Here is a 53888-nt window from a genome sequence, read left to right on the forward strand (position 1 = left end):
TGGCTGGCGACCGCCGGCGGCGCGGAAGCGCTCGACCTGCCGACCGGCAGCTTCAGGCCCGGGCACGAATTCGATGCCCTGCTGCTCGACACCAGGGCGGCGGCGTCCAACATCGGCATCCGCCAGGGCGAAGACACGGCCGAGGACATATTCCAGAAGATCGTGCTGAACGCCACGCGGGCGAACGTGGCGAGCGTGTGGGTGAGCGGACGGAAGTCCGAACTGCGCGGCAGACCAACTGATCCCGCTTCCGCAACGGCCTTGCCGCCACTCGGCCGTGCATCGTAAGCGACCGGGATCTGTTCCGGCGTGCGTCGGGCCATTCCGTGTGCAGGCCACGGTAAAGAACATCGTCCGGAAAGCGTGGGAAGGAGTGGACACGCAAATGCGCTCTGCGTGGCGGCGCGAAGGCAACGGGTCCACACTTGCCGCCTGGGACAAGCATCAGCGTTGCATCATCGATCACGACAAGCGGCACCCTTTGGTGAGTACCTATGTTTTGGCCGCAATGTCCGCCCGCGAACGTGCCGTCACGGACGCTCTTCGGCCGCCGCGTTCAGTAAGCCGATACGCGCGGGCCGGGTAGCCCGGCGTCGATCAGGGACGAGGCTCTTTCAATGTCCACAGCCATAAAGCGATCCTCCATCCAGAAAGGGATTTCGGCACGAACGTGCCGTTGCAGTGCTTCAAGGATCGGGCTGGAGGTCGCCGGGCGACGAAGATCCAGTCCCTGCGCGGCCGCAAGCAACTCGATTGCCAGGATCGCGCGCAGGTTTTCGGCCATGTCGCCCAATCTTCGTGCGGCGTGGGTCGCCATGCTGACATAGTCTTCCAGATTGGCGGCCGTGGGAATGCTGTCGGTGCTGACTGCGTTGGCCAGGAACTTGTTTTCGCTGGCAAGGGCGGCGGCCGTCACCTGCGCGGTCATGAAACCGGAATTGAGTCCGCCCTGCGCCACCAGGAAGGGCGGCAGGCCGCTGGTCGTCTCGTCGACCAGGAACGCCGTGCGCCGTTCGGACATCGACCCGATCTCGGCAAAGCACATCGCCATCGTGTCGGCGGCCATGCCGATGGGCTGGGCGTGAAAATTGCCGCCGTAAAGGATATCGCCGGTTTCGCGGTCGATAAGCGGATTGTCGGATACTCCGTTTGCCTCGGCCTCGAGAACAGCGCCAGCGTAACGCATCTGGTCGAGCACGGCGCCCATAACCTGTGGCTGGCATCGAAGACAATAAGGATCCTGGACCCGCTTGATGGGCAGATCACCCTGCAAGGCGCTGCCGGACAGAAGCGCCTGAAGGTGGGCCGCCACCTGCCGCTGGCCCTTCTGGTTGCGCAGCCTATGGATTCTGGCATCGAACGCCCCGGCGCTGCCGCTGCCGGCTTCTGTGGAGAGAGCCCCGATGGAAAGCGCTGCGGAAAACAGATGATCGAGCAGGAAAAGCCCTTCGATGGCCAAAGCCGTCGAGACCTGTGTGCCGTTGACGAGGGCAAGGCCTTCCTTCGGCGTCAAGATGAATGGCTGCTCACCCTCCTGCCGGAGCGCTTCAGCTGCTGTCTTGCGCACGCCGCGGTGATAGACATCGCCCTCGCCGAGCAGCGCCGCGCCGATATGAGCCAGCGGTGCGAGGTCCCCCGATGCGCCCACGGAACCTTTCGACGGCACCACCGGTGTGATTTCAGCGTTCAACAGGAAAAGCAGCGCGTCGGCAAGGCCCTCGCTGACGCCGGACGCGCCTGCCGCGATGGTCGCCAGCTTGAGCACGATAGCGCGACGCACCACCGATTCAGCCAGAGGCGTTCCGATTCCGGCCGCGTTGGATAGCACCAGCCGCCGCTGTAGCTCCCCCAGCGCGCCGCCCTCGATGCGTTGTCCGGAAAGCGGCCCGAATCCGGTATTGACACCGTAGATCACCGCTCCGTTTCGAACGAGCCCCTCAAGGCGGGCATGGGCGATGCGGATATTTTTCCGACCGCGATCGGAGAGCCGCACCTTGGTCTGTCCGTGCAGCCTGCGCAGGTCCTCGAGCCTGACGGCGCCGGCTTCAATAAGAAAATCCATAAATCCTACCGATCCTCGCCTTCGAGTTGGATTCTGCGACAGTCAGGACCGCGGGATACCTTACCGACGGAGCACCGACCCTCCGGAAACGCTTCACCGCACGCGCGGCACGACATGCATGACGGCGTGATGCCACTTGCCAGAGCCCACAAGCACGGAAACCGGGAATGCAACGATGGATAACAGCGGCTTGCATGCGAGATTTCTGCGTTCGGCCGAGTTCCCGATTGGCATTCGTTGTCCAAAAGCCAAAGCGGCCGATGCCGTGCGGGTCAGCGCATATTCACCTTGTCTGACGGAAAGCCGTTCAAGGCTGCGCCCTGGCCTTGCGGATCATGCCGGGTCCGTGGGCCAGTTATATCGGAGAGGAAGAAGGTCGAAGCGATTTCGCGTTTCAAAACCGGATCATGAAGCCTGATGGAGTAAGCGCGGGCAGCCGGGTCTATGTTTCGCAGCAGCGGAATGGTGCCCGAAAAGAGCAGGCTGGCGCCGGCGTCGAAATCACCCCCGCACCGCGCGAGCTCGATCAGCTTGTCCGGCTCCAAAAGCATCTCCAGGGGGCCGCACTGGAGAAGGCCGCCACCGTCCGACAATTCCAGCTCGAGCTTGTCCCAGTGGTCGATCACATCGGCCAGCGGCCATGCCGTGTCGGCGACGATCTTCTGACACAGATTCTTGGATCGCTCCGCCCAACCGTGCCGCTCGGCCGCCAGATCGAACTGGTCGTTGCCGACGGTGACGTAGCGCCGTCCGTTCCAAGAGAACAGCACGAATTCGACCTCGGGCCGCGTGTCCGTTCCGACAACGTCGACCGTCCCCGCCTGCGTCAGAAGACAAGGCATCGCCCGATAGAAGACGGGCAAGTCGGCTGGCACCGGAACGCCCAGCCTGCGCATTTCGGTGGCGTGCATCTCCACGTCGGCGCGCTGCCGGCCAGCATAGCCGGCAAGCAGCACCTGCCTGATCGCAAGCGAAATCTGCTCCCCGCCGGGCGTCTTGAATTCGAGAACGGACAAGCGATATCTCCGCCGCGAGGTCAGCGTCGTGGTAGAACGCGCCCGACCGGCCGTTCGTACTGGGGTATGAGTTCGACCATGGGCTTGTGGCGGCCCGCATCGATTTCCGCGCGCACATGTGCGGCGATCTCCTCCATCGGCGCGAACCAGACGTCGCCTTGCGCGACGACCTTTTCCAGGAACTCCCGGAAGACATGCCAGCGCGACAGCCGCCCGGTAACGAAGGGATGCAATACGGGTACCCAGAGCGCACCATGGGCGTAGGCCGCCTCGAATTCGCGAAGGTAGAGATCGAAGCCGTTGCGGGCGCTGCGCACCGGCATCATGTAGTTCAGATCGAACGACTGAACGTATTGCGGCCAGTCGTCGAGACCCCAGTGGCTGGGTAGCTCGACGATTTCGCCCCCGGTCTTCCGGCTCTTGACGATGTAGGGGATGTCGGCGCCCATCAGCGACGCGTCGTAGCTGAAGCCGCGCTCCAGCAGCAGGTCCAGCGATCGGTTGGAGAAGTTGTAGAGTGGGGCACGCCAGCCGCGCGGCGCCTTTCCGGTCACGCGCTTGATGATCTCGATGCCGACGTCGAGCCAATGGGCCTCGTCCTCGGCGGTCTGCTCGAGCGGGTTTTCGTGAATGTAGCTGTGATGGGCGATCTCATGCCCACCTTTCTGGATGGTCTCGACGGCCAGCGGGTATTGCTCGATACACCAGGCCGGAATGAAGAAAGTCTGTCGGAGGCCGAGCTGGCGATAGGTCTCGACGATGCGCGGCACCGCAACCTGCGGTCCGTAGCGCAGCATGGAGATGGCTGAGACCCGTCGGTCGCCGTCGTTGGGATAGTCGACATGGATCAGGCTGTCGGCGTCCATGTCGAAGGTGAGGCAACAGGCGCATTTGGCACCGTTCGGCCACGCTATCGGGTTGGAGATCATTGCGTCTGCTCCTGTGAAAATGTTGGCGACTGCATGGAAACGGCTGCCGAAACGGCGCCTGCGTCGATGAAAATGTCCCCGTTCAGGAACACTTCCTCGTAGTCTTGGTTGAAATCAGGTCCGGGGCCGTCGCGATCGACCACGAGGAAATCGCCGGCGTCCAACGCTATCAGCGGGTGATGCCAGGTTGCGCGGTGATAGTTCACGCCCTGGCGGCCGTCGGTGACGAAGGCGCGCAGGTCGCCGGGACGGGGCCGGGTTCCGGCGGCCGCGACCAGGACGACGAAGCGCTGTCCGGCAAGCGGCACGAATGCCTGGCTGGACAGCGGATGGCGTTCCATCATCAGGATGCGGGGCGGCAGGCCGATGTGCAGGACACGGAAGATGCTGAGCAGCGTCCGGCCGCCGTCGGCGCCGCAGTCCGCCACGCCGAGACGATGGAAGCGTCTGGCGTCACCGCCATTGGTCAGGAACGAATCGGCGCCGTTGGCCTCGATCACGTCACCATGGGGCGCGAACGCCTCGCGGGTCAGAGGCTGGACGGGGATCAAATGGTTGCCCATGTCAGTATTCGTTCGTCCGCAGCCATTCGACATAGGCGGCCAGACCGTCCTGCAGCGTGAAGCTTGGCGCGTAGCCGAGTTCACGCCTTGCAGCGGACTGATCCCAGGGGCCTTGGCGGTCGAGGTGGCAATAGCCGCCACCGATCGCAATATCTGCGTCAGGCAAGAACTTTCGGATAAGGTCGACGGCTTCGGAAAGCTTCCAGCAGCGGTCGCCGAAGACATTGAAGACCGAACCGTTCGGCTTTTCCGCGAAAGCGGCGAGGATGGCCGCACGGCCGACATCCTCGGCATGGATGAAGTGAAACAGGTGGTCGGCGCCGTTCTCCATCTGGTACGCTTGGCCGCGCAGGACCGGCTTGATGATGTCGCGCAGGATTTGTGGCATCTTGTTGCCCGGGCCGTAGACTTCGCTGAAGCGCAGGCACAAGGCGTCGAGCCCGTAGAGTTCGTTGTAGACGCGGCTGAAATGTTCCACCGCCACCTTGGTGACGCCATAGGGAGTGGTCGGCACAGTGGCGGAACGCTCGTCGATCGGTTCGATGTGGTTGCCGTAGACGGTCTCCGACGAGAAATTGACCAGCCGCTTGATGCCGGCCAGCCGCATCGCCTCCATCAAATTGACGGTCCCGTCGATATTGGCGACGACCGTCGTGACCGGCAGTTCGATCGACAGGTCGGGATGCGACATCGCGGCCGTGTGGATGATGCGGTCGACCTCATAGCGCTCGATCGTCCTGACCAGGCGGGGGATGTCGTAGAGTTCGCCCTGGACGGGAGTTATCAGGTCGGTCACCAGCTCGGAGTAGTCGCGGTTGTAGTTGACCACCCTGAAACCCTGATCGGCGAGTTGGCGCACGATAATCCGGCCGGTGTAGCCGAGGCCACCGGTAACGAGGACCGAAGTCATTTTCTGTTCCTTGCTTGGGCGGCAGTCAGTTCGGCCGCCGTTGAGAGGTTCTGGCGCCAAGCGCCTGCGAGATCCTGGCAGTATGGGCCACGATGAGATTGCCCAATCGTTCCGGCGTGGGATTGAGAATGCGTGTGGTAGGCCCCGGCACGCTGACGGCGGCGATCGCCACACCCTTGCGATCGAGGATCGGTGCGGCGATGCAGCTCACGCCTTCGTCGACCTCCTCGCGCTCGATCGCATAGCCGCGCTCGCGCGTGCCCTGCAAATCGGCTCGGAACGCCTCCGCCTCCACGATGGTGCGCCGCGTGTAGCGCTTGGCTCTTCCGTCGCCGAAGATCAGCCGCAAGGCATCATCCGGATTCTGAAAAGCCAGGACCGCCTTGGCGGAAGCAGAGGTATTGGCCGGAAAAGTGCTGCCCACGCGGATCGACATGTGCAGTATCCGCTTGCCTTCCGCCTGGTCGATGTAGACCGAGCTGCGCCCGTCCAGCGCCACCAGGTTCGCCGTTTCGCCGCTTTCCTCGGCGATGGCTTCCAGGTGGGGCCGGGCGACCACGCGCAGATGCGCCGTGCGCAGTTGTACGGATCCCGCGACACCGATGATGCGATGGCCAAGGACGTAGGAATTGCGTTCCTTGCCGCGCGTCACGTAATCCGCCTCCACGAAGGTCGTCAGCAGCCGGTGCGCGGTACTGGGCGACAGTCCGGTCCGTTCCGACAATTCCTGCAAGGTTGCGCCCCGCGCATCGAACTCTGCCAGCGCCTCGAGCAGAGAGAGGCCGCGCAGGAGCGATTGGACTTCGCTGGTCATCAGTCCCTCCCTAGATCGCGGTACCGCCGTTGGGGCTGACGATCTGCCCGACCATATAGCTCCCGCCCGGCCCCGCCAGGAATTCCACGGCAGCAGCGATCTCGTCCGGCTGTCCGAAGCGCCGCAGCGGAATCTGTTCGCGCGTTTCGTCGTTGTATTCGACCGTGTCGTATTTGAGCATATGCGTCTCGATCGGGCCGGGCGCGACCGAATTGACCAGCACGCCATGTGGCGCCACTTCCTTCGCCACAGCCTTGGTCAGCGCGATGACGCCGCCCTTGGATGCGCAATAGGCGGCATATGTTGCAAAACCGATCAGGCCGAGCTCGGACGAGACGTTGATGATGCGTCCTGCGCCCTGCGCGATCATGCCCGGCAAAACGGCGTGCAGGCAGTTCCAGGTGCCGGTGAGATTGATGCCGATCACCCGCGCCCAGTCCTCGGCCGTCGTGTCGACGCTCGCCTTGGACAAGAGCACGCCGGCATTGTTGACCAGCACGTCGATACGACCGTGGCGACTGGTCGCCGTCTCGACCAGTGCGGCAACATCCTCCGTCCGCGACACGTCGCCGGTGACGAAGGTCGCTTCGCCGCCGCATGACCTGGCCTGATCGGCGACGCCGGCACACTCGTCACCAAATTGCCTGTCGTTGAGCACCAGAAGATCGCCTGTCGCCGCGAACCTCCTTGCGACGGCCAGACCGATACCACGGCCGGCGCCCGTCACCATGATCACCCTTTGCATTGCTGCGATCCCTTCGTTGGCCTGATTTTGGGGAGAACCGCTTGAGCCCGCCTTCATGCGGCGGTTCGCGACCACGTCCTTAACAGAGCAAAGAGCGCCACTCCCGCGACCGCCAGCACCAGTTCGCCGACCAGGAACTGGCCTTCTTGCTGCGCCAGCGCGAAACCGGTGAAAAGGGTCACAGCGAGCGCCGGCAGCGGCCAGAGCGGCATCCGGAACGGGCGCTCACCATTTCTGTCCTTGATGCGGCTCCACAGCGCCGCCAGACCGATGCAGAAATACACCGCTGCGATCATCGTGCCGGCGAAGATGATGAGCCAGTCGAGTTGGCTCACGAAAAGCAGCGGAATGGCGGGAACCACCAGCGCCACCACGCCCCATCCCGGCACGCCGTGCTTGTTGAGCGAACCCAGCCTCTCGTTGACGCCGGCCGGCCACAGACGGTCCCGGCCGGTGGCGAAAACGCCGCGCGCGAAGTACATGATCAGCGAAAGTGCGCCGTTGAACAGGGCGATGATGACGCCAATGTCAACGACTGCCTTGGCGGAGGACCCGAGCGCCTGCTCGACAGAGTAGACCACCGGCGTGGGGCTTGTCAGGAAGGCCAACAGGTCGGGCGCCGCCACGACCGCCGCGGTGAACGGCACGGTGATCAGAACGCTGGCCAAGAGCGCCGTGATGACGACCGCCTTGCCGATGTGATGCCGCCCGTCGTGCATTTCCTCGGCGAAGCCCAACGTCGCGTCATAGCCGTTGATGATGTTGAAGGCGGGTGCCAACGCCGTGATGGCAATTGCAAAGGTCACCGGCACGAGGTTGCCGTCGACCACATGGACGGGCGCCATGGTCACTGCAGCGAGATCCTGGTTCCAGTTGAGGACTGCGGCCACCGTGATGATGCCCAGCACCGCCACTTCGACGACGACCATCACCGCGGTCGTCCATGCGCCGACCTCCACGCGGGTCAACGCAATGAGCCCGGCGGCAATCAGGGCCACGAATGCCACCAGTTCATTGGAGACGCCGAGGCCAGGAAACAGGTCCCTCAGGAAGACGGCGATGCCGAGAACCAGGGCGGCGGGGATGAAGATGCCCTGCAGCACGTAGTTCAGCAGCGTGATCCAGGCGATCGGCGCCGGCAGCACGTCCTTGACGATCGAATACATGCCGCCGGCCGAGGGGTTGCGCGCCGCCAGTTCGCCCAGGCAGAGCGCTATCAGGACGACCACGGCACTCAATATCAGGCAGGCACCGATGGTGAACGTGCCGCTGATGGAGACAACGCCTCCCGTCAACAGAAGCACGGCCATCGTCGGCGATACGTCGGCCATCGCCAAGCCGACGACATGCCACACCCCGAGCGATTTGCGGAATTCGTGCGTCTTCGGATCGTCGATGAGCGCCGCTGACGCCTGTGCAACCTCTTCGAGCGGCGCACCCATGCCTGTCGACATCTTTTCCTCCCAGAAAGCAGACTGTTGGTGGCTGGCAGGATTCCCTCCGGGGCCACCTCATTCAAGATACGGATTCCGTATCGTGGAATCCGTCGCGCTTTTTTTTTGAGGAGATTGCCGCAGAGGTTTTGTCGGCAGGGTGCTGACCGTCCTTCGAATAGAACTTGAGAGTTTGCTCGCGGCCGGCCATGGCTCGCAATGGCGGCGGCGTTTGGGCTCGCTGCCGTCGTCGCCCAGAACCTGCCATCCATTCGGGTCCCGATTGCTGAGCGGGCCGCGGCCGGCGATCTCGTTTCGAAAGCTGCGATGCTAAAGCAGCCATCCCCTCAGATGGTGAATCTACAGGCGTCGAAGATTTAGGCTCACCATCGCCCCTTTCTTTTCGATAGTGCGGTGGCCTACAATAAGATTCCGACGGGGCGGGAACCTTGACAGCCAGGCAACAGTTTGCCCGGAGGCCCGCGACGACACATGCCCGAAACCTTGAATGTTATCGGCGCCCATATCAGGCTGAGCGCAAACCTTCTCCTGCGTTTCGGCGCGCCGCTCAGCGCGATATGGATGGGCGGCAACCTTCTCAATATCCTGCTGCTGCGCGGCGCAGTTGAAATTGGTATCCTCAGCCGGTTTGCGGGCCTCGTCGCGCTGGCGCCTGTCATCTTGCTTCAGCTTCTCGTCTTCGCAGCAATGTTCATCACCTTGCGCGACGGACTGTGGCAGCTGCGAAGTCGGCGCCAATCTCCTGAAACGGAAACGACCGAGCCCGAGGCACGCGATGGCGGATTTTTCACCGGCGCCCTGCTGGCGGTGCTCATTCCGTTCTATGGCTATTATGCAGCCTGGGGCTTCCTGTCGAACACGTTGCGAGACTATTCGAAACTGTTCCTCGACACCCAGATGAGTCGCATCGATTTCCTGCATCCGGAAAAGTCCGCCCCCACCGCGCTGGAGGTGCAGAGTTCATTGTGGGTCGGTATGGCGGTCCTCATCATATGGGTGCTGCGTCGAGCCGCCAAGGAACGGCACGAGAAGACAGGCAATCGCGTTTGGCCGCTGTTCGTTGTTGCATGCGAGGCGACCTGGGTCCTGCTTGGCCTCTATCTGATTTCCGGCTGGCAGGCTCAGTTCGTGGAATGGCTTTCGCAGCTCCCTTCGCCGCAGGAGCTTTTGCGATCATTGGTCTTGGCAGCCGGTGCCGAAGTGATGAGTCCGGCGATGCGGCCGGTAGATTGGCCTCCCCAATTCGAGCTTTGGCAATGGCTGACATCGCTGTTCTGGTATGCGGCCCTGCCATTGATCTGGTTCAATCTCGGCGCGATCATCTATGGTCACGATCTGAACATGATGACCAGCACGACAGAACGGATAACGGGCCGCATGCTGAACCGCTGGACCCGGCTGCCGAAGCCCATCACCGACTTTATCGGCTATTTCTGGGGTGGAACGGTGAAGCGGTGGCACGCGGTGGTCAACGGCGTGCTGCTGGCGGCCTCGGCCGGCGCCGCCCTCACCGTCTCCGTCATAGTGCTCTGGCGTCTTGCAGACTGGTTGGGGCGATGGGCCTGGATCGGTGCGACGCAGCTCATCGGTCCGCAAGATCCGCTGGTGTGGCGAGTGGCGGAACATCCGCTGAACATGCTGTTTGGCTTTCCAGGCCAGCCGCAAGACGGCCTGCTCGTCGTTGTCGTTCAGTTCTGCATCCTCGCGGCAGGTCTGGAACTGGCCGGGCGTGCCCAGCAGCAGTCAGCAACCGGCGCGGCACCGCTGCCGCAAAACTGATCGGCAAACCCTGCATTCATTCCGGTTTGAAGGTGCGCACCGTCGGCCTGATCTTAAAAGCCAGCGCTGCCGGGCGCGTCCCGGAGCCCGAGACATGCAAGGTCAGGTTGTCGAGCGCTGATGCAGGCAGGCGATAGATCTGGTCGAACGCTGCCGAGCCAGCCTCCGGGACAGCCAGAGTATTGCAATCGCCATTGTCCTTTCCGTCCGGCGCCAAAATCTTGATGGCGTCGCGTATCCTGTAGTCATGGAGCGGCAACCACGTCTCGCCGCCCTCTCCTCGCAGGCTGGCACGGCAATCCACCCATGACTTCGCGGCTTCGGTCATGCCCTGAAGTTCGAGACGCACATGGAGCAGCGCACGATCCGGCCTGCTGTCGACAACGGCCGCGCGTGCTTCCCGCACGCCGACGCGAAGACCGGCGAGCTCTCCTTCGGCAGCATCGGCACGGACGATATTCCATTCCCGCTGATGGGAAAGGTCTCTGAGATCGGGCCACGCCAGCAGGCCGAGCATGGTTGCGAACAACACGAGTGTGGTCCCGAGCCAGAGCGTCTGTCTCATGGGCCGAGCCTCAGCATGGCTTGCTTTTCCGGTGCCGATGCAGGCGGGGCAAAATGCACGGCGCTGTCCATGAGCATACTGCCGCGCGCCATCAGCACCAGCCGCCCGCCGGCGATCTCGTCATCGGGCAGTTCGAATACGGCTAGCGGCCGATCGGTCAAACCTGGCTCGAACCGGGCCTCGGAAAGGACGCGGGGTGCGTCTTCGAGACGAGCCGACTGATTGTATTGACGGCCGGTTGCCCCAAGCCAGATTGCCTCGACCTGCCGGGACTCCTCCCGCGCCGAAATCGAAAGCTCGGCGACCAGAAAAGTGGCGGACGTATCACGAACGACATTCTTCCCGTACCGCGTATAGGAAACAGCGCCGGCCGAGCTGAGGCCGATCAGTTCAGCCGTGAACAATCGTCCTTGCCCGACGCCGTTCTCGTCGGAATGAACGGCGAAAGGCTGGAAACTGCTGTCATAGCCCGGCAGCGTGTTCATCATCGTCCCCAGCATTCCACCGCCGAGCACGACGGCCACGAGATTGGCAAGACGGCTCATGCCCCGGGCTCCGGCCGCGCATTCAGGATGCCGGCCGGATAGAACAGCAGCCAGCTTGCCTTGGCATAGAGATTGTCCCTGAGCTTGAATTGCTGCGCACTGAATTCGATCGTCACATTCTGCGCGCGCCAATCCGCCGGAAGGTCCCAGACGATCGCGACATCCTCGCTTATGCGCGGTTCAAGCTGCTTCAGCAGCTCCCTGTCGCGGACGAGATAAATCATCGGCGGCGGAAAATCTGTGCCGCCCGAGGAAAGCGCCGGCAGCTTTTCCGCCGGCCCCAATATCGCCGCCTGGCTCGTGCTCGTCACATTCTCGAGCCGTCCGGTAAGGACCAGCGACCGGCCGGCCTGCGAACGTGCTGTAGTCGATGGCGGGCCTTTCTCGACGGTGAGCTTCTGCGGCGTGAAGACAGCGCGCCCTACGTTGACGGGCTTTCCAAAGGTGACCTGCGGTGGCGTGTCCGGCATGCGAGCGTCTTCCACCTTCATCCACCACGCGACGACAATGGCGGCAGTGATGCCGATCGCGGCAAATGTGCGAAGCCAGATTTGACGGATTGTCGATTTCAGCGAAGCCATCGGCAGATTGAAGCGGATGCCCGCCTGATCTTCAACCACTTTTGGCTTCGTCACGGTGCGGGAGTAACAACTCCCCCGGCGGAAGGATGATCTTTCCTTCCAGCGTGGCGGAAGAAACCGAAACACCTGCGGCACGGGCGCGTTCTGCGCGACAGCGTCGTGGTGGAGATGCTCAATACGAAGACCGCGCTGTTTTTCCCGACCTTCGCCGGGGGCCGTCATGCGATCTGCTGGCCGGAAAGCGCTGTACGCTCGATCTTTACCGATGTCGGAGCCAGCCCGTACATACGTCGGCAAGTGCGCGTCAGATGGGCCGAGTCCGAAAAGTTCGTCGCATGGGCGGCCTCCGTCCAGGACATGCCGCCGAGTCCGAGTTCGAGCGCCTTGTTGAGACGCGTCCACAAAACGTAGGGCCGGAAGGCAATACCGGTCTCGGCGACGAAGAGATGCCGCATCCGTTCTTCGCTGAGGCGGGCAATGTCGGCAATGTCGGCGAGCGACAATGGCTGGTCGAGATGCGCGCTGATCCACTGTATGGCCCGGATCGCCCGTGAGTCCGTCGGCCTGCGCGGCCTCGTTCCGCCAGACAGGCGAGATATCAGGGTCAGTGTTTGCTCGATCAGCGTTTCGTCGGAAGCGCCTGCGTCGTAGCAGCGTGCCAGGTCCCGAACATCGTCGTCGAGCGCAACGATATCACTTTCCGCGTGACGCTCCAGCAGTGCCCGACCGAGTTCCGATTCCGGTTCGAAAAGGATATTGGCCACTCGCCGCCCCGGTGCCTTGAACTCATGCGGGACTCCCGGGCGGATCAGGACGCCGCGCGGGTAAGCGGTCCAGGCATCGTCCGGTCGACGACGGAACTCGACCGGAGCATCGAACCCGAGGGCGATCTGGATGGCATGATGTGCATGCAGGGGTACCGGGTCGACGGCGAGACCGATCCAAAGGTTGCCGCCGCTCCAAAAGATTACGCGCCCGATCCCTGTCACCTGCATCGTTCTGTTCCAGCGTACTGCAATGCGCCGCTCTCGACCCACCGGCGCACGGATTTCAGCCGCTACATTCAATCCAGCTACGACGGCAAACGGTACATGCGCTTCATTCGACAAATGGAGTCAAGACATGTTCATCAACCGCATCATCAACGATCTGACCGCCCGTCGCCGCCGTCGTCGGGATACGCTCATTCCGGCCACCCTGAGCGACCGCCGCCTCAGGGACATCGGCATCGCCCGCTACGAACCTATCGATTCCAATTCGTATCGGTGATCGAGGGGAATCGCCATGAACAACAACAGCTTCACAGAGCACGGCAGATTCCGGCTCGCCGGTTCGCTCCTGCTTGCAGGCCAGTTCGGCTACATCATCGTCACCCAGTTGCATGCGGGTGGGAACGCCAATCAGCACCACGAGATCTTCGAAACCTATGCTCACAGCCGAATCTGGGGCCTGGTGCATATCGGCCAGTTCGGAAGCATGGCCGTTCTTCTTGCCGGTTTGCTCGTGTTTGCGTCAGCCTTCAATTCCGAAACGGGTGCAGGGCGATGGCTGGCGCGGCTCGGGGCCGCGGCGACGGTGGCCGCGCTGGCGCTCTACGCCGCACTGCAGGCCGTGGACGGCGTCGCCCTCAAGGAGTCGGTGAGCGCCTGGGCGGCCGCGCCGGAGGCGGAGAAGGCCGCGCGCTTTGCGGTAGCCGAGTCGATCCGCTGGCTCGAATGGGGCATCCGGAGCTATCAGGATTTTGCGCTGGGCGGCGCGCTGCTGCTTCTCGCGGGGGCGGCATACCTCTCCTCGCAACTGCCCCGCTCGATCGGATCACTGATCGGCCTCTCCGGCCTGGCCTACATCGCGCAAGGCTGGATCGCCGGGACTGAAGGGTTTTCCGCGGCACAGTCGATCTGGATTGTGGCAGGTTGGGCTCTCGGCATCATCTGGATGGCCTGGCTTACCTATACCTCCCGCTTGGCGAACTGCGCATCCGTCAGCCAGAAATAGTCCCGATTCATCAACGGCCTCCATCTGGAGACTGGGAATCACGCAAGCCCACTCGATGGAAGTGATTTATGGGTCCGAACCCTAATAGGTGACCGTCACAACGACTGTGTCCGTATATGTGCCGGGCGCGGGCGTCGTCTGGGAAGGAACCCGTCCATAGACCGGGATGCCGACTGCGACGCCCGTGCCCGTTCCAGCCACGGTGTTCGTTCCGACAGTGCTGCCCCATGGCAGGCTGCGTGCAGCGTCCCGATAGAGGCCGTAGGTGATCCCCATTGTGCCCAAGGTCATGCGTCGGCTGGTCGGACCGGTGCCGGTCTGCCCATTGTCGAGGCTGATTGAGTAGTTCGCCCCTGGCGTGCAACTGACGCTGACCTGGCCTGTGGCATCGACATTCGAAGACAGAACCCCCTTGGTTCCGAAGTCGACGGTCTGCGTCGAAACCCTGCAGTTCGCAGCAACCGACGCCGTCACGTTGAAGCTGGGGCGGGCGACAGTTCCCGTGAGCGTACTGCAATCGCTTGAGGTGGTGTAGCGATACCGGAATTCCGTATTGTTGCCGGAGAAGCTGGAAAGATAGCTGCCGGGTGGAGCCGTCCCCTGACCGCCGGGCACGGAACCGTAAATGACGCTCGATCCGGTTGCCGATCCGAGCGCCCCGAGCGTCACGGCCAGTGCTGGCGGCCGTGCCGGATATGGCCACGTGTACGAACCCCAGACAAGGTTTTGGGCGGAATCAGAATAGAGCTGGAAATTCAGCGGACTCGTTCCGTTCAGCATCTGCCTTGCGGCAGCGGTCGCTCCGCCTGACCCGCTGCCGATGTTCGGACAGACAAGGATTCTGGCCAAAGGAGTGCCCGAACAACTTACGTTCAGTGTCGCGCTGCTGGTCGTCTGAGCGCCCGAAAGCGTATCGACCTGGCCGAAGTTCAATGCCGATATGCTGAAGTTGCAGCTTTGTGCCCATGCCGCCACAGGCAGAAAACTGACGACCAAAAAGACGACCGCTTTCGAGCCCACCCTCATTGGCACACCACATCCTTGATTGAAACCTGCTTGCCGGAGGTCGGCCGGTAGGCAAACCGCGCCTGGCAGGAATTGCCGTCCCCGAGATCGATCGTGACGCTGTTGTTCGATTTGAGCGCGCGAATGTAGGCCTCGCCGTCGTAGCCGATGACGAAGGATTCCGAACTTCCATCCAGGGTGCCGGCCGAGCTGACGGGAAGCGCGGCTCCGTTCGCGTCGACGAAAGAAACCAGGGCCGCGTCCGGCGTGTCAGAAACGCCGAAATCGACAACGACGCCGCTACGGTCGGCGGGCACGACGATTTCCTTGGTCTCAGGAACGTCGGCATCGACAGGAAGATTGCCCGGATCGATGGAAACCGTGTTGCGCTCGTAAGAGCGCAGGTCAGGCACGATAATCCGGCCGCGGCTGTCGGTCTTCCCAACCGGCCTGTTCTGGTAGTGCACGTCGACATCGGGCGCCCCGACGTTGACCACGGCGAACGCGTCGTCGATCCGATTGGTGGCGAACACACCGCCTCCGGCAACGGCGATCGCGCCATCAAATTCCGCAGTGGCCCGGACATCCTTGTCATACTGCTCGACGGTGGCTTCGGCCCGCCCGACGGACGACCTGTAGCTGGCAGATGCCATGCGATGGGGAACGTCGCCTTCGGAGGTCTTCAGCCTCCAGCCCACGCTTCCGTTTTCGAGCTGCTCCGATTTCGTAAGCTCGGCGAAGCCCCTAACGCCGTCAGGTCCGTCTTCGACACCCGTCGAGGCATTGATATCGTTGTCGAACGGGATCGAGAGCCCGGCGAAGATGCCGAAGCTGTCGTTGTCGTCGAGATCCTTGAAGGCCGTTGCATAAAACGTGCTGTTCTTGAAAACCCGCTGGCTATAGGAAACGCCGACGATCTGGCTCCGGACGCCATCAGCGTCCTTGATGTTCGTGTAGGAGAGATTGAGGTTCGAGAAATCCAGCGGTATCGGCATGCTGATCGTGGCCTGGTCAATCTCCCGTGGCACGCCTGCGCTGTAAATTGGCAGGCCATCCGTTCCGAATGCGGGCTCGGCGGTGATCGAGGCGATATCCTCGTAGTCGCCGAAGGCCCGCTGAATCCGCCCGTAGAACGTCCACCCATCGTAGCCGAGCTCGACAGTAGCATTCGCAAGCATCCCGCTCTGGCCATCGTGATAGCTGCCCGCGACGGCAAGCGATGCGGCACCGTAACCTCCAAGAGGGAAAGCCATGCCCGCGCCGCCGTTGACCAGATCCTCGCCGCCCTCGACGTGGCCTTCCAGCGTCAGCCAGTCCGCGACGCCGTAGCGTGCGCTCGCGGAACCCATCAGTCTCTGGTCGTAGTTGTCGGACTCGATGCCGAAATCACGCCGGGGAAACCCGGCCTCGGCCGAGAAATCGAGCAGCCCCTTACGCAGCAACATGCTCGAGGAATAGTAGGGCAGCGTCGTGACGGTCTCGCGCCCGAGGGCATCCCGCAGGACAACTCTCGCTTGCCCCTGGCCGGTGATGGCGGGGATGTTGACGACCTCGAAGGGGCCGGAACCGACATCGCCTGCATAGGTTCGGGCGTTCTGGGCGTAGACCTCCAGCGTCGAGGGAACCGCCGCGGTCCCCGAAAACGACGGCAAGGGCAGAGTGACCAGGTCCGGTCTGAGGGCGAAATTGCGCTCGATCTGCACGCCGCCCATGAAAACCGGGCGTGTCCAGGGAAGACCGCCGGAGACAAAGTCGCCGACCCGATAGGTCAGCATTCTTTTAGGATCCGAGTACGTCCAGGTGGTGTTGAGCCTTCTGAACGGCTCGAATTCGTCGTTCGAATAGCCTGCGATGAAGGATTGGCTGAGCGTGCCGTACGGGCTGAAAATCCGGGCGTCGAAACTGCCGGAGATACCCTGGAAAATGTCGTCCTCTTCCCGGTCGGTCAGTGAATTCGAGCTGGCGAACAGCGAGTAGTTCAGGACGCCGCCGTAACTGGAACTTGGATCGAGGCGGTCCTCCTTTTCGTCTGCCCCGGCGTCGATGATCTTGGTGGAGCGCGCCTCGTTCGTGGTGGTGACATAAATGCGCTGCCCGGCCTGATCGACCCGGAAGCCGACCGACGGCAACCTGTCGAGGACGACCAGCCCGTCCGGAGTCTCCGCACTTTCGACGGGCTTCAGCCCGACCTCGGTCAGTTCTTCCGGAGTCGTCGCAAGCTGTCCGTCCGGCAACCGCTTGAAATTGCCGATCAGTTTGGTCGAGGCATCATTGATGAAGACCTCGAGGTACAAGTCCTCCGCTGCTGGCGTCTGTGGTTCCGGATTCGTTATGTCGGTTGCCTGAGGTTCCGCTAATGCGGACGACATAAGGAAAACCGAAGCCAGGACACAGAACGAAAGCCTAGTTGCCGACAGCGACACTCGCCGAGATCGGTCCGGCGGCGCTGTTTGCCGACAGCTTCACTTTGCCCCCGCCAAGACGGGTTCCGCCCCCCACCGGAAACTCCATGGTCGCGCCGCCGAGCACGTAGCCGACCAACCCCTTGCGACTGGCAATCGTCTTTGCGCCCTGCGTCAGCTTGAGATCGGAAAGACGCAGCCTGCTGCCGCCCTTGTTCCGGCCGACCAGTTCCAGCGAGCCGCCCGACCGTTTCAGTTGCCAGCTGACTTCCGGGCCACCCGCGTCGGCATTCCGGAAGAAGACCGGGATCATGTAGCGGACAACGAGATTGACCGTTCCGGCTTTCTTGCGCGACGGATCGGGCAATTCATCGACGACCACGCGATAGCTCTCCTCCGTCTTGACGGGGGATTTATCGACGCGGATGACGCGGATCGTGTAGTCGGCGCTCGGCTTCAGCTTCGTGGCCGGCGGGCTGGCGACCACGCTGGATGTCGGCTCCAGCTGCTCCGAGCCGCCTTCCTGCGTCCAGCGGAAGACCCTTATCTGCACATTCAGCGGCCTTGTCGCCTCGTTGCGCAGCGTGAATGTGGCCGCGCTGTCGGGTGCGATCAGCTCGACTGTGGTCGGCGCAACCCGCAACGAGGCAGCTTGCGCTGTTGGCACACCAGCCAGCAGGATCGCAGCGACCCCGCAGAATCCTTTCAAAACGGAAAGCACTGTTTTCCCCTCCCGTGCGTCGGATCAGTAGGTTACGGTGATCGCGACGACATCGGAGTAGACGCCCGGTGCCGGGGTATTCTGGGCCGGAACGCGGCCATAAGCCGTGATATTCTGGACAGCGCCATTACCCGTTCCGGCAACGGTGTCGGTCCCCGCAGTGTTACCCCAGGCCTGAGTGCGCGCCGTATCCCGGTAAATCGTATAGTTGATCGTAGCGGATGCCGCGCCTGTCATCTTGCGGACGGCGGTGGTTGCCCCAGTCCCGTTGCCCACGCCAAGGCCAACGGTATAGGGAGTGGTGTTCGTGCACTGAATTCCGATCGTCGTCGTCTGGTCAATGTTGGCGTCGATGACCCCCTTGGTGCCGAAATCGAGATCAGCCGCGCTGACCACCTTGCATTCGTTCTGGATCGTGATTCGGACGTTGAGATTGCCAGTGGCAGTTGCGGCAAACGCGCAGGCAGGGATGACCGACGACGCAGCACAGATAACAGCGATCGCTGAGTTCAGTAGCTTCATTTCGCGCTCCTTTTTCCCGTTTCCGCCCCTACGGAAATGGGCGAGCGCCCCCTGCCTGTGAATTTTATGCCATCAGCGTGATTGTGGATCACCACGATAATGGCAGCTTCCGGGAAGCTGCGGACAAGCGTTGAACGGCTGGGATGGCGGCGCGTTGCCGACTGGCAGCATCGGGGGCGGCCTTTGCCGTCAATCGCCGCCTGCGTTTGTGTCGCGACCGACGCGCTGCAGGGCCTCGAATGCTGCGAAGCGCCTGTCGTGCCAGTGCCGAAGCTGCGGGTCAGGTAGGTAGACGTTGCCGAGTTCGGACATCGCGGTCATTGCATTGGCCACCGAGGCGTGGCTGCCGGCGGCGACCGAGGCGAGGATCGCCGAGCCGAGCAGGACGGGCTCCGGCGACGTCGAGGCCGCGACGGCGAGGCCGGTCGTATCGGCCAGCACCTGCCGCACCAGCGGGTTCTGGCCGGCGCCGCCGCTGACGACGATCGTGTCGGTCGAGATGCCGGCCGCGCGCTGCGCCTCGACGATCTGGCGGGCGCCGTAGCCGATGCCCGCGACTCCGGCCAGATAGAGGCCGACAAGGCTATCGAGGCCAGTATCCATGCCGATGCCGGCGATCAGCGCTCGCGCGTCCGGATCGGCGAACGGCGCCCGATTGCCGAGAAATTCCGGCACGACGATGAGGCGGCCCACCAGCGCCGCAATGGCGGGCGCGCCGCCCCGGCGCTCGGCTTCGCCGGCCAGCCATGCGCCGAGGCCGATCCCCTGCGCGGAAGCCAGCGCCGCCGCCTCGGGACTGGCAGGATGCATCCTCACCAGATGGTCGAGTGCCGCGCCGGCTGCCGACTGGCCGCCCTCGTTCAGCCACAGGCCCGGCACCATGGCCGAAAAATACGGTCCCCAGACGCCGTCGACGAAGGCGGGGTCGCGCGTCGTCGTCATGGTGCAGGCCGAGGTGCCGAAGACATAGGCCATGCGGCTGAGCACGTCGCCCGGTCCGCCGCGCGCACCCACCGTTCCGATGCCGCCGGCATGGGCGTCGATCAGGCCGGCGGCGACCGCCGTGCCTTCGGCCAGCCCCAGTTCCGCGGCCGCCTGCGCGGTAAGGCCGGCGCCGAGCGGTGTGCCGGCGGGCACGATCTCGGTGCCGATGCGCTCGAAACCTTCATCGGCGAGCCGCCCCAACCCGACAGTGCGGAAATAGGTCTCGTCCCAGCGCCTCTCGTGGGCGAGATAGGTCCACTTGCAGGTGACGGTGCAGACCGATCGCGCCATGCTGCCGCTGCTGCGCCAGGTGAGGAAATCGGCGAGGTCGAAAAAGCGCCAGGCATCGGCGAAGGTTCGCGGCAGCTTTTCCGCCAGCCACAGCAGCTTCGGCGTTTCCATTTCGGGAGAAATGCTGCCGCCGACATAGCGCAGCACACCTTCTCCGCTTGCGTTGATGCGGCGGGCCTGGTCGGTGGCGCGATGATCCATCCAGACGATGACGTTGCGCTGCGCGTCCCCTGACGGTCCGGCGGACATGGGCTTGCCGTCCTGGCCCAGCACCACCAGAGAGCAGGTGGCGTCGAAGCCGAGACCGGCGATGGAAGCGGCCGGCACCTTCGCGGCGGCGACCGCCTCGCGCACGGTCTTGCACACCGCGCTCCAGATGTCGTCGCTGGACTGCTCGACCACGTCGCCGGCCTCGCGCCACAGGCGGATATCCTGCTTGGCTACGCCGAGCATCGTGCCGGCCGCGTCGAATACGCCGGCGCGAACGCTGCCGGTGCCGACGTCGACGCCTATGAAGTGGTCGGCCATGAGGTCCTCAAAGGTCGACGCTGTTGGGCAGGATGACGAGATCGCGCACGACGACGTTGCGCGGCCGCGTCAGCATGAACAACACGCATTCGGCGACTTCCTTCGGCTGCATCAGGCTGCCGTTGGCAAGCGCCTCGTCCATCTTGGCCTGCGGCCAGTCGTCGAGGAGCGCCGTCACCACCGGGCCGGGCAGTACCGCGCCGACCCGCACGCCGTGCTGCGAAACCTGACGGCGCACCGTGTGCACGAAGGCCTGCACCGCGAATTTCGAGGCGGTGTAGATCGGCTCCCACACCACCGGCACGACGCCCGCGACGGAACTGGTGAAGATGATGTCGCCCGACTTCTTTGCGATCATGTGCGGCAGCACAGCGTGCACGCTGCGAAAGGCGGCGTTGATGTTGAGATTGAGCATCCGGTCCCATGCGTCCGGATCGCCTTCGGCCACCGCGCCGCCGATATAGGCGCCGGCATTGGCGTGGAAGATGTCCAGTCCGCCGGCCAGGGCCTCAATGCGCGGCATGATGGCCGACACTTGCTTGCCGTCGAGCAGATCGACCACCAGCGGCAGCGCGTTGGAGCCGAGCTCGGCGCACAGGGCCTCCAGTCTGTCTTCCGCGCGGTCGATCAGCACCACCTTCGCCCCGGCCGCCAGCATCTGCCGTGCGCATTCCAGCCCGATGCCCGATGCCGCGCCGGTCACCGCCGCGACCTTGTTTTTGAGAGGCTCTGTCATTGTCTTACTCCGTCAGCATGCGGGATCATGCTCGGCCATGGCTCACGCGCGACCTGCGTGCCAGCGAATCCACGATGACGGCGACGGCAAGCACGCCGCCGGTAATCATGTAGCGCAGCGACGACGACAGGTTGAGCAGCGTCAGTCCGTTCGAGATCGCCTGGATGACGATGATGCCGAGCAGGGCGGAATAGGCACTGCCGCGCCCGCCGAACAGGCTGGTGCCGCCGATGACGGCGGCGGCGATGGCGTTGAGGTTGACGTCGCCGGTGCCGGCCTGCTGGCTGGACGAGGCGAGCCGCGCGGCCGAAAGCACGCCGCCGACCGCCGCCAGGGTCGAGCACAGCAGGAAGGCCGAGGTGTAGATCTGCTTGACGTTGATGCCGGAGCGCCGCGCCGCTTCCCTGTTGCCGCCGACGGCGAACATCGAGCGGCCCCATTTGGTGCGCGTCAGCGCGTAGTCGAGGCTGACGACGAGCAGGACGAAGAAGCCGAACATCCACGGCACGCCGCGGCCGCGGTTGAGATAGTAGACCGCGAATTCGATGAGCACCGTCAGCGCCACCGCTTTCGTCACCAGGATCGTCACCGGCTCGGCCGTCAGCCCGGCGGCCTTGCGGCGGCGCATCGCCGACAGGCTGGAGACGATCATGACGATGCCGGGAACCAGCGCCAGCAGATGCGACAGCCAGGCCGGCATGATGAGAATCTGGCCGAAGGCCACCAGGGGCGAAGCGTAAGGCAGGTTGATCGAGCCGGTCGGGCCGAGGATGTAAAGCTGCATGCCCAGGATGGCGAGCAGACCCGACAGCGAGGCGATGAAGCTCGGCATCCCCAGCCGGTTGAAGAGAAACGAATAAACCGCGCCGACGGCCATGCCGGCCAGCACGGCGACCACGATGGCGCCGGCTACCGGCCATCCGGAATTGACCCACAGCACGCCGACCAGCGCCGAGGCGAAGCCGCTCATCGAGCCGACCGACAGGTCGATTTCGCCAAGCAGAAGGACGCAGACGATGCCGAGCGATATGATGCCGACGGTGGCGCAGTCGAACAGCAGGTTGACCAGGTTGTTTGGAGCGAGAAACACCGGGTTCAGGCTGGAGAAGACGACGGAGATCAGGATCAGGCCGACCACCACCGGCAACATGCCGAGGTCGCCGGTGCGGACCCGGTCGATGAAGCTGCGCGCGGCGTCGAAAATGCCTTCTTCATGGCTGACGCGCGTATCGCTGCGGTCGAGCGCCTGCCTGTTCGGGACGTCCTTGTCGGAGCTGTTTTTCTGGTCCATCAAACCTGCCCCTGTTCCTGCGCCTCGGCGGCCTTGCGCACCTCGCGGCGCGAGACGGAATTTTCGGTCGCACCGGTGATGGCAGCGACCAGTTCGTGGCTGGACGATTCCGGCGTGAAGATGCCGTTGTTGCGGCCCAGGCGCAGCACCACGATGCGGTCGGCGACCGCACGCACGTCTTCCATGTTGTGGCTGATGACGATGACGCCGAGGCCGCGCGAGCGCACCCGGTCGATCAGGTTCAGCACTTCCGCTGTCTGCGCCACGCCGAGTGCCGCCGTCGGCTCGTCCAGCATGATGATCTTGGGATCGAGCAGCAGGGACCGCGCGATGGCGACTGTCTGGCGCTGGCCGCCCGACAGAGAGGCGACCGGCTCGCGCACGGACGGAATGCGCGCCGCCAGTTCCTGCAACAGCGTCCAGGCGCGCACCTCCATCTGCACCTCGTCGAGGTGGTAGGGCGACAGTTCGTGGCCGAGGAAGAGGTTTGCGACGACGTCGAGGTTCTCGCACAGCGCAAGGTCCTGGAACACGGTCGCCATGCCCATGCTGAGCGCCTTGCCGGGATTGTCGAGCGTTACTTCCTGGCCGTTGAACTCGATCGTCCCCGCGCTGGGCTGGTGGACGCCGGCGAGGATCTTGATCAACGTGGACTTGCCCGCACCGTTGTCGCCGACCAGCGCCACGACCTCGCCGGCATAGACGTCGAGGTCGATGTCGGTCAGCGCCGAGACGGCACCGAAACGTTTTGAAACATTCCTGAGTTTGAGGATCGGCTCGCGGGACGGTGTCACGGGATCGGCCTCCTTCAAGACGATGCGCTTGGGCCAAGCGCGCCCGGCCGCGCCGTGCGGCCGGGGCCTACGTTAGACCTGATTACTTGGTGATCCCAAGCTTCTTGCAGCCTTCGGCATACTCGCCGGTGCAGATTTCCTCCGGCTTCTGGATGCCCTTGTCGAAAATCTCCGCCTTGATGTTCTCCTGGGTCACGACCGCCGGCACGAAGAGCTCGGAGGGCGTGTTGTAAAGCGTCGTCTTCGGTGCCGGCGTCTCGCCCTTGAGGAAGGCGACGGCGACCTTGGCGGCGGCGGCGGCGACGATCTCGGACGGCTTGGAGATGGTGTTGTACTGGTCGCCCGAGATGATGAGCTGAAGGGCCGCGATCGTCGCATCGTTGCCGGTGACGGGCGGGATCGGGTTGACGCCGGCCGCCTTGAAGGCGGCGATGGCGCCGCCGCCGGTGCCGTCATTGGCCGCGACCACGCCCTTGATCTTGGCGCCGAAGCGGGTGATCTGGCCGGCCGTCCATTCCTGCGCCTTCGGCGGCGCCCATTCGGGCGTATCGAACTCGGCCAGCGTCTTGTAGCCGGAATTCTCGAGGCCCTTGTGGACACCGTCGCGGATCAGGCCGGCAGCGGCGTCGGTCGGCGAGCCGTTGATCTCCAGCACGCCCGAGCCTTCCGCCACGCCGGTCGCCTTCAGGTGGGCGACAAGCGATTCCGCGATGGCTTTGCCGATGCCTTCGTTGTCGAAGGAGACGTAGTAGTCCGCCTGCTTGTCGGGGATCGGGCGGTCATAGGCGATGACCTTGACGCCCTGTGATTGGGCGAGCGTCACCAGTCCGCTGGCGGCGGCCGAATCGACCGGGTCGAGCACGATCACCTTGGCGCCCTGGGTGATGACCGAATTGAACTGCTGCTGCTGCAAGGCGACGTCGGCATTGGCGTTCTGGTAGATCACCGTGCATTTGGCGCAGAGCTTTTCCATCTCCGCCTTGAAGCCGGGATAGTCGTGCTGCTCGTAACGGGTGGACGCCTGGTCCGGCATCAGGAAGGCGACGGTCGCGGCCTCCTGCGCGCTGGCGGCGGAGACGGACAGCGTCAGCGCGACGGCGCTGGCAGCCAGCAATGCGGCGTGTAGTCTCATGATGGTGGTTCCTCCGGTTGCAGTCGTAATTCCAGTGTCCGGCCGTCAGGCCGCTTCGGCCAGGTCGATGTTCTCCGACATCAGGCGCCTGAATTTCGTCGGCGGCATTCCCTTTTCTGCGAGGAATTGCCGGTTGAAGTTCGACAGGTTGTTGAAGCCGACCTCGAAGCAGATTTCCGTGATCGGCGCATCCTCGTCGCTCATCAGGATCTGGCAGGCGAGATTGATGCGCAGCCGCCGCACGTACTGGACCAGCGACATGCCCGTATGCTTGCGGAACGCCCGCGAGAACGTGCTGGTCGATTGCCCGGCGATCGCCGCCAGGTCCGATTCACCGAACGGCTTGGTGAGATTCTGGCGGATGTATTCGAGCGCCTTGTTGGTGCCGGCCGACATGTAGCCCGACGGGTCCGGCAGGTAGCCGGCGCTGGCCAGCGCCTGGGCGCCGGCGCTGCGGCTGAGGCAGCCGAAAATCTGCAGGAAAAGCTCGATGCGCCGAATGCCCTGCGCCTCCATCAGCTCCAGCATCAGCGGCGCCACGGCCTGGCTGGTGGCGGTCGGGAACAGAACGCCGCGCCGGGCACTTTCCAGGAGCGGTTGCAGGCCGGCAAGCTCCGGCAGCGCCGACTGCATCCCCCGGATCGCCTCTTCCGAAAACTGGACGATGCGGCAGCGCACGGGCACGGTGGTTCCGGCCGCAATGTCGCTGACCCAGTTGTGCGGCAGGTTCGGTCCGGTCAGCACCAGGTTGCCCGGCTCGAACTCACCGATGAAATCGCCGACGAAATAGCGGCCGGTGGTCGAAACGACCATGTGCAGTTCATACTCGGGATGGAAGTGCCAGCGCACGGTGCGGAAAGGATAGCCGTGCGACCAGGCGGCGAAGGATTCGCCGGGTCTTATCTGGACCAGTTCCAGATCGGGCTCCATGTCCCTGCCTCCCTGTCGGCGGCCGTGCCAGTTTATTGTTGGAGGTCGATGGCCGCACCTGTGAAACACTAGGGTCGAGCCGGTCAGTCTGCCACCACGCTACATGAAAACAAATGATACTTTTTTGTCGTCTGCCCGTGGTCGCAAGGCAATATTGTGCATTGCACACAAAACAATGGCATGGGTTCCGCGCGACGGTCGCGCCGAACGGGGAGAAACAACGGCGGCACCATGGCAAACGCCATGTGCATTGCGCATCTGGCGGTTCCATACTCCGTTGGATTTCCGCAGTCGGGCGTTCAAGAAGGCCGCGTTTGACGCGAACTGTCCGCGGTACCGCCGCTATACCTGTTCCGTCCTACATATGATCGCGCGGGATTCGGGCATTCCTATCGCGCTCGAAGACGAGCCGGTCGTCATGGAACGCTTCCATCCGCTCCGAAATCACCCATTCCGTCTCGGTGCAGGACAAGGAGGTGGTCGAGTGGGTGCGCACGCTCCAGCCTTCGCGCTGGGTAACGCAAGTCCAGCGAAGCTCGGCAGCAAGCGAAAGCGGATCGTCCAGCGCCACGGACCAGACTTCCTCACGGATGTCGCGCGAGCACAGCCCGTTGCCGGGGTGCCGGTTGAGGCCGGTGTCCTCATACAGCTTGTACCGTGTGACGCCCTGCTCCAGATCGCGCTCGACCGCGCGCCTCGACGCCCCCTCCGCCAGATTTTCGTAGCGCGGCAAAGGATCGGGATTGGACGGTTCCGCCATCTCGATCCGGCTGTGGGCACCCAGCCTGGGAAGCTCCAGTTCCAGCGTCGCAAGGTCGATCGCCAGCGTCGCGTCGTAAGGCGGCGGCAGGATCGTCGGCCAATAGGCGCTGGAGATGGACAGGCGCATGCGGTGCCCCGGCGCGAAACGATAGCCGCAGGCATCGAGGGTCAGCGCGATCTCGACCGGTTCGCCGGGCTTGAGCGGTTGCGGATCGGCATTGCCGTTGCGGTGCGCGAGGTTGAGCACGCCGTAGCTGACGCGTGTCGCCATGCCGTCGGGATGGACGTCCACCAGCCGCACGGCAAGGTTCGCCAGCGGCGCATCGCTGGAAAGCGACAAGCGCACGATTGGCTGACCGAGAACGACGCAGTCCTCGGCGAGGATTTCGCCGTCGAAGACCAGCGAGCCGGCATCGTCGGGACGCTGATCGCCGGCCATCTCCGCATCCGGCTTGAGCGTGAAGAACTCGCCGGCAGCGGTGCCCGTGTCCAGCGGCGAACGCAGCAATGCGTGGCCGTGCGCGGCTTCTGCCGGGGCGTGCTCCAGCCGGCCAGCGGCGTCCGGGCGCAGCACGATCGTCTCCGGCCGCGTCCATTCATCGATGGCGATCCAGTAGCCGGGATCCCTCTCGCGCCAACGCCGGGGCCGCGGCCCGTCGAGGATATAGGCCCGCACCCGCGGCGTCTCTTCCGCCCGGTTCGGCTCCGCGCACAGCCAGCGGCGCCACCATGCGATGGCTTCGGCGTGGAAATCGGTTCGCGGCTTCGGATAGGCGAAATGCGGATATTTGTGGACCCACGGCCCGATCAGGGCCCAGGCCTTTTCGGGCATTCCGGCAACGGCTTTCAGCGGCGTGTTGCGGTAGCCATCGCCCCAGCCGGCGATCACCAGCGCCGGCACGGGGAACCCGTCGAAATCCTCGCATATCGAGCCGTGGCGCCAGAATTCGTCCCGCCGCTGGTGGGAAAGCCACTCCTCCATGAAGAACGGCTGCTGTTCCAGCCGCTCCAGCCACATATCGTGCCAGCGCCCTCCGACCAGTTCAGGATCCGGCGGACGCGACTGGTAGGCATTCATGGTCGCGGCCCACGAAAGCTGCGCCGACAGATGCGTGCCGTTCTTGTAGTGGATGTCGTCATTGTAGCGGTCGACCGTCGATGCGATCGAGATCACCGCCTTGAGCGCCGGCGGCTTCAGGGCAGCCACCTGCAATGCGTTGAACCCGCCCCAGGAAATGCCCATCATGCCGACATTGCCGTTCGACCATGGCTGCGCCGCGATCCAGGCGATCACCTCGGCCGCGTCGGAAAGCTCGCGCGGCGTGTATTCGCCGTCGATGACGCCGTCGGATTCGCCGCAGCCGCGAATGTCCACGCGCACGCCGGCAATGCCGGCAGCGGCAAACACCGGGTAGGTGGATTCATCGCGCGCAGCGGTGCCGTTGCGCTTGCGGTATGGAAGGAACTCCAGCACCGCCGGCACGCGGGCCTCCGGCCGCGCGCCTTCCGGCATCCAGATACGGGCGGCAAGCCGGGTGCCGTCCTCCAGGACGATCCATTCGTTCTCGATGACCTGAAAATTCATATTCGCCATGAAACCAACGGTGAAAAAAGCCTGGGCGCGGCACGCGGGACCGCTGCCGCCGGGCGGGTGGATGAAATCGTCCGGTCAGGTCGGATCAGCCCTCGAGCCAGACCCGGCTCGCGAGACGACCATTGGAAAGATCGTTGCCGATGTCATGGACGAAACCTTTCAACCGGCTCGACGAAGCGTTCAGGAAATCGTTGAACACCGGCAGGATCAGGCCGCCCTCGTCGCGCACCATCATCGCCATGTCGCGATAGAGCGCCCGGCGTTTGGTCTCGTCCAGTTCCCCGCGCGCCTGCATCGCCAGCTTGTCGAAATCGGGACGCTTGAAACGGGTGTCGTTCCACTGCGCGTCGGAAACGTAGGAAGTGGAATAGCGCGCATCCTGCGTCGGGCGCCCACCCCAGTAGGAAGCGCAGAACGGCTGCTTGTTCCAGACTTCGGTCCAGTAGCCGTCGCTCGGTTCGCGCCGCACGTCGATCTTTATGCCCGCCTTGGCCGCGCTGATCTGGAAGAGCTGGGCGGCATCGACCGCGCCCGAGAAAGCCGCTTCGGAGGTACGCAGGAGGATCGGCCCGTCATGGCCTGACTTCTTGTAGTGGAAAGCGGCCTTGTCGGGATCATAGGCGCGCTGCTCGATATCGGTCGGCGCGAGCGCGTAGTTGGCATTGACAGGATAGTCGTTTCCTATGGTGCCGAAACCGCCCACGACCTGCTTAAGGATCTCCTGCCGGTCTATGGCGTATTTCAGCGCCATGCGCAGGTCGTTGTTGTCGAACGGCGCGGTGTCGCAGTGCATGAGGAAAGAATAGAAGCCCTTGCCGGCCGTGCGCAGGATCTCGACATTGGGAACACGCTTCAGCAGCGGCACGACCTTCGGCTGGACCACATTGATGAAATCGACCTGGCCGGATCGGAGCGCGCTGATGCGGGCCGTCAGGTCGTTCATGACAGTGATCTCGACACTGTCGACATAGCCGCGGTCCTGGCGCCAGTCCTCGGAATTCCTTTCGAAGGTGACGCGGATGCCGGGCTCGAACCTCTTCAATTTATAGGGGCCGGTGCCGATCGCGGCGTTGGGGTTGTCGACGCCGCCACCGGGCTGGATTTGCAGATGGTAGTCGGTGAGTACCAGCGGCAGGTCGGCATTGCCTTCCTTGAGCGTAATGACCAGATTTCCGGCCTGCTCCTCAATCTGGCTTATCCCCGTCAGCAGGCCGAGCGCGCCTGACTGCGATTTCTCGCCAGCATGGCGGCGCAGCGTGGCAACCGCGTCGGCGACCGTCATCGGCTTCCCGTCATGGAAACGGACGTTCTGCCTGATTTTGAAGGTCCACACCTTGGCATCGGGAGATGGGGTCCAGGACTCGGCCAGCGAGGGAAGCGGCGCACCCGTTTTGGGGTCCGATTCCACCAGCGTGTCGCCCCAGCAATTCGCGACGATGAAGGCGACGCTTGCCGACGCCAGCGCGGGATCGAGCGTGTCGGCCGAGGCGCCGCCGTCGAGGCCCAGCCTCAGATCGCCGCCGCGCACCGGCGCCTGCGCGCGGACCGGCGATGCGAGCGAGCCGGCAGCGGCCGAAAGCCCCAGAATTGCGCTTCCCTGCAGGAAGCGGCGGCGTGAAAGGTTCAGTATCCAGTCCAGCTCGGTCATTCGAGATCTCTTATCCGGAACGTTTCGCCGACGATAATGGCCCCGGCTTGCCGCGTTGCAATTTCGTTACTTGACGCGATTTTAAGCGAGTTTACGCTATTCCGATGAACCCTGTTCCCGGCAACTTCACCGCCAACCTCAAGCTGGCGTGCAGCACCCGCAAGTCGATATCCGAACTGTGCCGGGCAATCGGCGTCAACAGGCAGCAATTCAACCGCTATCTCAATGCCGGAACGGAGCCGTCGCCACACAATCGCCTGCGGATCGCGGCGGCGTTTGGCCTCGATCCCGTTGATTTCGATCTGCCCTCGCCCGTCTTCTGGCGCAGGCTCAACGAACAACAGCACACCATTGCGAGCGAAGGGCCGCTCGCCGATGCTTTTCCCGGCGACATCAAGGCGCTTCGCCCCTATCTGGGCTTTTACCAGACATGGCACACGTCGCTGTCCTGGCCCGGCCGGATAGTCTGTTCTTGTGCCCATCTGCGGGAAAAAGGGGGCCAGGTGCTGGTAACATCGCTGGAACGGATCATGGATCGTGAAGGCGGCATCGCGCAGCGGTCGCGCTATGCCGGCCTGGCCGCCTACCGGCGCCAGCGCATCTTCCTCACGGAATTGACGAGCGGCGACGCGCCGACCTTCGGCCAGACCATCCTGATGCCGTTCGAGATCCATCAGCGCCGATATCTGCGCGGCCTGACGATGGGGGTGTCCTGGCGCAACAACAACCTGCCCTACGCCACCCGCACCATATGGCGCCACCTCGGGAAAACCATCGACAAGCGAAGCCTCGTCGCCGGTTGCGGCACCCATATGCCGAACTCGGCCGCCCTGCCCTCGGTGGTGGTGTCCTTCCTGACGGAAGTCCAACCCCTCACCGCGGCCAGCATGCAACCCTGAAATCCCGCGGCCTCGTTGCGTGCCGGATTCGACTGACGCCGCCAGAACGCGCCGCCGGTGGTCCGGATGTTCTCCATGGTGACGCCCCTGGCTTCCTCGCGGCACAAGAATGCGGCGAGCGCGGCGACCGCACCTATGGCGCCCGCCGCCGCGTCTGGCACGACTTATTGGCTGAAGGCCTACTTGCGGCCTGCATCGCATCGAACGGCTGATACGGGAGAACGGCCTGCGTGCACGTCCACGCCGACGTGGGCTGCCGAAGGATACGTGCGAGCGAGCGGCAGTGTCGGACAACCTCCTCGACCGCGCCTTCAAGGCATCGGCTCTGAACCAGAAATGGATTGCCGACTTCACTTACATCTGGACCGCAGAAGGTTGGCTCTACGTTGCCGCCGTGGTCGATCTTCTCTCGCCGTGTCGTCGGCTGGGCGATGAAGGCCGAGATGACGGCGCAGTTCGTCACCGACGCCCTCATCATGGCGATCTGGCGCCGAGACAAACCGGACAGCCTGCTGCATTATTCCGATCAAGGATCGCAATATACGAGCGAGCAGTTCCAGCGCCTAATGGCCGATAACGACATCACCTGCTCGATGAGCCGGTCGGGCAATGTCTGGGACAATGCTGCGATGGAGAGCTTCTTCTCGTCGCTGAAAACCGAGCGCACAGCCCGTAAGGTCTACAGGACGAGAGATGCCGCCAGGGCGCATGTGTTCGATTACATCGAGCGCTTCTACAACCCGCGGCGTAGGCACTCGACACTGGGCTATCTGATCCCCGTCGAGTTCGAGGAGCAAGCTATGCTAGCTTAACCTGGTGTCCGAAAAACCGGCAGCAGGCCATTGCAAAGCAGTTCGAGCGGCGATGGGCCTTTGCCAGCGCAATGCCGCCGGCGAGGCGCTTGCGGAGAATCCGGCGCCCGCTCCATGACCTGGCCACCGGAAGGCAGACGCGATACGGCGCGGCCAATCGACATCAGGTCATATTGGCAGGTCAACACCAGCAGATCAAAACGGCCTTTGGTACTCCGCGCTGATCGCCCTCATTTCCCGCAGGCCAGTGAGAATTTTCGCCTCGTTCTTCGGCGAGAGCTTCTTGAGCGCTTGCCCGCCATTGATTGTCACCACGCCTTTGGTCAGGAGCTTAATCTTCAAGCTCCTGGAAATGACGAGCTCATTCGCGCCCCGCCCCAAAGCTCTCGGGTTGAAATCAGTGGAATAGACCCTTGGACCCGTCAGACTATTGGCGGGCCGTAGTTCGAATTTCATGCGTAGTCTTCCATCTCCAGCGTGCTACGGCAATTTAGGCATCAAGTCGCCTTCCTAATTACAGATAATTTTGCAGCCTGTCGCCTCGTGCGTTAGAGATCTTCGCCTTGCCAACGTAAATAGACCACGGTCGCTAAGGCCGCCAAAATCGCCAACCCGCCCGAGATCAATGTCTGACAGTCATAAAAGAAGGCAGCGACTGGACCCGGCCAACATCGCACGTCGAGAGAAGGGCTTTCGCCATATCGCTCGAGCAAACCAACTCTTCGAACTTGGTCATCCCGCCATCCTTGCCGTTGAGCCGTTCGCTTTGAATGCCGCCATCAGCATAGGGCCGACGGTGAACTCCCCTGCCCTCGCCTTCTCGGTAAGCGCCCTCAGATAGCCGCCAGCCGAATTGATGTGCTGAGCGCGCTGCAGAATGCAGGCAACGACAATCGCCGCGTTTTCCGGCCCCATGACATGGCAGGCATCTTCATACGCCGACGGCGAGACACCGAGATATCCCCTCACCTGGGCGGCGACGGCCATTAGATCTCGCCAACTGGCGACCCCGTCGACCGCGTAGTCGATGATTTCCGGGCAGGCCTTCAGCACAAATCCCAATGGATAGCCCTTCGGCGGCTCCTGCGGTTCTCGTCTGGGCTCGGCCGTCACCCCGCTTTTTTCCAAAGCAGGTTCAAATTCAATAAGAGAGTCGGTGTTTGAATCAGAATACTGCCGCTCATTTCGAGCGTCATTGCCGATTGAATCTTCGATATTCATGTGAGAATTCAGAAGGATATCCACTTCCTCACGGATCGCGGCCAGATCGCCGACAATCGGCTCCAGGTCGGCAACGGCCGCACGGCGCGGGATCGCGTCCACAATTGCCCGAAAACGCCTCCAGAGGCCGCTCCAGTCGCCTGGAACGTCTTCCTCGACGGCCGCCTCGATCAGCTTGCTGATGTCTCTGCGGTGCAGTGTGATGCGTTCCCGCATGAGCTTCTGCGCCCGATTGCCGGCACGGACCCGTTCAGCGGCCTCTGAGAACTCGCCGGCGCGCGCCAGCATGGGTGCCAGGGAGAAACCAAAGGCCTCCTCGAAGGCCCCTCCCCTGCCCTTACGGGCGTATCGTTTGCCGTTCGGGCTATCTCGACGGGTGACCAGACCGTTCGCGACCAAAGCTGCCAGGTGGCGCCGCAGGGTCGGTTCCGACATCCCGTGGGCGCGCAGGATCAACTGTCTGTTGGACGGGAACACGACCAGGCCATTTTCCTCGCTCAGTTGGTCGTCCGGATAGAACGACAGCAGGGCCGCGAGAACCGCGAGAGCGCGGTCGCCGATGCCGACGACAGATTTTCCTTCGCACAGATCCCGGTAAGCCTGCCATTTATCTACGGCCTTGCCATCGGGAATCTCGTTTGAATCGTTTTGCGCTGCCAGCAAGGCAAGCGACATCGGTCGCCGCCCAAAAGGCGTCGTTGCAATGCCCGTTTCCATGTTCTTCCTTCACCCTCTCATTGGGCAAAAGAAACCTGCTCGCCGAATCGACGCTGATGACTCTTGACAGTGATTCGCGGAAATGTGATTCTCAGCTTGCTTAAGGATGAGAAGGGCTTCCGCGAGAGATCGTTCGGGGGCCTTTTTCTTTTGCGGTCTGTGCTCCGTTTAGCTATTTTTTGAATTGCGATACTCGTCGTAGAGACGATCAAGGTTGGTTGTTAGCCAATCACTGAATGGTCTCGCTTCGACGTTTGAAAGCTCGATTGCCACTTTTTTCGCCTGCCGGTTCATGCTGACGCTCATGCTGTTGTCGCTGGACGTCCAGGAAGTGGAGACCTTGGCCGATCTAGGAGTTTTTGCCGTTGATTTGGCGCGGTAGCGCTTCAAGAAATTTAATAGCTCGTCGAAACGACGATCGTCTGGAACCTCGCTGAATTCGGGCTTCAGAATATGTTGGCGAGCGACATCCTTGTACGCAGGGTTGAGAACGATTTGACGAAGGCTGAGCCACTTGTCACGGCCAATACCCTTCGATGCGCCGAGCGCTGTCATGATGTCCTCGGGAATCGCCTCGATGACGCTAAGCATCTTCGACAGCATGGCATCGTCGATACCGATCGCTGATTTCACGATATCCTTGGACATGCGATTGATAAGGAGATTCTGAGCGAAATAGGCGCGCTCAATGAACGAGAGATTTGATCGCGCTGAATTCTCCTGCCCCTGCGCGATCGCGTGCGCCATGTCATCAAGTTGCTTGATAACTGCTTTTACTTTGAGCCCTAGATCTCTTGCGGCTTGTGCTCTGCGGTGGCCAAACACCACCATATATCGTTGCTCGTTCTCCGGGTTTGGCCTCACGAGGATCGGTGTAGTCTGGCCATGCTGGTGGATTGCAGCCTTCAAATCCCTATAATCTTGATCATCTGCAGACAGGCGATCAGCTACAAACGAGCTGTCGAGCAACATTGGATCAAGTTCGACGATGACCTCGCCATCCATTAATCGCTTCGTATTCTCGGCCATTTCCTCCACTGACCGTACAACGGTTTTCGCTGCACCAGTCATGCCGTACCCTGCCTTAACCGCCGGCGCTACCTCTGTGCCCAAAGAGGCAAGATCGATCGCCGCGAATGGATTCTTACGCGACATGTCGGCATCCTTTCAAAGGTTCAATTCTCTTAGACTCCTGTTTTTCAACGAAAAACTTAACGATTGAACGGCTGACAAAATCTATCATTTTCGCCCCCAAGTAGCGTGAATGAGGCGAGCAACCTCGCCATTTACGGCATTGAGGCTCTCCATGGCGCGATCAAAGGTCGAACGGACGAAATCACTCCGCTCCACTTCGTAGAGGGTCTGCTTTCTTATGCTCGCATCCGAGATTGCCGTGGATTTCAGAACGTGGTTTTGAAGCATGTTCTGCGCGAACATCGACTGCATGAAACCGACCATCTGGGCTTGCGGAATGTCAGTCGGCTCATACCGAGTTACTAGATATCTGAACCATTTAACCTTGATTTCAGCTCCTGCATCAGCGACCGAAGTCATGATGCCGCCTAGCATCTGCAAAAACTGAGACATCGACATTATGTCGAGCATCTGCGGGTGAATGGTGATTAGAATACCAGTAGATGCCATCAGAGCGGTGACAGTTAGATATCCGAGCTGAGGTGGGCAGTCGATGACGACGACATCATAATTTGGGTCAACCTGCTTCAGGGCATTCACGATCCGCAAATGAAACTGGCGCCCTTCATCGCCTTTTTTTCCGGAAATCGCGAGCGGCACATCGTATTCGTATTCTTGCAGAAGCAAACTAGCCGGAACCACATCCAGGCCAGGAATATTAGTGCGCTGTATTACGTCGGTGATTGGCTTGCGGTCCTCATCAAACCGCAGAGCTTCATACAGGGATTCGGTATCATCGAGTTCTGGTTGGATTCCGAACAATGAGGTCAATGACGCTTGAGGATCGAGATCGATTGCCAGAACCCTATGGCCGGTGAGTGCGAGATACTGGGCGAGGTGAGCTGCTGTCGTTGTTTTGCCAGAACCACCCTTGAAATTGACGACTGAGATGACCTGAGTCCCCTCGCCCGCTCGACGATGTGGAACGTAAATGCGCTTGTCCGACTTCTTGTTGGCTTCGAGGAATTCCCTGAGGTCCAGCATTTGCTCTGCCGAATAGTAACGTCGCCCGGCATTGACCTCCACCTCAGGGCCCTTGCCGTCTGTATGAAGTTGGCGCAGATGGCTTTGGGTGACGCCAATTAGATCGGCGACTTCAGCGATCTGGAACTTCCGGAGACCCTTTCTGGCGTCTGGTGGATATTGCTGCATCCGCAGCACATTCAAAGCACTGGAAATCCTTGCACCTTGCTGGGCAATCTCGTGGTCAAATCGCGTGAGCACCGACTGATTCATTTCGAGGACCGCTTCTCCGGCACGTCACTTTCGCAAAAATCTTCATGACGCGGAAATTTGCGCAATTATCCATTCGATTCTATCCAAGCGTCAAGAATTTTAATGCTAACAAAGGGTTAACCGTCGAGCCCCCTCGGTCGCATCTATTAATTCCCCTGCTCAAACTCCGTATCGCATTGATATTGCTTTGTTTTATTACGCAAAAAACGGCTGACAATGGGGCATTGGGCGCCAAGAACTAATCCGTCCCTTGCTGCGGGCAGCATGGTCGCCCAATGTAAGCCCCATTCTGTCTCGGTGAAGAGAATAAAGCTGATGCCAAAGGCGGCTTTCTGACCTTTCGTATTGTTGCTGCTCCACCCGGTGCACAAGATCTATTCCGGCTTGGAATTTTGCTACCGCCCCACTGCCCTTTGGAAGGGAAAGCGGGGCTCTACCCAGTGAAACAAGGCCGCAGCGCCCCGGCGGTGGAGCCGTAGGCGGCCTGCACGCAGATTTGAGCAAGCTTTTGGCATCCGTCCTGACGACCATGAACGCGCCCTACAGTGTGCAACTGGACGACGCGGAGCTTGCGAATCGCCTTGCGGATCTCGATTTGGCCAAACACCATCCGGGACACGTCAGCACCTGTTTCGGTGAGGTTTCCCCGGCGCTGCAGATCGAGTTTGCTGCTGAGCATCAATCCCGGCGCCCGCCCTGAATGCCTTTGCTGCTGCGTTCGCTGCCTGGTCCGGCGAGCTATCCACTCGCTGCGTGATGGATGGACGCGATAGCCGGCACCCTTCAGAAGGACGACTGCGTTTTAGAACCTCCGTCGACCTGATCGAGCAGCTAAGAGAGAATGCTGGCGGCTTCGATTTCCAATGGTCATTCGGCGGCGGCACGGCCATGATGACCCACATCGGGCATCGCGAAAGCCACGACATCGATTTTTTCCTCGACGCCCATCGAGGGCCGGTCGGTCCATCTCGAGACCGGTCCCGAGATCATCGCCAAAGAAGATCTCCTACCGGGGATCGAAAGCTACACCGCGCGACATCTTCGACATAGCGGCCGCAGCCCGTACGCACTTGGGGCCTGTCGTCGATGCCTTGCGCGCGTTCCCACGGCAGGGGGCACGCGCCAGAGAGCGGGTCGAAAAGCTCAACCCTGAATTCGTCAGCCGTACGGTGGCGCAACTGATGATCATGCCCGAATACGAGGCTTCGGCTGCAGACAGCTTGGACGCGGCGATCGCCGTCCTTGACGAGGCCCTGTCGTCACCAAAAGGGGCCTGGTCAGACCGCATCGAGCATTAGGCAGCGGAGGAAATTCTCTACAACCCCGACGCCTTGGTAAGGTTGACCCTGAACCGATCGCGCCGCCGCTGGTATTTTCGCGTCATCTCGGCTGAGGCGTGTCCGAGTTGCTTTTGCACGTAGCGCTCGTCGACCTCGGCGGAGGAGGCGAGGCCGGCACGCAGCGAGTGGCCGGCAAACATCATCCCGCGTTGGGCTTCGGGCAGGTCCCCGCGTACGCCGGCGGCAAGCGTGGTGCGTTTGACGAGGCGGGCGACCTCCTTGTCGTTGAGCCGATCGACGCCGACAGCCTTGCCTTGCCCTGTAACGCGGCGAAACAGCGGGCCGTGGCCGATGCGGGCAAACTTCAACCATGTCTCCAGCGCAACGATCGGGCAGGTGACGTCGGAGGAGCCGCGTCCAACCTCGACCTCGCGCCAGCCAGTCTTGCCGCGCAGGATCACCAATAGGCCCTTGTCGAGGATCTCGACCCAACCGCGCCCGTCCTGCGTCTGGTCGCGACCGACATCTAGCCCGACGATCTCGGAACGACGCAGGCCGCCGGCAAAGCCGAGCAGAAGCATGGCGCGATCGCGCAAGCCTCGTAAGGTTCCGCGGTCGAGCGTTTCCAGCATGGCGATCAGATCTTCGGGCAGCACCGCTTCCTTCTGCCGGGGAGGGGAGGCGTGCTTGTTGCGGATACCGGCCATGACGGTGGCGATATGGCGGTCCTTGCGGTCGAGGGGCTGGCCGCGCTGGGCATAATTCCACGTCAGCGACGACAGTCGGCGCTCGATCGTCGACACGGCCTTTTTCTCCCCCGTCGCCGTGCCGGATGCGAGCGCGGTGATGTAAAGACCCACAGTCTGCGGATCGGGCGGCAACGCGGCAAAGCCCTGGCGCCGACACCAGCTGGAAAAGTGCTTCCAGTCGGAGGCATAAGCGCGCCGTGTGTTGGCCGAGCTCGCCGCCTCGACATAATCGCGGGCGCGGCCCGCGAGCTGTTCAAGATGTGTCGGGAGACGGGAACCCGAAGTGGCCGGAAGGGAAGGGGAGGGGGCGTTATCCTGGCCTTCCTGTGTGTCCTCCATCGTAGCGCCGCTCATTGCCATGACGACATCGACAATGTCGGGCAGGTCGTCGGCGTCGGCGTCAGATGTGATTTCAGGCTGGTTCATCATTGCCGGAACGGGACTGTCATCTGAAGATTCTCTCGGAGGATATTTTCCACCGTCCAGTGTATGACAATGCACACTGAATGGGAATCGCCACCAGAAAGCTCGTTCATCCGTCCCACCTGGCAGCGATTATATCGTTCTCGATCGCGATTGGCCGCAGGGGCCAGACGCTGAACGGTTAGGTCGAGAAGCCGGAGTGGATACCAGTCGCGGGACAGGCTAAGGGAATGGCGGGCGATGAGCTTGTAAAATTATGTCAGATTTGATATATTGATGGCGTGGACGATTGAAATCCTCAATGACGCGGTGCGGGCAGAGCTTGAAGCGCTGCCGGCCGATCAGATTGCCCGCTTTCTGCGGATCGGTGACCTTATCCAGTCCTTAGGGCTAGAGCGGGTTCGCGAGCCACATGTGAAGCATCTGGAAGGCGCGTTATGGGAAATCAGAATGAAGGGCAAGGACGGCATATCCCGCGCCCTTTATGTCGTCGCCAGGCCGAGGCGTGTGGTCGTGGTCAGGGTGTTTTCCAAAAAGACCCAAAAGACGCCTCGCCGGGAAATTGAGCTCGCTTTGAAGCGGGCGGAGGACGTTCGATGATGAAACTGAATGACCTGAAAAAGGATTTGCTCAAGCGGCCCGACGTGCGCGCCGAATATGACGCGCTTGCTGAGGAATTCTCGCTCGCCGAGGCGCTGATCCGGGCGCGCAGCGAGGCCGATATGACGCAGACCGACGTAGCGCAGAAGATGCATACGTCGCAGTCTTACGTCGCCAAGATGGAAGGTGGTCAGGTCAGTCCGTCGATAAAGGCGCTGCAACGCTACGCGGCGGCAACCGGAGCGCGGTTGAAAATCAGCCTCGAACGGTAAAGCCGAGCAACGGATTGGAAGAGGCTGACAGCATGAAGACGGCAGCCGCCCAGTTTGACCTGTTTGACGTAGCGCCCGGCTATCGGGAAGTTCCGCGCCCGACGCCAAAGAAGCGGCCTGTTACACGCGGTTTGGTTTCTGCGAACTGGAACGCGGAGGAGGCGGCCCGGCGACTGGAAGCCGGAGGTGACTACCGGGTCCTGCGCAAACTGGTACCGCGTCCGATCATCAGGCGGAGCGAAAGTCGCTATCCCCACCTCGCAGTTCTGGTCGATACCGAAACGACGGGCCTCTACCACGCAAGGGACGAGGTCATCGAAATCGGCGTCGTCGCCTTCACCTATGAGGATGGCGGCAGGATCGGCGACATGGTCGGCGTCTACAGTGGCCTGCGCCAGCCCTCATCTCCCATTCCCCCAGAAATTACCCGCCTGACTGGCATCACCGATACGATGGTCGCCGGGAAGGCGATCGATATGGCCGCCCTCAATGCGCTGATCGAGCCCGCCGACCTTATCATCGCCCACAACGCCGGCTTCGATCGACCGTTTTGCGAGAAACTGTCGCCGGCCTTCATTCCAAAAGCGTGGGCCTGCTCGGTCACGGAAATTCGCTGGGCCGATATGGGCTTTGAGGGCAATAAGCTCGGCTATCTGGTTGGGCAGTCCGGCCTGTTCCACGAAGGGCATCGGGCTACCGACGATTGCCATGCGCTTCTTGAAGTGTTGGCGAGACCGGCAGGGGAGAGCGGTGCACTGCCCTTTGCCGAATTGCTGCAATCAAGTGCCCGTTGCAGGATCCGCATTTTTGCCGAGAACGCGCCGTTCGACATGAAGGATCACCTGAAGGCAAGGGGCTATCGCTGGTCTGACGGCAGCGACGGCCGGCCGAAGGCCTGGTGGATCGAGATTGATGAAGACCTTTACGGTGACGAACTCCGCTATCTGCGCGCCGAGATCTATCGCTGGAGCGAGGCGGAGCCACCGGCCGTGCGGCTAACGGCGCACGATCGATTCAGGGCATGATGCGTTGACGTCCCGCAAGCGCAGTATGCTGCCGCCTTGCATTTTTGTTCAACATTTTCTATATTTCGTCCAACGCATGGAGAATATGGATGCCTGCCCATCCCGCCTCGGCAACCGAAACCGACGAACGGGTCGCCCGTACCCGCAACCGTCTCGTGCTTGAACAGGCAAGAGCGGTCGGCCTTCTCGGCGCGGCCAAGAACACACGTCTTTCCGGCCGCGTACCCTCCGAACTCATCGAAGCAGCCAAAAGGCGCGCGCACGTCACCTCCGACACCGAACTGCTGGAACTCGCTTTGTCGCGGCTGGCCCTGGAAGACGATTTCGGGACGCGTCTCCTCGGCCGCAAGGGGAGCATCCCGGCGGATCTCGATCTTGGCATTTGATCTGCGGAGCGCGCTGCGCTCGCTCAAGCCGCAAAAGCACTCGACGCAACTGGAACGACGGCCCGATGCCGAACTCGCGTGGGCCGCAGACGAGGCGGCGATCGGCGGCGCACTGCTCCTCGACACCAGCGTCTATCTCGATGTGCTGCAGGGCCGTACGCCGCAAGCGGTCGACGATCTCCTCACCTATCGCCTCTGCCAGCATTCGGCCGTTTGCCTCGCCGAACTGACGCATGTGTTCGGTCGCCTGGACCCGGTCCACCCGATGACGAAATCGGTGCTGAAAGCGGTCGGGGAGACGATCGAGGACATTCCCGTCCATCGCCTCCATAGTCCCGACGCGAGCGTTTGGGGTCAGGCCGGAATCGTGGCCGGGCTGCTGTTTCGCCTGAGCGGTCTGCCGATAGGGGAGGGGCATGAGCGCCGGTTCCTGAATGACGCGCTGATCTTCCACCAGGCCGGTCTTCTCGGCGCCGCCGTGCTGACGGGAAACATCCGGGATTTCGACTATCTCGGCCAGCTTGTCCCGTCGGTACGTGTGATTTTCTACCGGCCGGCGGCTCGCTAAAGACCCGGGAAGCCGGCAACGGGCGAGAGCGGAGCGGGGGTAGAGCCGTTTTCCGCCGGCATCAACTCTGATGGCGAACGCCAGCTTCATCGCTGACGTCGAGCGGGGCTTGGTTGAGGGCCGTTTTCGGAGTTTTGCTCGCCGAAAACGGCCATTTCCGGGCCATACGACATAACGACCGATAAGGCAACATTATCGGTCATTATCTCAATTCGACAAGCTGTGCGGATCGAGGCGAAATTGCTCGCATAAACCGCACATCGTGTTTATGCTGCCCGCGATGAATCAGCAGCTCCATCCCTCGTCTTCCGTCGCGCTCCCCGTCCCGCGCGTGCCGGCCTGGGCGACGCCGCGCGCGCGTCGAGGACCCTTTGGAAGCTGCCTTCATGGCCGGCAGCGCCTTGAATGCGCTGGATAATCTCGTGCGGGCCGAGCCCGAGTGGGGCGGCGCGTGGCGACACCGGCTGGCGCTGAAAGCGGCAAGCGCCTGCATGAAGCTGATGGGCCGGACGGAGGCCGAAGCGGGCTTGCGCGACGCCTGGTTGCTGCGCCAGCATGGCGACGAACCGGGACCTGCCGGCAATGTGCTGGCCGCCTGGCGCCGGCTCGCCGGCCGCGCGCTGCCACCCAGCCTCGAGGACTTGCGGGCGGTGGCCGCCTTGCTCGGCATCAGCTGGTCGGACGGCTTTGACGAGCTGATTGAGGTTATGCGCGACGAGGTGCGCAGCGGCGCGCCAGCCCCCGCGGTCGCCACGCGCATCGCCGCCTCTGTCATGCGGGCAGACCCAAAGGCCGAAATCTTGGCCTGGTGGCTGGCCGACTGCGCGCTGTCGTGGCGCATGGGCTGGAGCCATGCCGTGCCGATCCTCGCCCCCCAGATCCACGCGTCACTGCTGCGTTCGGGCTTTGAGGGCCGGCGCGCGCGACCGGGCGGTGATGGGTTCGAGCGGGCCGCCTTCATTGCCGCAGCCCTCGGCGCCGGCGATGCCTGCCGGCTCGCGGCGGATATGGCGGCGCAGGCCGAACGGCTGCGGGCGGTCGTGCCAAAATTGCGATCCAGGGCGGCCGGCGAGGTCGTCGTACAGCTGCTCGGGGATGACGCGGTGTCGGGAACCTTGACCACCAAAAACCTGTCGCGCTGGGCCAGCCGGCGGCTGTTCGACCGTCTGCTCGAACTCGGCGCCGCGCGCGAGCTGTCCGGCCGCCCGGCCTTCCGCATTTTTGGACTTTGACGATGGTGGGAAGCGCGGCAAGGCCGAGAAGGGGAGGGCAGGGCGGCGAAGGTCGGTCTGGCGAACGACGATCAGCTGACCAGCGACCAGGCGAAGGCCTGTTTGACCGGGAACTGGATCATCTGCCGCCGGAGGTGCGCTGGCGCGAGTGGATGCATCGCGTCGAGGCAACGATCTTCGCCGCCAGCGAGCCGGTCGGCCGCGAGACGCTGGCGCGGATCGTCGGCAAGACCTGCAGCGTCGATCTGCTGATCGACGACATCCGTGAAGAACTGCGCGGTCGGCCCTATGACCTGGTCGCCGTCGCCGGCGGCTGGAAGCACCTGACAAGGCCGGCCTATGCCGACGCCATCCGCGGTGCTTTTGGCACGGCGGTCGGTGGCAGGGAGAAGACGGCCGAGCTGACGCAGGCGGAAGTGCTGGTGCTGATGTGCATCGCCTATTTCCAGCCGATCACCCGCGCCGAACTGTCGTCCTTCTTCGGCAAGGAAGTTTCGCGCGACCTGATCGGCCAACTGCGCGGCGCTGGCCTGATCGCCTCGGGACCGCGCAGCCCGACGCCGGGCGCGCCCTATACCTACGTTACGACCAAAGAATTCCTGCTCGCGTTTGGCCTCGCTACGCTGCGCGACCTGCCCGACGTCGAGGCGCTCGAGGATGCCGGGCTCTTATCGAAGGAGAAGCTACTGGCGGGGGATATCCCCGCCAGAATGGTCCGCGGGGAGGAAGAGGACGAAGAAGACGAAGAAGCAACTGTAGACGCTGTGAAGGTCTATTGACCTGAAGAGTGGCGCCGTCGGTATCCTACAGTTTCGGGTCAGAGCCATGTTGCTTGGTTTTTCGGCAGGCGGTGATCGTGATCATGGACCGCGACCTTGTCACGGTCGACCAGATCGTCGTCGGCGCAATGGCGGTCATTTGCCAGGTCGAATACATACACGGCCCGACTGCAGCCAGCTCCCTTTCATTTCCCTTGATGCGGGAAAGACAGTCGGAATGAAACGGCCCCTGACAGACGCGGATATGGGCAAGTCTTGACGGCGAAAATCGGCGCTCACATATTTCCCATGGCCGCTGCCGTTTGCGGGGCGGCCATTCCGCAACCAGATGAAATCGTTCAACCATTGGAGGTTTCAATGAGCGAGAGAACATTCGAAGTCCCGGTATTCGTGAGAGCAGTAGAGGGTCTCATCCAAGAGATCGCCTGTATCGAGGATGCCTACGACTTTCTCCACGAGTGGCCGAAGCATCGTCGTGGCGCAATATACGAGACGGCAATGCGGGCGTGCCATCGCGCGTTCGACGGCAGTGTACCGATAAAGATTGCGCGCGACGCGTTCGTCGGCTTTGCCCGTTCGGCGAAAATCCTAGAGGATGTCGCCATGGCGATGCCCTGGATGGCCGGGGCGAAAGCCGGTGACACTGGCGGCGTAGCTGCCTGACACGACGAAGGGAGGATACGATGCTTTCTCAACCCTTCGAAAAGCCTGTCCGCGTGTGGGTCGGTCTCGGCTTTCCGCGGCAGCTGAACTCGGTCGTCGATGCCTACCAATTCGTCACGGATTGGTGTGGAAACAGTCCGGAGCAAAGGGCGGCGATTCGCGCCTGCAAAGCCGCACTGGCCGGCGAAGTCGACGCAGAGACAGCGCGCGGCATTCTCATGCAGTTCGCCAAGAAGAAAGACATTCTGGTCGAATACGGGATGATACCGTCCATCAGAAACACGGAGAAACCCTTGCACACCTGATCAGCAATCGACCTCAGAGCGGCGGCCATGCTGCCGCCGCTCCCGTTTCTTACGCGAACGCGCTTTCAGGACGTTGCCTCGGTGACCACCACGGGGGCGATTCTTCACTCGATCCGTTTGATCCTGCCTCTCGACAGCCGAAAAACGCCGTCATGGCCCCCTTGCTTTGCAAAATCGTCCTGCAGTTCGCCCCAGGTGCCCAGAGATTTGCCACAGTCATCGCATTTGATTTCCGTCGCGTCTGTAGCGTCGACGGGAATGCGAAGCCGGATCGTCCCGCAATAGGGACATTCGAGTTTATGATCCAGGTATTCCTGCATCGGTCCGGCCCTCGATTGGCTCCCGCTCGCCCGGACCATATCGTGTTAGCGCTCTCTTGAAAATCAAATGGATATTTGCCCCCGTGACAAGACGTTGGGTATTTCATCCGGGAGCGCAATTGGCGAGAACCGATCTTTAGTTACACTCGACCGTGGATGTCTCCGATGCCGTCGCAGATACCTGCTGCGCGGCCAAGAACATCAGCGTCGACGCTGCCGTGCGCCGGTTCCAGCCAGCGGACACGGCCATATCCAGCAGGCCCGTCAGCAACGGCTTCAAGGCGTGGCGACATTCCGTTTCATAGGCAAGGAACTGGCTCGGCGAATGGGTCGGTGGCGGAACGGATCCGATCTCGGTCATCTTGTTCATAGCATCCCCCGGACTATCTGCGAAATGCCCGCCCCCGGTGACGGGAGCGGGCCATGTGATCAGTGCCTCAGAAGTCCATGCCGGCGCCGGCGGGCATGGCGGGCGCGGTTTCCTTCTTCGGCTTTTCGGCCACCATGGCTTCGGTGGTCACCAGCAAGCCGGCCACGGAAGCGGCGTCCTGCAGCGCGGTTCGAACGACCTTGGCGGGATCGATGACGCCTTGCGTGTAGAGGTCGCCGTATTCGCCGGTCTGTGCGTTCCAGCCCCAGGCGAAGTCGGTCTTCTCGCGCAGCTTGCCGACGACGATCGAGCCTTCCGCGCCGGCATTTTCGGCAATCTGGCGAGCCGGCGCCTCGATGGCGCGGCGAACGATGTCGATGCCGTATTTCTGGTCGGTGTTGTCCGTGGTCAGGGCGTCAAGCGCCTTGACGGCGCGCAGCAGGGCGACGCCGCCGCCCGGCAGGATGCCCTCCTCGACCGCCGCACGGGTGGCGTGCAGCGCATCGTCGACGCGATCCTTTTTCTCCTTCACTTCGACTTCGGTGGAGCCGCCGACGCGGATCACCGCGACACCGCCGGCGAGCTTGGCCAGCCGCTCCTGGAGCTTCTCGCGGTCGTAGTCGGAGGTGGTCTCCTCGATCTGTGCCTTGATCTGCGTGACGCGGCCCTGGATTTCTTCCTTGCGACCGGCGCCGTCGACGATCGTGGTGTTCTCCTTCTCGATCACCACCTTCTTGGCGCGGCCGAGCATCTGCAGGGTCACGCTTTCCAGCTTGATGCCCAGATCCTCGCTGATCGCCGTGCCGCCGGTGAGGATGGCGATGTCCTCCAGCATGGCCTTGCGGCGGTCGCCGAAGCCGGGCGCCTTGACGGCCGCGACCTTCAGGCCGCCGCGCAGCTTGTTGACGACCAGCGTGGCGAGCGCCTCGCCTTCGACGTCCTCCGCTATGATGAGCAACGGCTTGCCCGATTGCACCACGGCTTCAAGCACGGGAAGCATGGCCTGGAGATTGCCGAGCTTCTTTTCGTGGATGAGCACATAGGGTTCGTCCAGTTCGACCCGCATCTTGTCCTGGTTGGTGATGAAATAGGGGCTGAGATAGCCGCGGTCGAACTGCATGCCCTCGACCACCTCGAGCTCGGTCTCGGCGGTCTTGGCTTCCTCGACGGTGATGATGCCCTCGTTGCCGACCTTCTGCATGGCTTCCGCCAGGAAGCGGCCGATCTCGGCGTCACCGTTGGCGGAAATCGTACCGACCTGGGCGATCTCGTCGTTCCTGGTGATCTTGCGGGCATTGGCCTTCAATTCGGCGACCACGGCGTCCACCGCCTTGTCGATGCCGCGCTTCAGGTCCATCGGGTTCATGCCGGAGGCGACGGCCTTGGCGCCTTCCCTGACGATGGCCTGGGCAAGAACCGTGGCGGTCGTGGTGCCGTCACCGGCGAGGTCGTTGGTCTTGGAGGCAACCTCGCGCACCATCTGCGCGCCCATGTTCTCGAACTTGTCCTCCAGTTCGATCTCCTTCGCCACCGTCACGCCGTCCTTGGTGATGCGCGGCGCGCCAAACGATTTGTCGATGACGACGTTACGCCCCTTGGGGCCGAGCGTCACCTTCACCGCGTTGGCGAGAATGTCGACGCCGCGCAGCATGCGCTCGCGCGCGTCGGAATGGAATTTCACTTCCTTGGCAGCCATTGGATCACTCCTTCAATAGGCAGCTTTCGTTGACCGGTTGATTGGATCAGCGCCCGTCAGGCCGCTTTCTTCAGTTCGGCGGTCTGCTCGATCACGCCCATCACGTCGCTTTCCTTCATGATCAGAAGGTCCTCGCCGTCCAGCCTGATCTCGGTGCCGGACCACTTGCCGAACAGGATGCGGTCGCCGACCTTAAGGTCGAGCTCGACCAGCTTGCCGCTATCGTCGCGTGCGCCGGGGCCGACGGCGATGACCTCGCCCTCCTGCGGCTTTTCTTTGGCAGTGTCGGGAATGATGATGCCGCCGGCCGTTTTTTCATCGGCCTCGATGCGGCGGACCAGGACACGGTCATGCAATGGACGGAACGCCATATCGTTCTCCTTCAGGACAAACAGATTTTTGAGGTTCCTCCACACCGGACCGGCAATATCGGGCCGGTGCGGGGTACGCGCGACCCTTTCGGCGTCGCGTGCGCATATCGAGCTAGTTTTGCTGTTTTCCGGTTTCAAGAGGCTTCGAAAAATTTTTTGAGACTCGCACTGATCGAGTGCTAGTGCCATGAAAACATGCAGCTAATCGGGGCTTCAGCCGATTATTTCCCGCTTGAATTTTCCGCCCGGTCGAACAAAATTATCCATACCTTCGCCGGCCGCGAGGCTGGCAAAACAGGACCCTGCACAAAGGAGTTTTTTGGAAAGACGGAGGACCCAGATGAACCGACAAACGCTCTCGCCGATCATCCCTTCTCTCGCTCCCGAAACATCGGACCTCGCGCTCGATCGGCTGTTGTCGCCGGCAAGGCATTTCAGGCATCCCGACGAAGTCGTAGAGGACGAAACGCTCGATCTCCAGGAAAAGCGGGCGATTCTCTCGTCATGGGCCTCGGACGCCTGCGCCGTCGACTCCGTTCCGGCGTTGCGCCGGCCACCGGGGGCCGCGCAGCCCGTTTCCTTCGACACGATCATGGACGCGCTATGTCGGCTCGACAGAACGGCTGGGCCCTCACCGGCCTCAGACGGTCGGCGACGCACCGTCGATCGTCTGGACGCATAAAGGCGTAAGGCAGAGGAGACGTATATGGCTACCACGGTCAGCAGGGAATTCCGCCTGCAGATGGAAGGCTATGGCCTGACCACGGCTGAAATCCACTATCATCTTCCGGACCATCCAAGCTTGCTGCAGCTGTACGTCTGGCAGGAGTACGATCTGGCGCCGCATTTTCCGGAATTGAAGGGCTTTCTTGGCTATTGGGAGCGCGAACTGGAGGGCGCACTGCACTCCGTGCGCGTCGCCCACCATCGCCTCATCGAGCCGTCGGAATGGCGCGCCGTCGACGGTGTCATAGCCATCCACTGAAGCCGACTTCGGGCCGCAAACTGTCGATTACCCGGACCGAACGTGACTTGCGGGGAGCGCGTGCTTCCGACGGGATCAATCCGGCCCGCCTGGCCGCATTGAGAAATGCCTTATGCGCGTCGCGGCAGGCGCGCCCGGCAGCACGCCAGCTCCGCCCCCGCGCCCACTCGGGCCATTGCTGGTCTAGGCATTCCAGCGCCTCGAAGCTGCTGGCGACATTGCGCGATGCGGTCAGAAATTTGAGGGTAACAGGTTCGGGGAACCGAACGTCGTTCATCACTTCCTCCGTTCTTGACGTCTTTTGCGAGCAAGCAATCGAACGGGCGTCAATGACGCACGTCTGTCGTGGAGATGGGGACCCTGCGCGGAACGTCAAGACCGTCCACGCCGGCACCGGAGCGCTCAATCATCCTCATCAGCATCCAGAAGATCGATCAGTTCCGCAACGCGGGTGCCCGGCAGCGGCCGTCCTTCGCCCATCAGCGCTTCGTCTTCGTTGAGCCAGGCCCAGGCTTCCCGCAGTTCCTCGAAGGACGCGCCGGTGGACAGAATGTCGGCGATGAGCGTTTCGTCCGTCGGCCCAAGGACCGATACAACGTCCTCACGTGTCAACATTGTCGTTTCCTCCATCGACTGTCCGAGAACGGAAAATGAAAAATCGCACCACGGGCTTCTCGATGATAGCTGTTCTCGCACGAAGAACGCATGGCGCGCTGCCACCGGACATCGCATCCATGGGCTGGCAGTCCGGCCACGGTCCGAGGCTACAGGAAGCCTGTCTGGCCGGAGCAATTTCTCCCTTGTCAACTCGTACTCCCAGCCCGCGCTCCAAGGACTTGCGCTTCGTCGTGGTTCCACATGATCAGAGGCCATGTCGCTCTCCGAAGTACCGAGTCTCTTTCCACTATCGACCGGATTCGGCGGCGATACAGAGACCGCCGCAGCGAATTCAAGCACCAGTCTGCAAAAAATGTTGAAATCCGCCGATCTTCGCTCCCGTCATCCATGAAGGCGCCACCGGCACATCCTTGACCAATCTGACCCTACGGGTCCAAGTGGTAAAAGTCTTGTGGGCTGCCTCGACAGACTTCCGGTCATCGCAGGCGGAATAGCATGCTTCAGATGCCGCCGCGTGAAGAAGGCCGCGTCTTGCGACCGGCCATTCCCCCAGGAACTCTATGTCATCCATGACATGCTCGATCTTTCTGAGAACGAGCCATCGTCGCTCACGAAAATCGACTGCTTGAACATTCCACTTTCCATAGCAACCTCCCTTCTGACTGTGGGACGCATCCTTGGCCATGAGCGCCTCAGCGGTACGGAGTGTCGCTACCTCATGAATGTCGGAGACAACCTTACGTTCCGTTCCGCTGAGCGGGGCTATCAGCCCACCGGTGCCGTCCGCGGCTCGCCAGGTGCGTACGAGAACTGCGGCCTGGTCAAGCCAGAGCCGTTTCGGGATACGCGAAGGCACCGCCACCGCCGGCCTTCGGCGGAACGGCTGCCAAAACAGCAGAAGGCGGCGGATCGTCGTCATCATCGCGCCGGCGATGGCGCATGATGTGACCCCAGTTCCGCAACGAGGGCCGGCTCCTTCGCTGCGCCGATTTCCGCCCGCGCGTCGTCGTTGTCAACGGGCCGGGATTGGAAGCAGCGTCCAGGGCCTTTAGCGCCTGCAGGATTTCCTCCAGGTCAATGAGAGAGCCGTCCTCCATCTGGCGCATCGAGGGCAACCCGGGGACGGCGCGAGCATCGGACGCCCAGGAAGCCAAAAGCGCACGCTTCTCGGCGCGGCTCATCTTGGGATCGGCGAACACCTCATCGGGTCGCTGGAATATCGGCCTGGATGGAACAGGCCCGTCGTGCGGGCTGACATTTTGAAAATCGGCTAGGTCTGTCATCTCCGTTTCTCCGCAATCTGTGCCACCCGGCCGATGCCGGGAGGCAAATCGCAGGTTGAGGGTTCGCGCGGAACTCAGGCAGCTTTGCGCTGCGGTTCCGTGTCGCCGCTGATCTGCTTCTTTTTGCCAGCCTCATCAACCACCACGGCGCCGTCAGCCGAGCCGATGGCAATGCGGCGAGGCTTGAGTTCCTCGGGGATCTCTCGCACGAGATCCACCGACAGCAGGCCGTTCTGCAGCGTAGCGCGCGCGACCTTGACATGGTCGGCCAACTTGAAGACCTGCCTGAAATTACCGGTCGCAAGGCCTTGGTGGAGGACCTGCCGGTCGCCCTGTTCGGGCTTTTTTTGGCCAGTCACGATCAACTCGTGGCCGTGCTGGGTCAGATCGACCTCGCCGAGGCTGTAGCCGGCGATCGCCATGGTGATCCGGTAGTCGTTTTCGCGGATCTTCTCGATATTATAGGGCGGCCAGTCCGACCGGCCGCCATTGTCGAGCATGTCGAAGAGCGGGTCAAAGCCGACCGTCGAGCGGTACAGGGGAGCAAAATCGAAGGTTCTCATAGCCATATCCTCCGCAAAGCAACATGGTAACAAGCAGCGTCACAGCGTATCTGTGACGCCAATTCGTCGAGCCGAAGCCGCGACGACTCGTCGATTTGGGAACATTGAAAATGTCGTTCAAGAGCGGATCGAGAAATTTTTCGCGGAGATCCGAAACGCTTCAACTCGCTTAATCCAGAGTAACGTCAGCCGGCAAAATGATCCGGAAGAGGCCGGTCGCGTTGTGGATTGTGGAAGTGACAATAACCGCAGAAAGAAAAGGCCTAATACCAGACGACCCGAGGCGACACTCAGGATCGGGCACGCATTACCGACGGGAAAGACCTTGAAGTGCGCTCGACAACAGCCGCAGAGCGGTCGAAAACAAACACCGCAAGCACTGAGCAGCGCCTTGCTTGATGAGGAGGAACGACGTTTCGGAGGGTGTCAATCTGGCGGGCGAGAATTGCCCGGCTTTGACATCCGCGACCGCTACGCAGGCCAGCCTTCACGCTCGGCGTCAGTTCGTGCCGGAAAGGTCAGTGGGAACGTTCCTGCTGAAGCGCCTTCTCGAAGTGGTTCTGCTCCTCGCCGTTATCGGGACGGTTCAGGGTGACCATGCCAGCGGATCAGGAGGTTTCCGTCAGGCCCGTGTTCGACGATGAGGTGAAGATCGGAAATCTCCTCGAAGTAATGCTCGATGCTCTTCGGTCCTTCATCGGTTCGACATTCGATGACTGCTTCCCGCAGTTCTTCGTAGGAAGCACGGTGGACCGCTTGTCTACGATGATCGTTTCCTCCGTCGGCCCAAAGACCGACACGATCTCTTCGCGCGTCATCGGCATGGCCGCTCACCTGCATGCCAATGTTTAAAGCATCGGCCGGAAGACAAACTCCCGCCAGCGGACAGACAATACGCGTCGGTTAGGACGTTCTGGCGGGAAACCCCTTGACGCGCCGGAAGCGAATCCCCAGATCGATTCCGCCGGCGCCCAGGGCCGGCAAGGTCAAGGAGCGCCGCACCCTTGGCGCTCCTCGTACCCATGTTGCTCAGCAATGGAGGATATGGCTATGAGAACCGCATTCGACTTTTCCCCGCTCTATAGGTCCAGCATCGGCTTCGACCGCGTTTTCAACTTGCTCGAAAACGCCAGCCGGACGCCGAGCGCCGACAACTGGCCGCCCTATGACATCGCCAGGACGGGCGATGACGCCTATTACATCACCATGGCGGTGGCGGGCTTCGGCCAGGACGAATTGAGCATCGTTTACGAGCCAAACATGCTGGTCATCTCCGGCGAGAGAACGGCGGAAGACAGCGGTGACTATCTGCATCGCGGCATCGCCGGGCGGCCGTTCGAGCGCCGCTTCGAGCTCGCCGACCATGTCAAGGTGACCGGGGCCAGCCTCGTCAACGGCCTGCTGACCATTGATCTCCAGCGCGAGATTCCCGAGGAGATCAAGCCGCGTAAGATCGAGATTGGCAGCAGTGGCGGCAAAGCCGGGTTCCGTATCGAGGCCAAGGCCACGAAGGCCGTCGATAAGCCGGTCGCCGAGAAACAGGCCGCCTGAGGCAATTCCGATGACGTCCGGATGCCGGGCGCTGGCCGTCCGGCGATGCACGGATTTTGCCTGAAAGACGGTTATCAAGACTGACGAAAGGAGAATGACGATGAGCGTACGCGATCTTATCCCGTGGGGACGCGAGGAGAGCCGCTTCCCGAGCCTGTTCCGCGACAGCGAGCGCGATCCGTTCCTGTCGCTGCACCGCGAAGTGAACCGGCTGTTCGACGACGTTTTCCGCGGCTTCGACGGCGGCCTGCCTTCCGTCGGCAGGGCGTCTCCGTTCAACGGGAACTGGCCGAGCGTCGAGATCTCCGACAACGACAAGGAGATCAAGGTGACGGCCGAAGTGCCCGGCATGGAGGAAAAGGACATCGAGGTCCTGCTCGACGACGGCGTGCTGACGCTTCGGGGCGAGAAGCGTTCGGAGACCGAAGACAAGAACCGGCAGTTCTCGGAACGCTACTACGGCCGCTTCGAGCGCCGCATCCCCATCGGCTACGAAATCGAGGAGGACAAGATCGACGCCCGCTTCAAGAACGGCGTCCTGTCCGTGACCTTGCCGAAAACGGCAAAAGCGCAGTCGCAGGCCAAACGTATCGCGATCAAAAGCTGATGCCTGAATAGCCTGGAAAGCGGTTGGCGCCGTTTCCCGGGCTGTCCGTTTTTAGTCTTGTACTAAAAACTCGCGGAGGTGCAGCGTCGAGCCGATAGCGAATGTCCGCTGCGATCAGGATTTGTCCGGAACCGGGCTCATCATCACCCGGTGTGATGCGGTGCGCCGCTTCGCGGAAGACTAGAAATTTCCGGCCTGCGCAGACAGCATTTCCTGACAATGTGCGATCAAATGGGCGCGTTCCATTCGCTCTGTCTGGCGTTCTCCCTTCATGCGTAGCGAACCTCGATTTCGTATCAAACAAATTCGCTGCGCTCGGACGCAGCGTGCAATCTCGGCGTTCTGATCTTTCTGCCACCGCGCTCGCAGTCGCCGGCAAGCTCTTCTGATCCAAACCTGCCTCCACGACGTACGTACATTCTGTTAGGATTTTCTGGACGGATGCATATCGCATTTTGCCTGATTGGATGCTTTGGTTCAGGGTAATCGTATGGACCCTCGAGAAAATACAAATCGCTCGACGGTATGGTTCAGGGCATCGGTCGCCCTGATCCCCGTGATTGCGGCCTCGCTCCTGGGCCAATGGGCGACATATCCGAATCTCGCCTCATGGTATGCGGCGCTCGTTAAGCCGTCATTCAACCCGCCGAATTGGATTTTTGCCCCCGTCTGGACGACCCTTTACATATTGATGGCTTATGCTGCCTGGCGCATCCTGAAAATTACTAACAGACCCGCAGAGCGCCGTGTCGCGTTGACGCTCTTCTTCCTGCAACTGGCGCTGAATGCGCTATGGTCATGGCTGTTCTTTGAGCTGAACAATCCGCTTGCAGGATTGCTGAACATCGTACCGCAGTTCCTGCTCATCCTGGCGACGATAGATCGGTTCCGCAGGCTCGATCTGGTCGCCGCTGCCTGTTTGATACCTCTCGCGGCGTGGATCGCATTCGCATCGTTGCTGAATTTTGAAATCTGGCGCCTGAACGGCTAGCGGCAGCAGACAATGGCCGCCGAAACGCCCTTTGCCGAGTCCGAACGTCCTGTAATCGTCTGGTTCCGCGACGATCTTCGACTGTCCGACAACCCGGCGCTGACCGCTGCCGCGAACTGTGGCCGCAGGATCATCTGCGTCTTCGTGCATGACGAGGAATCCGCGGGGGTACGCCCGCTCGGTGGTGCGGCGCGATGGTGGCTCCATGGCGCCTTGCAGGAGCTGGACGATGCCCTACGCGCCCTTGGCGGTAGTCTTTGCGTCCATAAAGGGGTTGCATCGGCGGTCATTCCGCAGCTTGCGGCTGACAGCAACGCGGCGGCAGTCTACTGGAACCGCCGCTATGGAGCTGCCGAGCGCCGCGTCGACGAGGCCGTGAAAACCACCCTCAAAGCACAGGGGAACGAGGCGAAAAGTTTCAATGGCCACCTGCTTTACGAGCCGTGGTCGATCAAGACCAAGTCCGGCACCCCGTTCCGTGTTTTTTCCGCATTCTGGCGCGCCGCACATGAGGCCGGCGAGCCGAGCCAGCCTCTTGGCGTTCCCTCGCGGCTGAACCTCTTCCATGGCTCGTGCGGGCAGGCGTCAATAACGGGCGTCGAACTTGCCGATCTGGCGCTGGAGCCGTCATCGCCTGATTGGGCGGGCGGACTGCGCTCGAACTGGCGGCCCGGAGAAGTCGGCGCCCAGGCCCAGCTCGAATTCTTTCTGGAAGAGCATTTGAACGAGTATGCCGACCTCAGGGATTTCCCCGACCGTTCGGCCACATCCCGGCTCTCGCCCTATCTGCGCTTTGGCAACATCTCGCCCCGGCAATTGTGGCACGCCGCAGAGGCCGCCGCCAATGCGGCCACCAATCCAGGGCCGCATCGAA

64 protein-coding genes and 1 pseudogene (2 of these 65 only partly in view) are annotated in these 53888 nt (G+C 62.2%); 25 read left to right on the top strand and 40 right to left on the bottom strand.

From position 1 onward, the window contains the following. On the top strand, positions 1-288 hold the 3' portion of the coding sequence (gene guaD / locus QU595_RS28640) for a guanine deaminase (protein WP_315928452.1). It extends 1134 nt beyond the left edge of the window; only the last 288 of its 1422 coding nucleotides appear in the window; its start codon lies beyond the left edge, outside the window; its stop codon occupies positions 286-288. A 268-nt stretch (positions 289-556) separates the two neighbouring features. Here the strand turns inward: guaD and hutH are convergent, their stop codons facing one another. The 8 genes from hutH to QU595_RS28680 form a co-directional block, all read right to left on the bottom strand. Continuing rightward, a complete protein-coding gene (gene hutH, locus QU595_RS28645; protein ID WP_315928454.1) occupies positions 557-2062 on the bottom strand; it encodes a histidine ammonia-lyase in 1506 nt (501 codons plus the stop codon). Positions 2063-2334: 272 nt separating this feature from the next. Beyond that, positions 2335-3078 (bottom strand): DUF2848 family protein, encoded by a 744-nt coding sequence (locus tag QU595_RS28650; RefSeq protein ID WP_315928456.1) that lies wholly within the window; start codon positions 3076-3078, stop codon positions 2335-2337. 20 nt (positions 3079-3098) lie between these two features. Continuing rightward, a complete protein-coding gene (locus QU595_RS28655) occupies positions 3099-4007 on the bottom strand; it encodes a polysaccharide deacetylase (RefSeq protein ID WP_315928458.1) in 909 nt (302 codons plus the stop codon). Then, entirely contained in the window at positions 4004-4570 is a 567-nt protein-coding gene (locus tag QU595_RS28660; RefSeq protein ID WP_315928460.1) for an ureidoglycolate lyase, read from the bottom strand. Before QU595_RS28660 ends, QU595_RS28655 begins: the two co-directional genes overlap by 4 nt. 1 nt (position 4571) lies before the next feature. Next, a complete protein-coding gene (locus tag QU595_RS28665; RefSeq protein WP_315928461.1) occupies positions 4572-5480 on the bottom strand; it encodes an NAD-dependent epimerase/dehydratase family protein in 909 nt (302 codons plus the stop codon). A gap of 25 nt (positions 5481-5505) precedes the next feature. Then, positions 5506-6294 (bottom strand): IclR family transcriptional regulator, encoded by a 789-nt coding sequence (locus tag QU595_RS28670; RefSeq protein ID WP_315928463.1) that lies wholly within the window; start codon positions 6292-6294, stop codon positions 5506-5508. A gap of 10 nt (positions 6295-6304) precedes the next feature. Continuing rightward, complete coding sequence (locus tag QU595_RS28675) at positions 6305-7039, bottom strand: 3-oxoacyl-ACP reductase family protein (RefSeq protein WP_315928465.1); 735 nt, start codon at positions 7037-7039, stop codon at positions 6305-6307. 53 nt (positions 7040-7092) lie between these two features. Continuing rightward, positions 7093-8493, bottom strand: a complete 1401-nt coding sequence (locus QU595_RS28680; RefSeq protein WP_315928467.1) for an APC family permease — start codon at positions 8491-8493, stop codon at positions 7093-7095. A 471-nt stretch (positions 8494-8964) separates the two neighbouring features. On the opposite strand from QU595_RS28680, the gene QU595_RS28685 reads away from it, so the two are divergent. After that, on the top strand, positions 8965-10272 hold the full coding sequence (locus QU595_RS28685) for a hypothetical protein (RefSeq protein WP_315928469.1): 1308 nt from the start codon (positions 8965-8967) through the stop codon (positions 10270-10272). Between the two features lie 16 nt (positions 10273-10288). Here QU595_RS28685 and QU595_RS28690 read toward each other — a convergent pair whose 3' ends face one another. The 4 genes from QU595_RS28690 to QU595_RS28705 are packed head-to-tail and all read right to left on the bottom strand — an operon-like array spanning position 10289 to position 12958. After that, on the bottom strand, positions 10289-10837 hold the full coding sequence (locus QU595_RS28690) for a hypothetical protein (RefSeq protein ID WP_315928471.1): 549 nt from the start codon (positions 10835-10837) through the stop codon (positions 10289-10291). Beyond that, complete coding sequence (locus QU595_RS28695; protein ID WP_315928473.1) at positions 10834-11382, bottom strand: hypothetical protein; 549 nt, start codon at positions 11380-11382, stop codon at positions 10834-10836. The genes QU595_RS28690 and QU595_RS28695 overlap by 4 nt, the downstream gene beginning before the upstream one ends. Next, positions 11379-12185: a hypothetical protein gene (locus tag QU595_RS28700; protein ID WP_315928474.1), complete on the bottom strand. Its 807-nt coding sequence runs from the start codon at positions 12183-12185 to the stop codon at positions 11379-11381. The genes QU595_RS28695 and QU595_RS28700 overlap by 4 nt, the downstream gene beginning before the upstream one ends. Then, positions 12182-12958 carry an AraC family transcriptional regulator gene (locus tag QU595_RS28705; protein WP_315928476.1) on the bottom strand — a complete coding sequence of 259 codons (777 nt, stop codon included), beginning with the start codon at positions 12956-12958 and terminating at the stop codon, positions 12182-12184. Before QU595_RS28705 ends, QU595_RS28700 begins: the two co-directional genes overlap by 4 nt. Positions 12959-13085: 127 nt before the next feature. Here QU595_RS28705 and QU595_RS28710 point away from each other — a divergent pair, with 127 nt between their 5' ends. Then, positions 13086-13232 carry a hypothetical protein gene (locus tag QU595_RS28710; RefSeq protein WP_315928478.1) on the top strand — a complete coding sequence of 49 codons (147 nt, stop codon included), beginning with the start codon at positions 13086-13088 and terminating at the stop codon, positions 13230-13232. A 15-nt stretch (positions 13233-13247) separates the two neighbouring features. After that, positions 13248-13958 carry a hypothetical protein gene (locus QU595_RS28715; RefSeq protein WP_315928480.1) on the top strand — a complete coding sequence of 237 codons (711 nt, stop codon included), beginning with the start codon at positions 13248-13250 and terminating at the stop codon, positions 13956-13958. Positions 13959-14039: 81 nt separating this feature from the next. On the opposite strand, the gene QU595_RS28720 is transcribed toward QU595_RS28715, so the two are convergent. The 12 genes from QU595_RS28720 to QU595_RS28775 all read right to left on the bottom strand — a co-directional run bounded on the left by QU595_RS28720 (position 14040) and on the right by QU595_RS28775 (position 29298). Next, complete coding sequence (locus tag QU595_RS28720; RefSeq protein ID WP_315928482.1) at positions 14040-14984, bottom strand: spore coat protein U domain-containing protein; 945 nt, start codon at positions 14982-14984, stop codon at positions 14040-14042. Then, a complete protein-coding gene (locus QU595_RS28725) occupies positions 14981-17332 on the bottom strand; it encodes a fimbria/pilus outer membrane usher protein (protein ID WP_315928484.1) in 2352 nt (783 codons plus the stop codon). Before QU595_RS28725 ends, QU595_RS28720 begins: the two co-directional genes overlap by 4 nt. A 34-nt stretch (positions 17333-17366) precedes the next feature. Further along, positions 17367-18086, bottom strand: coding sequence for a molecular chaperone (locus QU595_RS28730; RefSeq protein WP_410000590.1), 720 nt, complete (start codon positions 18084-18086; stop codon positions 17367-17369). A 24-nt stretch (positions 18087-18110) separates the two neighbouring features. Further along, positions 18111-18608, bottom strand: a complete 498-nt coding sequence (locus QU595_RS28735; RefSeq protein ID WP_315928486.1) for a spore coat U domain-containing protein — start codon at positions 18606-18608, stop codon at positions 18111-18113. Positions 18609-18797: 189 nt separating this feature from the next. After that, entirely contained in the window at positions 18798-20411 is a 1614-nt protein-coding gene (locus QU595_RS28740; RefSeq protein ID WP_315928488.1) for an FGGY-family carbohydrate kinase, read from the bottom strand. 7 nt (positions 20412-20418) lie between these two features. Further along, positions 20419-21147: an SDR family oxidoreductase gene (locus QU595_RS28745; protein ID WP_315928490.1), complete on the bottom strand. Its 729-nt coding sequence runs from the start codon at positions 21145-21147 to the stop codon at positions 20419-20421. 25 nt (positions 21148-21172) lie between these two features. After that, complete coding sequence (locus QU595_RS28750; protein WP_315928492.1) at positions 21173-22438, bottom strand: ABC transporter permease subunit; 1266 nt, start codon at positions 22436-22438, stop codon at positions 21173-21175. Continuing rightward, positions 22438-23232 carry an ATP-binding cassette domain-containing protein gene (locus QU595_RS28755; protein ID WP_315928494.1) on the bottom strand — a complete coding sequence of 265 codons (795 nt, stop codon included), beginning with the start codon at positions 23230-23232 and terminating at the stop codon, positions 22438-22440. Before QU595_RS28755 ends, QU595_RS28750 begins: the two co-directional genes overlap by 1 nt. An 82-nt stretch (positions 23233-23314) precedes the next feature. Then, positions 23315-24364, bottom strand: a complete 1050-nt coding sequence (locus tag QU595_RS28760; protein WP_315928496.1) for a sugar ABC transporter substrate-binding protein — start codon at positions 24362-24364, stop codon at positions 23315-23317. A gap of 45 nt (positions 24365-24409) precedes the next feature. Then, a complete protein-coding gene (locus tag QU595_RS28765; protein ID WP_315928498.1) occupies positions 24410-25294 on the bottom strand; it encodes an AraC family transcriptional regulator in 885 nt (294 codons plus the stop codon). A 358-nt stretch (positions 25295-25652) separates the two neighbouring features. Beyond that, a complete protein-coding gene (locus QU595_RS28770; protein ID WP_315928500.1) occupies positions 25653-27650 on the bottom strand; it encodes a CocE/NonD family hydrolase in 1998 nt (665 codons plus the stop codon). Between the two features lie 85 nt (positions 27651-27735). Further along, positions 27736-29298 (bottom strand): ABC transporter substrate-binding protein, encoded by a 1563-nt coding sequence (locus tag QU595_RS28775; protein ID WP_315928502.1) that lies wholly within the window; start codon positions 29296-29298, stop codon positions 27736-27738. A gap of 104 nt (positions 29299-29402) precedes the next feature. Here QU595_RS28775 and QU595_RS28780 point away from each other — a divergent pair, with 104 nt between their 5' ends. Together QU595_RS28780 and QU595_RS28785 are read left to right on the top strand one after the other, a co-directional pair. Next, positions 29403-30197, top strand: a complete 795-nt coding sequence (locus QU595_RS28780; protein ID WP_315928504.1) for a helix-turn-helix transcriptional regulator — start codon at positions 29403-29405, stop codon at positions 30195-30197. Positions 30198-30322: 125 nt separating this feature from the next. Beyond that, a pseudogene (locus QU595_RS28785) lies at positions 30323-31009 on the top strand (IS3 family transposase); the annotation flags it as partial. A gap of 195 nt (positions 31010-31204) precedes the next feature. Here QU595_RS28785 and QU595_RS28790 read toward each other — a convergent pair. From QU595_RS28790 to QU595_RS28810, 5 genes are all read right to left on the bottom strand, one after another. Further along, a complete protein-coding gene (locus QU595_RS28790) occupies positions 31205-31465 on the bottom strand; it encodes a hypothetical protein (protein WP_315928506.1) in 261 nt (86 codons plus the stop codon). 276 nt (positions 31466-31741) lie between these two features. Next, positions 31742-32947 (bottom strand): plasmid replication protein RepC, encoded by a 1206-nt coding sequence (gene repC, locus QU595_RS28795; RefSeq protein ID WP_315928508.1) that lies wholly within the window; start codon positions 32945-32947, stop codon positions 31742-31744. A 168-nt stretch (positions 32948-33115) separates the two neighbouring features. Continuing rightward, on the bottom strand, positions 33116-34102 hold the full coding sequence (gene repB / locus QU595_RS28800) for a plasmid partitioning protein RepB (RefSeq protein ID WP_315928510.1): 987 nt from the start codon (positions 34100-34102) through the stop codon (positions 33116-33118). Positions 34103-34186: 84 nt separating this feature from the next. Further along, positions 34187-35377 (bottom strand): plasmid partitioning protein RepA, encoded by a 1191-nt coding sequence (gene repA / locus QU595_RS28805; RefSeq protein ID WP_315928512.1) that lies wholly within the window; start codon positions 35375-35377, stop codon positions 34187-34189. Between the two features lie 433 nt (positions 35378-35810). Further along, positions 35811-36056, bottom strand: a complete 246-nt coding sequence (locus QU595_RS28810; protein ID WP_315928514.1) for a hypothetical protein — start codon at positions 36054-36056, stop codon at positions 35811-35813. A gap of 212 nt (positions 36057-36268) precedes the next feature. Between QU595_RS28810 and QU595_RS30255 the strand changes: the two genes are divergently transcribed. Further along, entirely contained in the window at positions 36269-36427 is a 159-nt protein-coding gene (locus tag QU595_RS30255) for a hypothetical protein (RefSeq protein ID WP_410000593.1), read from the top strand. A gap of 41 nt (positions 36428-36468) precedes the next feature. Beyond that, complete coding sequence (locus QU595_RS28820; RefSeq protein WP_315928518.1) at positions 36469-36675, top strand: hypothetical protein; 207 nt, start codon at positions 36469-36471, stop codon at positions 36673-36675. A gap of 17 nt (positions 36676-36692) precedes the next feature. Here the strand turns inward: QU595_RS28820 and QU595_RS28825 are convergent, their stop codons facing one another. Next, positions 36693-37832, bottom strand: coding sequence for a site-specific integrase (locus tag QU595_RS28825; protein WP_410000591.1), 1140 nt, complete (start codon positions 37830-37832; stop codon positions 36693-36695). A gap of 273 nt (positions 37833-38105) precedes the next feature. On the opposite strand from QU595_RS28825, the gene QU595_RS28830 reads away from it, so the two are divergent. The 10 genes from QU595_RS28830 (at position 38106) to QU595_RS28875 (ending at position 43659) form a co-directional block, all read left to right on the top strand. After that, entirely contained in the window at positions 38106-38429 is a 324-nt protein-coding gene (locus QU595_RS28830) for a type II toxin-antitoxin system RelE/ParE family toxin (RefSeq protein ID WP_315928522.1), read from the top strand. Beyond that, positions 38426-38701: a helix-turn-helix domain-containing protein gene (locus QU595_RS28835; protein WP_256754739.1), complete on the top strand. Its 276-nt coding sequence runs from the start codon at positions 38426-38428 to the stop codon at positions 38699-38701. The genes QU595_RS28830 and QU595_RS28835 overlap by 4 nt, the downstream gene beginning before the upstream one ends. 32 nt (positions 38702-38733) lie before the next feature. Then, positions 38734-39726, top strand: a complete 993-nt coding sequence (locus tag QU595_RS28840) for a 3'-5' exonuclease (RefSeq protein WP_315928525.1) — start codon at positions 38734-38736, stop codon at positions 39724-39726. Positions 39727-39815: 89 nt separating this feature from the next. Beyond that, a complete protein-coding gene (locus QU595_RS28845; RefSeq protein ID WP_315928527.1) occupies positions 39816-40112 on the top strand; it encodes a hypothetical protein in 297 nt (98 codons plus the stop codon). Next, positions 40102-40680: a hypothetical protein gene (locus tag QU595_RS28850; protein ID WP_315928529.1), complete on the top strand. Its 579-nt coding sequence runs from the start codon at positions 40102-40104 to the stop codon at positions 40678-40680. The genes QU595_RS28845 and QU595_RS28850 overlap by 11 nt, the downstream gene beginning before the upstream one ends. Before the next feature lie 296 nt (positions 40681-40976). After that, a complete protein-coding gene (locus QU595_RS28855; protein WP_410000594.1) occupies positions 40977-41912 on the top strand; it encodes a DUF1403 family protein in 936 nt (311 codons plus the stop codon). 2 nt (positions 41913-41914) lie between these two features. Then, positions 41915-42691, top strand: a complete 777-nt coding sequence (locus QU595_RS28860; protein ID WP_315928533.1) for an SMC-Scp complex subunit ScpB — start codon at positions 41915-41917, stop codon at positions 42689-42691. 83 nt (positions 42692-42774) lie between these two features. Next, on the top strand, positions 42775-42912 hold the full coding sequence (locus QU595_RS28865) for a hypothetical protein (protein WP_315928535.1): 138 nt from the start codon (positions 42775-42777) through the stop codon (positions 42910-42912). Positions 42913-43048: 136 nt separating this feature from the next. Next, the gene (locus QU595_RS28870) at positions 43049-43354 is read left to right on the top strand and encodes a DUF982 domain-containing protein (RefSeq protein WP_315928537.1); all 306 of its coding nucleotides are present in this window, start codon (positions 43049-43051) and stop codon (positions 43352-43354) included. 20 nt (positions 43355-43374) lie between these two features. Then, positions 43375-43659 (top strand): DUF982 domain-containing protein, encoded by a 285-nt coding sequence (locus QU595_RS28875; protein WP_315928539.1) that lies wholly within the window; start codon positions 43375-43377, stop codon positions 43657-43659. A 104-nt stretch (positions 43660-43763) separates the two neighbouring features. On the opposite strand, the gene QU595_RS28880 is transcribed toward QU595_RS28875, so the two are convergent. The 4 genes from QU595_RS28880 to QU595_RS28895 form a co-directional block, all read right to left on the bottom strand. Next, positions 43764-43979, bottom strand: a complete 216-nt coding sequence (locus QU595_RS28880) for a hypothetical protein (protein WP_315928541.1) — start codon at positions 43977-43979, stop codon at positions 43764-43766. A 136-nt stretch (positions 43980-44115) separates the two neighbouring features. Beyond that, entirely contained in the window at positions 44116-44349 is a 234-nt protein-coding gene (locus QU595_RS28885; protein ID WP_315928543.1) for a hypothetical protein, read from the bottom strand. Between the two features lie 67 nt (positions 44350-44416). Then, on the bottom strand, positions 44417-46045 hold the full coding sequence (groL, locus tag QU595_RS28890) for a chaperonin GroEL (RefSeq protein WP_315928545.1): 1629 nt from the start codon (positions 46043-46045) through the stop codon (positions 44417-44419). A 56-nt stretch (positions 46046-46101) separates the two neighbouring features. Beyond that, positions 46102-46416, bottom strand: a complete 315-nt coding sequence (locus QU595_RS28895; RefSeq protein WP_315928547.1) for a co-chaperone GroES — start codon at positions 46414-46416, stop codon at positions 46102-46104. A gap of 340 nt (positions 46417-46756) precedes the next feature. Here QU595_RS28895 and QU595_RS28900 point away from each other — a divergent pair, with 340 nt between their 5' ends. Together QU595_RS28900 and QU595_RS28905 are read left to right on the top strand one after the other, a co-directional pair. After that, a complete protein-coding gene (locus QU595_RS28900) occupies positions 46757-47098 on the top strand; it encodes a hypothetical protein (protein WP_315928549.1) in 342 nt (113 codons plus the stop codon). 24 nt (positions 47099-47122) lie between these two features. Beyond that, positions 47123-47401, top strand: coding sequence for an usg protein (locus QU595_RS28905; protein ID WP_315928551.1), 279 nt, complete (start codon positions 47123-47125; stop codon positions 47399-47401). On the opposite strand, the gene QU595_RS28910 is transcribed toward QU595_RS28905, so the two are convergent. From QU595_RS28910 to QU595_RS28930, 5 genes are all read right to left on the bottom strand, one after another. Next, positions 47385-47678 carry a DUF982 domain-containing protein gene (locus tag QU595_RS28910; RefSeq protein ID WP_315928553.1) on the bottom strand — a complete coding sequence of 98 codons (294 nt, stop codon included), beginning with the start codon at positions 47676-47678 and terminating at the stop codon, positions 47385-47387. The two genes, QU595_RS28905 and QU595_RS28910, sit on opposite strands and share 17 nt — an antisense overlap. A gap of 125 nt (positions 47679-47803) precedes the next feature. Next, positions 47804-48016: a hypothetical protein gene (locus QU595_RS28915; RefSeq protein ID WP_315928555.1), complete on the bottom strand. Its 213-nt coding sequence runs from the start codon at positions 48014-48016 to the stop codon at positions 47804-47806. A gap of 334 nt (positions 48017-48350) precedes the next feature. Further along, positions 48351-48704, bottom strand: a complete 354-nt coding sequence (locus QU595_RS28920; RefSeq protein WP_315928557.1) for a DUF982 domain-containing protein — start codon at positions 48702-48704, stop codon at positions 48351-48353. A 136-nt stretch (positions 48705-48840) separates the two neighbouring features. Beyond that, positions 48841-49218, bottom strand: a complete 378-nt coding sequence (locus QU595_RS28925; RefSeq protein ID WP_315928559.1) for a hypothetical protein — start codon at positions 49216-49218, stop codon at positions 48841-48843. Positions 49219-49376: 158 nt separating this feature from the next. Next, entirely contained in the window at positions 49377-49865 is a 489-nt protein-coding gene (locus QU595_RS28930) for an Hsp20 family protein (RefSeq protein WP_315928561.1), read from the bottom strand. Positions 49866-50456: 591 nt separating this feature from the next. Here QU595_RS28930 and QU595_RS28935 point away from each other — a divergent pair. From QU595_RS28935 to QU595_RS28945, 3 genes are all read left to right on the top strand, one after another. Continuing rightward, positions 50457-50717, top strand: coding sequence for a hypothetical protein (locus tag QU595_RS28935; RefSeq protein ID WP_315928563.1), 261 nt, complete (start codon positions 50457-50459; stop codon positions 50715-50717). A gap of 198 nt (positions 50718-50915) precedes the next feature. Next, a complete protein-coding gene (locus tag QU595_RS28940) occupies positions 50916-51416 on the top strand; it encodes an Hsp20 family protein (protein WP_315928565.1) in 501 nt (166 codons plus the stop codon). 100 nt (positions 51417-51516) lie between these two features. Beyond that, positions 51517-52023 (top strand): Hsp20/alpha crystallin family protein, encoded by a 507-nt coding sequence (locus tag QU595_RS28945; protein ID WP_315928567.1) that lies wholly within the window; start codon positions 51517-51519, stop codon positions 52021-52023. Here QU595_RS28945 and QU595_RS28950 read toward each other — a convergent pair. Beyond that, the gene (locus QU595_RS28950; protein WP_315928569.1) at positions 52013-52417 is read right to left on the bottom strand and encodes a hypothetical protein; all 405 of its coding nucleotides are present in this window, start codon (positions 52415-52417) and stop codon (positions 52013-52015) included. The two genes, QU595_RS28945 and QU595_RS28950, sit on opposite strands and share 11 nt — an antisense overlap. A gap of 96 nt (positions 52418-52513) precedes the next feature. Between QU595_RS28950 and QU595_RS28955 the strand changes: the two genes are divergently transcribed. Next, positions 52514-53014: a TspO/MBR family protein gene (locus tag QU595_RS28955; RefSeq protein ID WP_315928571.1), complete on the top strand. Its 501-nt coding sequence runs from the start codon at positions 52514-52516 to the stop codon at positions 53012-53014. Between the two features lie 12 nt (positions 53015-53026). Further along, a protein-coding gene (locus tag QU595_RS28960; RefSeq protein WP_315928573.1) for a deoxyribodipyrimidine photo-lyase crosses the window boundary here: on the top strand, positions 53027-53888 show its 5' portion. 596 nt of this gene lie beyond the right edge of the window; 862 of the gene's 1458 nt are visible here — the first part of the coding sequence; the start codon lies at positions 53027-53029; the stop codon falls past the right edge of the window.

It is taken from the genome of Mesorhizobium sp. SP-1A, assembly GCF_032460275.1.
Taxonomy (GTDB): Bacteria; Pseudomonadota; Alphaproteobacteria; order Rhizobiales; family Rhizobiaceae; genus Mesorhizobium.

What these genes read in the sequence shown, in the direction of transcription:
- hutH (WP_315928454.1), bottom strand. Translation starts at nt 2,062, where the DNA reads ATGGATTTTCTTATTGAAGCCGGCGCCGTCAGGCTCGAGGACCTGCGC.
- QU595_RS28655 (WP_315928458.1), bottom strand. Translation starts at nt 4,007, where the DNA reads ATGATCTCCAACCCGATAGCGTGGCCGAACGGTGCCAAATGCGCCTGT.
- QU595_RS28660 (WP_315928460.1), bottom strand. Translation starts at nt 4,570, where the DNA reads ATGGGCAACCATTTGATCCCCGTCCAGCCTCTGACCCGCGAGGCGTTC.
- QU595_RS28665 (WP_315928461.1), bottom strand. Translation starts at nt 5,480, where the DNA reads ATGACTTCGGTCCTCGTTACCGGTGGCCTCGGCTACACCGGCCGGATT.
- QU595_RS28670 (WP_315928463.1), bottom strand. Translation starts at nt 6,294, where the DNA reads ATGACCAGCGAAGTCCAATCGCTCCTGCGCGGCCTCTCTCTGCTCGAG.
- QU595_RS28675 (WP_315928465.1), bottom strand. Translation starts at nt 7,039, where the DNA reads ATGCAAAGGGTGATCATGGTGACGGGCGCCGGCCGTGGTATCGGTCTG.
- QU595_RS28680 (WP_315928467.1), bottom strand. Translation starts at nt 8,493, where the DNA reads ATGTCGACAGGCATGGGTGCGCCGCTCGAAGAGGTTGCACAGGCGTCA.
- QU595_RS28685 (WP_315928469.1), top strand. Translation starts at nt 8,965, where the DNA reads ATGCCCGAAACCTTGAATGTTATCGGCGCCCATATCAGGCTGAGCGCA.
- QU595_RS28690 (WP_315928471.1), bottom strand. Translation starts at nt 10,837, where the DNA reads ATGAGACAGACGCTCTGGCTCGGGACCACACTCGTGTTGTTCGCAACC.
- QU595_RS28695 (WP_315928473.1), bottom strand. Translation starts at nt 11,382, where the DNA reads ATGAGCCGTCTTGCCAATCTCGTGGCCGTCGTGCTCGGCGGTGGAATG.
- QU595_RS28700 (WP_315928474.1), bottom strand. Translation starts at nt 12,185, where the DNA reads ATGACGGCCCCCGGCGAAGGTCGGGAAAAACAGCGCGGTCTTCGTATT.
- QU595_RS28705 (WP_315928476.1), bottom strand. Translation starts at nt 12,958, where the DNA reads ATGCAGGTGACAGGGATCGGGCGCGTAATCTTTTGGAGCGGCGGCAAC.
- QU595_RS28710 (WP_315928478.1), top strand. Translation starts at nt 13,086, where the DNA reads ATGTTCATCAACCGCATCATCAACGATCTGACCGCCCGTCGCCGCCGT.
- QU595_RS28715 (WP_315928480.1), top strand. Translation starts at nt 13,248, where the DNA reads ATGAACAACAACAGCTTCACAGAGCACGGCAGATTCCGGCTCGCCGGT.
- QU595_RS28720 (WP_315928482.1), bottom strand. Translation starts at nt 14,984, where the DNA reads ATGAGGGTGGGCTCGAAAGCGGTCGTCTTTTTGGTCGTCAGTTTTCTG.
- QU595_RS28725 (WP_315928484.1), bottom strand. Translation starts at nt 17,332, where the DNA reads ATGTCGTCCGCATTAGCGGAACCTCAGGCAACCGACATAACGAATCCG.
- QU595_RS28735 (WP_315928486.1), bottom strand. Translation starts at nt 18,608, where the DNA reads ATGAAGCTACTGAACTCAGCGATCGCTGTTATCTGTGCTGCGTCGTCG.
- QU595_RS28740 (WP_315928488.1), bottom strand. Translation starts at nt 20,411, where the DNA reads ATGGCCGACCACTTCATAGGCGTCGACGTCGGCACCGGCAGCGTTCGC.
- QU595_RS28745 (WP_315928490.1), bottom strand. Translation starts at nt 21,147, where the DNA reads ATGACAGAGCCTCTCAAAAACAAGGTCGCGGCGGTGACCGGCGCGGCA.
- QU595_RS28750 (WP_315928492.1), bottom strand. Translation starts at nt 22,438, where the DNA reads ATGGACCAGAAAAACAGCTCCGACAAGGACGTCCCGAACAGGCAGGCG.
- QU595_RS28760 (WP_315928496.1), bottom strand. Translation starts at nt 24,364, where the DNA reads ATGAGACTACACGCCGCATTGCTGGCTGCCAGCGCCGTCGCGCTGACG.
- QU595_RS28765 (WP_315928498.1), bottom strand. Translation starts at nt 25,294, where the DNA reads ATGGAGCCCGATCTGGAACTGGTCCAGATAAGACCCGGCGAATCCTTC.
- QU595_RS28770 (WP_315928500.1), bottom strand. Translation starts at nt 27,650, where the DNA reads ATGGCGAATATGAATTTTCAGGTCATCGAGAACGAATGGATCGTCCTG.
- QU595_RS28775 (WP_315928502.1), bottom strand. Translation starts at nt 29,298, where the DNA reads ATGACCGAGCTGGACTGGATACTGAACCTTTCACGCCGCCGCTTCCTG.
- QU595_RS28780 (WP_315928504.1), top strand. Translation starts at nt 29,403, where the DNA reads ATGAACCCTGTTCCCGGCAACTTCACCGCCAACCTCAAGCTGGCGTGC.
- QU595_RS28790 (WP_315928506.1), bottom strand. Translation starts at nt 31,465, where the DNA reads ATGAAATTCGAACTACGGCCCGCCAATAGTCTGACGGGTCCAAGGGTC.
- repC (WP_315928508.1), bottom strand. Translation starts at nt 32,947, where the DNA reads ATGGAAACGGGCATTGCAACGACGCCTTTTGGGCGGCGACCGATGTCG.
- repB (WP_315928510.1), bottom strand. Translation starts at nt 34,102, where the DNA reads ATGTCGCGTAAGAATCCATTCGCGGCGATCGATCTTGCCTCTTTGGGC.
- repA (WP_315928512.1), bottom strand. Translation starts at nt 35,377, where the DNA reads ATGAATCAGTCGGTGCTCACGCGATTTGACCACGAGATTGCCCAGCAA.
- QU595_RS28810 (WP_315928514.1), bottom strand. Translation starts at nt 36,056, where the DNA reads ATGCTCAGCAGCAAACTCGATCTGCAGCGCCGGGGAAACCTCACCGAA.
- QU595_RS30255 (WP_410000593.1), top strand. Translation starts at nt 36,269, where the DNA reads ATGACCCACATCGGGCATCGCGAAAGCCACGACATCGATTTTTTCCTC.
- QU595_RS28825 (WP_410000591.1), bottom strand. Translation starts at nt 37,832, where the DNA reads ATGAACCAGCCTGAAATCACATCTGACGCCGACGCCGACGACCTGCCC.
- QU595_RS28830 (WP_315928522.1), top strand. Translation starts at nt 38,106, where the DNA reads ATGGCGTGGACGATTGAAATCCTCAATGACGCGGTGCGGGCAGAGCTT.
- QU595_RS28835 (WP_256754739.1), top strand. Translation starts at nt 38,426, where the DNA reads ATGATGAAACTGAATGACCTGAAAAAGGATTTGCTCAAGCGGCCCGAC.
- QU595_RS28840 (WP_315928525.1), top strand. Translation starts at nt 38,734, where the DNA reads ATGAAGACGGCAGCCGCCCAGTTTGACCTGTTTGACGTAGCGCCCGGC.
- QU595_RS28845 (WP_315928527.1), top strand. Translation starts at nt 39,816, where the DNA reads ATGCCTGCCCATCCCGCCTCGGCAACCGAAACCGACGAACGGGTCGCC.
- QU595_RS28860 (WP_315928533.1), top strand. Translation starts at nt 41,915, where the DNA reads ATGGTGGGAAGCGCGGCAAGGCCGAGAAGGGGAGGGCAGGGCGGCGAA.
- QU595_RS28865 (WP_315928535.1), top strand. Translation starts at nt 42,775, where the DNA reads ATGGACCGCGACCTTGTCACGGTCGACCAGATCGTCGTCGGCGCAATG.
- QU595_RS28870 (WP_315928537.1), top strand. Translation starts at nt 43,049, where the DNA reads ATGAGCGAGAGAACATTCGAAGTCCCGGTATTCGTGAGAGCAGTAGAG.
- QU595_RS28875 (WP_315928539.1), top strand. Translation starts at nt 43,375, where the DNA reads ATGCTTTCTCAACCCTTCGAAAAGCCTGTCCGCGTGTGGGTCGGTCTC.
- QU595_RS28880 (WP_315928541.1), bottom strand. Translation starts at nt 43,979, where the DNA reads ATGCAGGAATACCTGGATCATAAACTCGAATGTCCCTATTGCGGGACG.
- QU595_RS28885 (WP_315928543.1), bottom strand. Translation starts at nt 44,349, where the DNA reads ATGAACAAGATGACCGAGATCGGATCCGTTCCGCCACCGACCCATTCG.
- groL (WP_315928545.1), bottom strand. Translation starts at nt 46,045, where the DNA reads ATGGCTGCCAAGGAAGTGAAATTCCATTCCGACGCGCGCGAGCGCATG.
- QU595_RS28895 (WP_315928547.1), bottom strand. Translation starts at nt 46,416, where the DNA reads ATGGCGTTCCGTCCATTGCATGACCGTGTCCTGGTCCGCCGCATCGAG.
- QU595_RS28900 (WP_315928549.1), top strand. Translation starts at nt 46,757, where the DNA reads ATGAACCGACAAACGCTCTCGCCGATCATCCCTTCTCTCGCTCCCGAA.
- QU595_RS28905 (WP_315928551.1), top strand. Translation starts at nt 47,123, where the DNA reads ATGGCTACCACGGTCAGCAGGGAATTCCGCCTGCAGATGGAAGGCTAT.
- QU595_RS28910 (WP_315928553.1), bottom strand. Translation starts at nt 47,678, where the DNA reads ATGAACGACGTTCGGTTCCCCGAACCTGTTACCCTCAAATTTCTGACC.
- QU595_RS28915 (WP_315928555.1), bottom strand. Translation starts at nt 48,016, where the DNA reads ATGTTGACACGTGAGGACGTTGTATCGGTCCTTGGGCCGACGGACGAA.
- QU595_RS28920 (WP_315928557.1), bottom strand. Translation starts at nt 48,704, where the DNA reads ATGGCCAAGGATGCGTCCCACAGTCAGAAGGGAGGTTGCTATGGAAAG.
- QU595_RS28930 (WP_315928561.1), bottom strand. Translation starts at nt 49,865, where the DNA reads ATGAGAACCTTCGATTTTGCTCCCCTGTACCGCTCGACGGTCGGCTTT.
- QU595_RS28940 (WP_315928565.1), top strand. Translation starts at nt 50,916, where the DNA reads ATGAGAACCGCATTCGACTTTTCCCCGCTCTATAGGTCCAGCATCGGC.
- QU595_RS28945 (WP_315928567.1), top strand. Translation starts at nt 51,517, where the DNA reads ATGAGCGTACGCGATCTTATCCCGTGGGGACGCGAGGAGAGCCGCTTC.
- QU595_RS28955 (WP_315928571.1), top strand. Translation starts at nt 52,514, where the DNA reads ATGGACCCTCGAGAAAATACAAATCGCTCGACGGTATGGTTCAGGGCA.